At 60.7% G+C, this 57671-nt stretch carries 48 protein-coding genes and 1 pseudogene (2 of these 49 cut by a window edge); 20 read left to right on the forward strand and 29 right to left on the reverse strand.

What is annotated here, in order from left to right:
• Positions 1–363: the 3' portion of a TcdA/TcdB catalytic glycosyltransferase domain-containing protein gene (locus tag AB4O01_RS23495; RefSeq protein WP_460089720.1), read on the forward strand. The gene continues 6699 nt to the left of window position 1, outside the view; only the last 363 of its 7062 coding nucleotides appear in the window; its start codon lies off the left edge, out of view; it ends in the stop codon at positions 361–363.
• 90 nt (positions 364–453) lie between these two features.
• Here the strand turns inward: AB4O01_RS23495 and AB4O01_RS23500 are convergent, their stop codons facing one another.
• The 8 genes from AB4O01_RS23500 to prmA all read right to left on the reverse strand — a co-directional run bounded on the left by AB4O01_RS23500 (position 454) and on the right by prmA (position 10845).
• Positions 454–1050: a MarC family protein gene (locus tag AB4O01_RS23500; RefSeq protein ID WP_194935523.1), complete on the reverse strand. Its 597-nt coding sequence runs from the start codon at positions 1048–1050 to the stop codon at positions 454–456.
• A gap of 64 nt (positions 1051–1114) precedes the next feature.
• Entirely contained in the window at positions 1115–3892 is a 2778-nt protein-coding gene (locus AB4O01_RS23505) for a hybrid sensor histidine kinase/response regulator (RefSeq protein WP_460089722.1), read from the reverse strand.
• A 99-nt stretch (positions 3893–3991) separates the two neighbouring features.
• A complete protein-coding gene (gene purD / locus AB4O01_RS23510; protein ID WP_116255825.1) occupies positions 3992–5287 on the reverse strand; it encodes a phosphoribosylamine--glycine ligase in 1296 nt (431 codons plus the stop codon).
• Positions 5288–5436: 149 nt separating this feature from the next.
• A complete protein-coding gene (gene purH, locus AB4O01_RS23515; RefSeq protein ID WP_186620948.1) occupies positions 5437–7044 on the reverse strand; it encodes a bifunctional phosphoribosylaminoimidazolecarboxamide formyltransferase/IMP cyclohydrolase in 1608 nt (535 codons plus the stop codon).
• Between the two features lie 83 nt (positions 7045–7127).
• Positions 7128–7448, reverse strand: coding sequence for a DNA-binding transcriptional regulator Fis (gene fis / locus AB4O01_RS23520; RefSeq protein ID WP_003221275.1), 321 nt, complete (start codon positions 7446–7448; stop codon positions 7128–7130).
• Positions 7445–8455 carry a tRNA dihydrouridine synthase DusB gene (dusB, locus tag AB4O01_RS23525; protein ID WP_186620946.1) on the reverse strand — a complete coding sequence of 337 codons (1011 nt, stop codon included), beginning with the start codon at positions 8453–8455 and terminating at the stop codon, positions 7445–7447. Before dusB ends, fis begins: the two co-directional genes overlap by 4 nt.
• A 185-nt stretch (positions 8456–8640) precedes the next feature.
• Positions 8641–9936, reverse strand: a complete 1296-nt coding sequence (locus AB4O01_RS23530) for a DUF3426 domain-containing protein (protein WP_186620944.1) — start codon at positions 9934–9936, stop codon at positions 8641–8643.
• A gap of 30 nt (positions 9937–9966) precedes the next feature.
• The gene (prmA, locus tag AB4O01_RS23535; protein WP_093430245.1) at positions 9967–10845 is read right to left on the reverse strand and encodes a 50S ribosomal protein L11 methyltransferase; all 879 of its coding nucleotides are present in this window, start codon (positions 10843–10845) and stop codon (positions 9967–9969) included.
• Between the two features lie 192 nt (positions 10846–11037).
• Here prmA and AB4O01_RS23540 point away from each other — a divergent pair, with 192 nt between their 5' ends.
• Complete coding sequence (locus AB4O01_RS23540; protein ID WP_460089725.1) at positions 11038–14997, forward strand: type III effector 1; 3960 nt, start codon at positions 11038–11040, stop codon at positions 14995–14997.
• Between the two features lie 66 nt (positions 14998–15063).
• Here the strand turns inward: AB4O01_RS23540 and accC are convergent, their stop codons facing one another.
• The 5 genes from accC to gcbA form a co-directional block, all read right to left on the reverse strand.
• Entirely contained in the window at positions 15064–16419 is a 1356-nt protein-coding gene (gene accC, locus AB4O01_RS23545; protein WP_093430247.1) for an acetyl-CoA carboxylase biotin carboxylase subunit, read from the reverse strand.
• 17 nt (positions 16420–16436) lie between these two features.
• A complete protein-coding gene (gene accB, locus AB4O01_RS23550; RefSeq protein ID WP_093430248.1) occupies positions 16437–16901 on the reverse strand; it encodes an acetyl-CoA carboxylase biotin carboxyl carrier protein in 465 nt (154 codons plus the stop codon).
• A 48-nt stretch (positions 16902–16949) separates the two neighbouring features.
• Positions 16950–17402 (reverse strand): type II 3-dehydroquinate dehydratase, encoded by a 453-nt coding sequence (aroQ, locus tag AB4O01_RS23555; RefSeq protein WP_093430249.1) that lies wholly within the window; start codon positions 17400–17402, stop codon positions 16950–16952.
• A 240-nt stretch (positions 17403–17642) separates the two neighbouring features.
• The gene (locus AB4O01_RS23560; protein ID WP_460089727.1) at positions 17643–19589 is read right to left on the reverse strand and encodes a methyl-accepting chemotaxis protein; all 1947 of its coding nucleotides are present in this window, start codon (positions 19587–19589) and stop codon (positions 17643–17645) included.
• A gap of 51 nt (positions 19590–19640) precedes the next feature.
• Positions 19641–21311: a diguanylate cyclase GcbA gene (gene gcbA, locus AB4O01_RS23565; protein ID WP_093430251.1), complete on the reverse strand. Its 1671-nt coding sequence runs from the start codon at positions 21309–21311 to the stop codon at positions 19641–19643.
• A gap of 425 nt (positions 21312–21736) precedes the next feature.
• On the opposite strand from gcbA, the gene AB4O01_RS23570 reads away from it, so the two are divergent.
• The 7 genes from AB4O01_RS23570 to AB4O01_RS23600 all read left to right on the forward strand — a co-directional run bounded on the left by AB4O01_RS23570 (position 21737) and on the right by AB4O01_RS23600 (position 29403).
• Complete coding sequence (locus tag AB4O01_RS23570) at positions 21737–22804, forward strand: DUF2333 family protein (protein WP_016984927.1); 1068 nt, start codon at positions 21737–21739, stop codon at positions 22802–22804.
• 3 nt (positions 22805–22807) lie between these two features.
• Positions 22808–23365 (forward strand): NUDIX hydrolase, encoded by a 558-nt coding sequence (locus tag AB4O01_RS23575; RefSeq protein WP_093430252.1) that lies wholly within the window; start codon positions 22808–22810, stop codon positions 23363–23365.
• Positions 23366–23649: 284 nt separating this feature from the next.
• The gene (locus AB4O01_RS23580; RefSeq protein ID WP_007914613.1) at positions 23650–24021 is read left to right on the forward strand and encodes a translation initiation factor Sui1; all 372 of its coding nucleotides are present in this window, start codon (positions 23650–23652) and stop codon (positions 24019–24021) included.
• A gap of 219 nt (positions 24022–24240) precedes the next feature.
• A complete protein-coding gene (gene speA, locus AB4O01_RS23585) occupies positions 24241–26154 on the forward strand; it encodes an arginine decarboxylase (protein WP_093430253.1) in 1914 nt (637 codons plus the stop codon).
• Positions 26155–26387: 233 nt separating this feature from the next.
• Positions 26388–27731, forward strand: coding sequence for a type VI secretion system Vgr family protein (locus tag AB4O01_RS23590; RefSeq protein ID WP_460089729.1), 1344 nt, complete (start codon positions 26388–26390; stop codon positions 27729–27731).
• On the forward strand, positions 27728–28522 hold the full coding sequence (locus tag AB4O01_RS23595; RefSeq protein ID WP_460089731.1) for a DUF4123 domain-containing protein: 795 nt from the start codon (positions 27728–27730) through the stop codon (positions 28520–28522). Before AB4O01_RS23590 ends, AB4O01_RS23595 begins: the two co-directional genes overlap by 4 nt.
• A 17-nt stretch (positions 28523–28539) precedes the next feature.
• The gene (locus AB4O01_RS23600) at positions 28540–29403 is read left to right on the forward strand and encodes an alpha/beta hydrolase (RefSeq protein WP_460089734.1); all 864 of its coding nucleotides are present in this window, start codon (positions 28540–28542) and stop codon (positions 29401–29403) included.
• On the opposite strand, the gene AB4O01_RS23605 is transcribed toward AB4O01_RS23600, so the two are convergent.
• Both AB4O01_RS23605 and AB4O01_RS23610 read right to left on the reverse strand, forming a co-directional pair.
• Positions 29397–30746, reverse strand: a complete 1350-nt coding sequence (locus tag AB4O01_RS23605) for an MATE family efflux transporter (RefSeq protein WP_460089737.1) — start codon at positions 30744–30746, stop codon at positions 29397–29399. The genes AB4O01_RS23600 and AB4O01_RS23605 overlap by 7 nt on opposite strands.
• Positions 30747–31018: 272 nt before the next feature.
• On the reverse strand, positions 31019–31312 hold the full coding sequence (locus AB4O01_RS23610; RefSeq protein WP_007914623.1) for a hypothetical protein: 294 nt from the start codon (positions 31310–31312) through the stop codon (positions 31019–31021).
• Between the two features lie 244 nt (positions 31313–31556).
• On the opposite strand from AB4O01_RS23610, the gene AB4O01_RS23615 reads away from it, so the two are divergent.
• From AB4O01_RS23615 to AB4O01_RS23635, 5 genes are all read left to right on the forward strand, one after another.
• Entirely contained in the window at positions 31557–31859 is a 303-nt protein-coding gene (locus tag AB4O01_RS23615) for a nucleotide pyrophosphohydrolase (RefSeq protein ID WP_460089740.1), read from the forward strand.
• Positions 31859–32608 carry a methyltransferase gene (locus tag AB4O01_RS23620; protein ID WP_099757894.1) on the forward strand — a complete coding sequence of 250 codons (750 nt, stop codon included), beginning with the start codon at positions 31859–31861 and terminating at the stop codon, positions 32606–32608. Before AB4O01_RS23615 ends, AB4O01_RS23620 begins: the two co-directional genes overlap by 1 nt.
• Before the next feature lie 12 nt (positions 32609–32620).
• On the forward strand, positions 32621–33235 hold the full coding sequence (locus AB4O01_RS23625; RefSeq protein ID WP_095047366.1) for a DUF4136 domain-containing protein: 615 nt from the start codon (positions 32621–32623) through the stop codon (positions 33233–33235).
• Positions 33236–33289: 54 nt separating this feature from the next.
• Positions 33290–33847 (forward strand): DUF4136 domain-containing protein, encoded by a 558-nt coding sequence (locus AB4O01_RS23630; RefSeq protein WP_460089742.1) that lies wholly within the window; start codon positions 33290–33292, stop codon positions 33845–33847.
• A gap of 222 nt (positions 33848–34069) precedes the next feature.
• Positions 34070–36058: a pilus assembly protein TadG-related protein gene (locus AB4O01_RS23635; protein ID WP_116255835.1), complete on the forward strand. Its 1989-nt coding sequence runs from the start codon at positions 34070–34072 to the stop codon at positions 36056–36058.
• On the opposite strand, the gene AB4O01_RS23640 is transcribed toward AB4O01_RS23635, so the two are convergent.
• A complete protein-coding gene (locus tag AB4O01_RS23640) occupies positions 36055–38808 on the reverse strand; it encodes a PAS domain-containing sensor histidine kinase (RefSeq protein ID WP_460089744.1) in 2754 nt (917 codons plus the stop codon). The two genes, AB4O01_RS23635 and AB4O01_RS23640, sit on opposite strands and share 4 nt — an antisense overlap.
• Complete coding sequence (locus AB4O01_RS23645; RefSeq protein WP_093430263.1) at positions 38805–39248, reverse strand: TadE/TadG family type IV pilus assembly protein; 444 nt, start codon at positions 39246–39248, stop codon at positions 38805–38807. The genes AB4O01_RS23640 and AB4O01_RS23645 overlap by 4 nt, the downstream gene beginning before the upstream one ends.
• A 75-nt stretch (positions 39249–39323) precedes the next feature.
• Here AB4O01_RS23645 and AB4O01_RS23650 point away from each other — a divergent pair, with 75 nt between their 5' ends.
• The 4 genes and pseudogenes from AB4O01_RS23650 to AB4O01_RS23665 all read left to right on the forward strand — a co-directional run bounded on the left by AB4O01_RS23650 (position 39324) and on the right by AB4O01_RS23665 (position 42889).
• Positions 39324–39794, forward strand: a complete 471-nt coding sequence (locus AB4O01_RS23650; protein ID WP_460089747.1) for a prepilin peptidase — start codon at positions 39324–39326, stop codon at positions 39792–39794.
• A gap of 126 nt (positions 39795–39920) precedes the next feature.
• The gene (locus AB4O01_RS23655) at positions 39921–40709 is read left to right on the forward strand and encodes a response regulator transcription factor (RefSeq protein ID WP_460089750.1); all 789 of its coding nucleotides are present in this window, start codon (positions 39921–39923) and stop codon (positions 40707–40709) included.
• A gap of 928 nt (positions 40710–41637) precedes the next feature.
• A pseudogene (locus tag AB4O01_RS23660) lies at positions 41638–41997 on the forward strand (DUF6124 family protein); the annotation flags it as partial.
• A gap of 529 nt (positions 41998–42526) precedes the next feature.
• On the forward strand, positions 42527–42889 hold the full coding sequence (locus AB4O01_RS23665) for a DUF6124 family protein (protein ID WP_427120587.1): 363 nt from the start codon (positions 42527–42529) through the stop codon (positions 42887–42889).
• 118 nt (positions 42890–43007) lie between these two features.
• On the opposite strand, the gene AB4O01_RS23670 is transcribed toward AB4O01_RS23665, so the two are convergent.
• Genes AB4O01_RS23670 through cpaB form a run of 8 tightly spaced genes read right to left on the reverse strand, consistent with a single transcriptional unit; the run spans position 43008 to position 50456 of the window.
• The gene (locus tag AB4O01_RS23670; protein ID WP_093430268.1) at positions 43008–43280 is read right to left on the reverse strand and encodes a DUF3613 domain-containing protein; all 273 of its coding nucleotides are present in this window, start codon (positions 43278–43280) and stop codon (positions 43008–43010) included.
• A gap of 10 nt (positions 43281–43290) precedes the next feature.
• On the reverse strand, positions 43291–44013 hold the full coding sequence (locus AB4O01_RS23675; protein WP_460089752.1) for a hypothetical protein: 723 nt from the start codon (positions 44011–44013) through the stop codon (positions 43291–43293).
• Positions 44014–44035: 22 nt separating this feature from the next.
• Positions 44036–44920, reverse strand: a complete 885-nt coding sequence (locus AB4O01_RS23680; protein WP_460089754.1) for a type II secretion system F family protein — start codon at positions 44918–44920, stop codon at positions 44036–44038.
• 1 nt (position 44921) lies between these two features.
• Positions 44922–45806, reverse strand: coding sequence for a type II secretion system F family protein (locus tag AB4O01_RS23685; protein WP_460089756.1), 885 nt, complete (start codon positions 45804–45806; stop codon positions 44922–44924).
• 18 nt (positions 45807–45824) lie between these two features.
• Positions 45825–47093, reverse strand: a complete 1269-nt coding sequence (locus AB4O01_RS23690) for a CpaF family protein (protein ID WP_460089757.1) — start codon at positions 47091–47093, stop codon at positions 45825–45827.
• Complete coding sequence (locus AB4O01_RS23695; RefSeq protein WP_460089759.1) at positions 47090–48280, reverse strand: AAA family ATPase; 1191 nt, start codon at positions 48278–48280, stop codon at positions 47090–47092. Before AB4O01_RS23695 ends, AB4O01_RS23690 begins: the two co-directional genes overlap by 4 nt.
• Entirely contained in the window at positions 48277–49494 is a 1218-nt protein-coding gene (locus tag AB4O01_RS23700; protein ID WP_093430274.1) for a type II and III secretion system protein family protein, read from the reverse strand. The genes AB4O01_RS23695 and AB4O01_RS23700 overlap by 4 nt, the downstream gene beginning before the upstream one ends.
• Positions 49495–49514: 20 nt before the next feature.
• A complete protein-coding gene (cpaB, locus tag AB4O01_RS23705) occupies positions 49515–50456 on the reverse strand; it encodes a Flp pilus assembly protein CpaB (protein ID WP_099757905.1) in 942 nt (313 codons plus the stop codon).
• 338 nt (positions 50457–50794) lie between these two features.
• On the opposite strand from cpaB, the gene AB4O01_RS23710 reads away from it, so the two are divergent.
• Both AB4O01_RS23710 and AB4O01_RS23715 read left to right on the forward strand, forming a co-directional pair.
• Positions 50795–51001, forward strand: a complete 207-nt coding sequence (locus AB4O01_RS23710; protein WP_095047415.1) for a Flp family type IVb pilin — start codon at positions 50795–50797, stop codon at positions 50999–51001.
• A 71-nt stretch (positions 51002–51072) separates the two neighbouring features.
• A complete protein-coding gene (locus AB4O01_RS23715; protein ID WP_460089761.1) occupies positions 51073–51480 on the forward strand; it encodes a response regulator in 408 nt (135 codons plus the stop codon).
• A gap of 693 nt (positions 51481–52173) precedes the next feature.
• Here the strand turns inward: AB4O01_RS23715 and AB4O01_RS23720 are convergent.
• The 4 genes from AB4O01_RS23720 to AB4O01_RS23735 form a co-directional block, all read right to left on the reverse strand.
• Positions 52174–53844 carry a ShlB/FhaC/HecB family hemolysin secretion/activation protein gene (locus AB4O01_RS23720; protein ID WP_460089762.1) on the reverse strand — a complete coding sequence of 557 codons (1671 nt, stop codon included), beginning with the start codon at positions 53842–53844 and terminating at the stop codon, positions 52174–52176.
• Between the two features lie 133 nt (positions 53845–53977).
• Entirely contained in the window at positions 53978–55516 is a 1539-nt protein-coding gene (locus AB4O01_RS23725; RefSeq protein WP_460089764.1) for a collagen-like triple helix repeat-containing protein, read from the reverse strand.
• A 300-nt stretch (positions 55517–55816) separates the two neighbouring features.
• A complete protein-coding gene (locus tag AB4O01_RS23730; protein WP_093430280.1) occupies positions 55817–56671 on the reverse strand; it encodes a MaoC family dehydratase in 855 nt (284 codons plus the stop codon).
• A gap of 2 nt (positions 56672–56673) precedes the next feature.
• Positions 56674–57671 carry the 3' portion of a 3-oxoacyl-ACP reductase gene (locus AB4O01_RS23735; RefSeq protein WP_460089766.1) on the reverse strand. The gene runs 355 nt beyond the window's last position, so 998 of the gene's 1353 nt are visible here — the last part of the coding sequence; the start codon falls outside the window, past its right edge; the stop codon is at positions 56674–56676.

Here is a 57671-nt window from a genome sequence, read left to right on the forward strand (position 1 = left end):
CGCATCACCGACGAAACCTGGCAGCGTCTGGACTGCATCGTGGTCGATACGCGGCTGGCAGCGGACGACGATGGTCCGGGCACGAACCTGCTGTTCCTCGACATGGCTGACTGCGCGCGCCTTTTGATGTCGCGGGTTGAAGGGCATCTGGTGATTGCCGACCCGGACAGTGCAAGCACGCTGATTGTGCGCAATGTCGAGCCGCAGGGCGGCGAGGAAAACACGCCAATGGAAATAACAGTCCGGCTCGATGAGCGGGTCCACTGCACGTTTACTCTCGCTGATTGGTTGCAGCGTTTTGCGCAGGTACAGGGCGCTAATGCCGTGGTCAGTCTGAACGAGCTGATCGAGGCAGCGCTTTGAGTCAACGACCGATGTAGAAAGTAAAAGGGCCGTGAAGAGTAAATTCACGGCCCTTTGCAAGAAGTGTACGGACGTATTCGATGCGCTTGTTCAGGGCACCAAATAGCCTTTGACCCCTGTAAAAATGATCTGCGCCGCCAAGGCGCAAACAAACAATCCCATCAAACGACTGACGATCTGCAAGCCCTGATCGCCCAGAATCCGCTCGATACGATTCGACAGATACAGCACCACGCCGACGGTGAAACTGGCCAGGGCAATACTCATGATCGCGGTGAGTTTGTCGTCCCAGTGCGGCTGGCTGACGCCCATTACCAGCAAGGCACCGATGGTGCCCGGGCCGACCGTCAGCGGGATGGTCAGCGGCACGATGGTGACGTCCTGCTGCACATTGTCGGCCTGTACCGCCGGTTTGCCCTGCGCCATCCCCAGTGCCGAAATGAACAGCACACTGCCGGCGCCGATGCGAAAGGCATCCACGGTGATGCCGAACACATCGAAAATCACCCGCCCGAACAGATACAGCAAGATGCTGGAGACCAGCGTGGCCACGGCGACTTTCCAGGCCAGCCGCCGTTGTTCCTTGCGCGAATAACCGCGGGTCAGGCTGATAAAACACGACAGCACGAAGAACGGGCTGTAGAGCACCAGCATCTTCAGGTAAACGCTGAACAACACATGGAGCATGGTGCAAGCTCACTGGCGAGGGAATTCGTGGGGGAGTCTATCAGGCGCTACGGGGTCTGTCGGCTCAGGAGGTGGGCGTCGTGGCACGGTTCTGCTGATCACGCTCGGCTACCCAGTGCTCGATCAGCTCGCGCAATTGTGACAACTCGACCGGCTTGGACATGTGCCCATCCATCCCGGCCTGACGCGCGCGCTCCTTGTGTTCGGCGAGAATATGCGCCGTCAACGCCACGATCGGCGTGCGAATGCGTTGATTGCTGACTTCCCAGGCGCGCAATTGCTGGGTCGCCGAGAAGCCATCGAGGATCGGCATTTCGCAGTCCATCAGCACCAGATCGTAACGCTGGGCTTTCATCGCTTGCAGGGCTTCTTCGCCGTTGGCGGCGGTGTCCGGTTGCAGGTTGAGCTTGCCGAGCATGCCGCGAATCACTTTGGTCGAAATCGTGTTGTCTTCGGCGACGAGGATGCGGAAATCGCTCGGCACTTTCGCCGCCGTGGCCGGGGTGACCACTTGCGGCTGGAACACCACCTGACCTTTGTTGCGCTGGTTGAGCTCGTCGGCCAGGGTGGTCTTGAGGGTGTAGCCGGCCACCGGTTTGGCGAGGATGCGTTTGATCCCCGAGTTGCGCGCGATGATCTTGCTCGGTGCATTGCTGATGCCGGTGAGCATGATCAGCAGGATGTCGTGGTTCAGACTCGGGTCTTCCTTGATCTTGGCCGCGAGCTGCATGCCGGTCATGCCGGGCATGTTCTGATCGAGCAACACCACATCAAAGTAATCACGCAGGTGCGCCTTGGTCCGCAGGAGAGCCAACGCTTCCTTGCCTGAAGGTACGGCGCTGACATTCAGCCCCCACGCACTGCATTGCTGGACCAGCACTTTGCGGCAGGTGTCGTTGTCGTCGACCACCAGGACCCGCGCGCCCTGCAGCGGACTGTCGAGATCGGAGGTCGGGTGTTCGAGGCGGTCGGGGTCCAGCGGCAAAGTCAGCCATAACGTGCTGCCCTGATTGGCGCCGCTCTTGATGCCGAACTCGCCATGCATCAAGCGGATCAGTTGTCGCGCGATCACCAGCCCCAGGTTGCCACCCAGACGATTGGCCGAAAGGAAGTGCTTGCTGTGCAGTTCGGCGTGCATCAGTGCGTCGCGTTCTTCCTGCTCCATCGGTTCACCGCTGTCCTGCACGGCGATGCGCAGACGCGGTTTTTTGCTGCGCTCGTCGAGGGCGACGACGATCAGCACTTCACCTTCATCGGTTTTCTTCAGGGCGTTTTCCAGCAGGCTCAGCAGAGTCTGGCGCAGGCGGGTCGGGTCGCCGCTGATCACCCGCGGTACTTGCGGCTGGATAAAGCTGATCAGTTCGACGTTCTGCTGTTCGGCCTTGGCCCGGTAGATGCTCAGGCAGTCGTCGATCAAGGCATTGAGGTCGAACTGCACATCGTCCAGTTCGATCTGCCCGGACTCGAGCTTGGAGATGTCGAGAATCTCGTTGATCAACGTCAGCAATTCGTTGCCGGCGCTGTGAATGGTCTGCACGTAGTCGCGTTGCTTGACCGACAGAGGCGTGCCCAGCAGCAGTTCGGTCATGCCCAGCACGCCGTTCATCGGCGTGCGGATTTCGTGGCTGATCTTGGCGAGGAACTCGGCTTTGGCGTTGATCTCGGCATTGCTCGCGGCGAGGTCGCGGCTGACGCTGAAACGACTTTCGGTGATGCTGCGCTGACGCTCGCCGAGGGCGATGCTCATCAGCAGCCCGCTGATACAGATGAATGCCATCAGGGTCATGATCAGACCCTGCGGCGAGACCAGTGTCAGCCCCAGCAACGCGGGAAGAATGATCAAGGTGCCGATGTTGAACACCACCATTGCGGCGACGAACAGGCGCGCCGGGCGGTAACCCTTCTGCCAGTGATAGAAGGCGACAAACAACATGCTCAGGCCGGCCAGGGCCACCAGGGCATAGGTGATGATGTTCAGCGGCAGGGTGTTGACGAACAGCAGCAACAGGCTGCAGGTGACGATAAACAGGATGTCGCCAATCAACAGTTTGTTCAGCGGGTGCGGGCCGAGCGGCGCGAAGAAGCGATAGGCGAACATCAGCCCTGCGGGAGCGGTCAGCAGCAATGCCAGATAGGCGCCCGGGGTCTGCACCGCGTGCCAGTTCGGCAGCCAGGGACCGGCGAGGTTGAGCAGCAGCAACAGACTGAGGCCCAGCAGGCCCTCGCAGACCGCCAGCCACAGGCTGCTGCGCGAGCGGGAGTAGGCGTAGCGCACAAGGTTGTGCAACAGCAGCATGGCGAGACAGCCGAACAGCAAGCCGAAGATCAGCGTCTGATTGTGGTTGGCCGCGCTCATCACCGCCGATTGCAGGGTGACGTGCGGGCGCAACTGGTGATCGGAGACCAGGCGCAGATAAACATCGAGCGGTTTGTCGGTCTGGGGCAACGGCAGCATGAAGTCGCTGCTCGGCAACGGCCTTTCGGCCTGTGGCTGGTCGGTGCCGGTGTTGCGTTGCTCGATCAGCTTGTCACCGTCGAGTACGTAGAGATTGAGCTGTGACAGGTCGGGGGCAAAGATGCGCAGCACTTGTTCGTGCTTGCCCGGCGCCAGTTTGAAGCGCAACCACAGGGCGCCATCGGGCTCGGCCGCAGTGAGGCGGTCGAGGTCGATGGGGCTGAATTGATTGGTGTAGCGAGCGGAGCGGATATCGCTCAGTTGCAGATTGCCCTGATCGTCAAGCAATACCGACCAGCCACTGCCTTGCGCGGCCTGGGCCGGGAGCATGCAGAGCAAGGTCAGCAACGTGACGGTGAAGCTTATGGCAATCCTGAGCCAGCGCACGGCGAAATCCCTTCGTAGGTTGATGCCAGAATATAACGATGCGCCGCGGCGGAACAGTCCGGCGAGGAACGGTATCCCCCGCCGGACTTGATGAACAGCTTATTCCTGGGTTTCGCCACGTTCACGGGCAATGGCGCGGTAGCCAATGTCCTTGCGGTAGAAGCAGCCTTCCCAGTCGATGGCCTCGGCCAGCTTGTAGGCTTGCTGCTGGGCTTCACCGACGCTAGCGCCCATTGCGGTGGCGCAGAGTACGCGACCACCGGCAGTGACGACCTGACCATCCTTCAGCGCGGTACCGGCGTGGAAGACTTTGCCTTCCAGGCTGGCCGCTGCGTCCAGACCGTTGATCGCCGCGCCCTTGGCGTAGTCGCCCGGGTAGCCGCCAGCGGCCAGCACGATGCCGACGCTCGGGCGTGGATCCCACTGTGCTTCAACCTTGTCCAGTGCTTGCGCCAGAGCGGCTTCAACCAACAGCACCAGGCTCGATTGCAGACGCAGCATCACCGGTTGGGTTTCCGGGTCGCCGAAGCGGCAGTTGAACTCGATAACCTTTGGATTACCAGCCTTGTCGATCATCAGACCGGCGTAGAGGAAACCGGTGTAGACATTGCCTTCTTCAGCCATGCCACGCACGGTCGGCCAGATCACCAGATCCATCACGCGCTGGTGCACGTCGGCAGTGACCACCGGGGCAGGGGAGTAGGCACCCATGCCGCCAGTGTTCGGGCCGCTGTCGCCGTCGCCAACACGTTTGTGGTCTTGGCTGGTGGCCATCGGCAGGACGTTTTTGCCATCGACCATGACGATGAACGAGGCTTCTTCGCCGTCGAGGAATTCTTCGATCACCACGCGCGAACCGGCGTCACCGAAGGCATTGCCAGCGAGCATGTCGCGCACGGCGTCTTCGGCTTCGGCCAGGGTCATGGCGACGATCACGCCTTTACCGGCCGCCAGGCCATCGGCCTTGATCACGATCGGTGCGCCTTTTTCACGCAGATACGCCAGGGCCGGCTCGATTTCGGTGAAGTTCTGGTAGTCGGCGGTCGGGATCTTGTGGCGAGCCAGGAAGTCCTTGGTGAAGGCCTTCGAACCTTCCAGCTGCGCAGCGCCGGCGGTCGGACCGAAGCAGTCCAGGCCACGGGAGCGGAACAGATCAACAACGCCAGCGACCAGCGGCACTTCCGGGCCGACGATGGTCAGGGAAACGTTTTTCTCGGCAAAGTCGGCCAGTTGCTCAAGGGCCAGCACGTCGATGGCGACGTTCTCGCACTTGGCTTCAATGGCGGTGCCAGCGTTGCCCGGTGCGACGAAAACTTTCTGCACGCGCGGATCCTGAGCCACTTTCCAGGCCAGGGCGTGTTCACGGCCACCGCTGCCAATGATCAAAACATTCATTTCAAAAACCTCGGATGACGCTAATTCTGTGGGGGCTGATCGTTCCCACGCTCTGCGTGGGAATGCCTCTACGGACGCTCTGCGTCCAAGGGACGCGGAGCGTCCCGGGCTACGTGCCCACGCAGAGCGTGGGTACGATCAAGCAATAATCAGTGACGGAAGTGACGCATGCCGGTGAATACCATCGCGATGCCAGCTTCGTCGGCAGCAGCAATCACTTCAGCATCACGCATCGAGCCGCCCGGCTGGATCACCGCAGTGATGCCGACCTTGGCCGCGTTGTCGAGGCCATCGCGGAACGGGAAGAACGCGTCCGATGCCATCACCGAACCGGCAACTTGCAGGCCAGCGTGCTCAGCCTTGATCGCGGCGATACGCGCCGAGTTTACGCGGCTCATCTGGCCCGCGCCGACACCGATGGTCTGACGGTTCTTGGCGTAGACGATGGCGTTGGACTTGACGTACTTGGCCACTTTCCAAGCGAAGATCAGGTCATGGACTTCCTGTTCGGTCGGCGCGCGTTTGGTCACGACTTTGAGGTCATCGGCACTGATCATGCCGATGTCGCGGCTCTGTACCAGCAGACCGCCATTGACGCGTTTGTAGTCCCACGCGGCTGCGCGGTCTGCCGACCACTCGCCGCAGGCCAGCAGGCGCACGTTGGCTTTGGCTGCAACGATGGCGCGAGCCTCTTCGCTGACGCTCGGGGCGATGATCACTTCAACGAACTGACGCTCGACGATCGCTTTGGCGGTCTCGGCATCCAGTTCACGGTTGAAGGCGATGATGCCGCCGAATGCCGATTCGGTGTCAGTCGCGTAAGCCAGTTCGTAAGCCTGACGGATGCCGCCTTCAGCGTCCGGGCTGACGGCCACGCCGCACGGGTTGGCGTGCTTGACGATCACGCAGGCTGGCTTGACGAAGCTCTTCACACACTCCAGCGCGGCGTCGGTGTCGGCCACGTTGTTGTACGACAGTTCTTTGCCTTGCAGTTGGGTCGCGGTAGCGATGCCGACTTCGGCAGGCTTGGCTTCCACGTAGAACGCCGCGCTCTGGTGCGGGTTCTCGCCGTAGCGCATTTCCTGGGCCTTGATGAACTGGCTGTTGAAGGTGCGCGGGAATTCGCTGCGGCCTTCAGTGCTCAGGGTTTCAGCCGCTTGATTCACGGTGCCCATGTAGTTGGCGATCATGCCGTCGTAGGCGGCCGTGTGTTCGAAGGCCTTGAGCATCAGGTCGAAACGCTGCGCGTAGGTCAGGCCACCGGCTTTCAGGCCTTCCAGGACGCTGGCGTAATCGCTGGCATTCACCACGATCGCTACGTCTTTATGGTTTTTCGCTGCCGAACGGACCATGGTCGGGCCGCCAATGTCGATGTTCTCGATGGCGGTCGGCAGGTCGCAGCCTGGCTTGTTGATGGTGGCTTCGAACGGATACAGGTTGACCGCCACCAGATCGATCGGCTTGATGCCGTGCTCGCTCATGATTGCGTCGTCGATACCGCGACGACCGAGGATGCCGCCGTGGATTTTCGGGTGCAGGGTTTTCACCCGACCGTCCATCATTTCGGCGAAACCGGTGTAATCCGCGACTTCCACTGCGGCAACACCGTTGTCGCGCAGCAGCTTGAACGTTCCGCCGGTGGAGAGGATCTCGACGCCCAGAGCTTCAAGCTCCTTGGCGAATTCGAGGATCCCGGTCTTGTCGGAAACGCTGATCAAGGCGCGGCGGATCGGCAGGCGGGTAGTCTGGTCGGTCATCTCAATTTCCATCAAAAGCAAAGGAAGTCAGCAAAAAAGGCGACCGTTTTTTACGCGGGCGCCTTTCTGGTTTGATTGAATGCTTACAGCAGATCGTACTGCTTGAGTTTCTTGCGCAGCGTGCCGCGGTTAAGTCCGAGCAGCTCACTGGCCTTGGTCTGGTTGCCCTTGACGTAGTTCATCACGCTTTCGAGCAGGGGAGCCTCGACTTCGGAGAGCACCAGGTTGTACACATCCGTGACGGACGCGCCCTCAAGGTGGGCGAAATAATTGTGCAGCGCCTTCTCGACACTCCCGCGAAGGGTCTGGCCTTCTTCGCTCGGGGTATTGAGGTGCTGTTTCAAATTCACGTTGTCGCTCACGGGTGCTGTTCCACTCACTAAAGTCTCGGTCATCATCGTCATGCGGCCACCCCTTCTTCGTCCCCTGTCAGGCTCTTGTAACGCTCGGCGAAAAACTCCCGAACGTTGGCGCATTGTGTTTCCGTACCATCCAAACGATTGAAGTGGGCGCGAAACTCCCTGGCGCCCGGCAAGGTTGCGAGATACCAGCCCACATGCTTGCGCGCAATGCGCACGCCCATCACATCCCCATAGAAAGTGTGAAGGGCGGCCAGATGCTCCAGCAGAATGTGTTCCACTTCGATCAGTTCCGGTGCCGGCAATTTCTCGCCGGTACGCAGGAAGTGTTCGATCTCGCGAAAAATCCATGGCCGCCCTTGGGCGGCGCGGCCTACCAACAGGCCATCGGCACCGGTCGCGTCGAGCACGTAACGGGCCTTTTCCGGCGAATCGATATCGCCATTGGCAAACACCGGCATCGACACCGCCTGCTTGATCGCGGCAATCGTGTCGTACTCGGCTTCACCGGTGTACAGATCGGCGCGAGTGCGGCCATGCACTGCCAGCGCGGTGATCCCGGCCTGCTCGGCGATCTTCGCCACGGTCAGGCCGTTCTTGTTGTCGCGATCCCATCCGGTGCGGATCTTCAAGGTGACCGGCACATCAACCGCAGCCACAACGGCCTGCAGGATCTCGGTCACCAGTGCTTCGTCCTTCAACAACGCGGAACCGGCGGCCTTGTTGCAGACCTTCTTTGCCGGGCAACCCATGTTGATATCAATAATCTGCGCGCCCAATTCGACGTTGGCCCGGGCCGCATCCGCCAGCATCTGCGCGTCGCCACCGGCAATCTGCACCGAGCGGGGCTCGGGATCGCCTTCGTGGATCATGCGCATGCGCGACTTGCGGGTGTTCCACAGGCTCATGTCACTGGTGACCATTTCCGAGACTACAAGCCCTGCGCCCAAACGCTTGCACAGCTGACGAAAGGGCTGGTCGGTGACGCCCGCCATCGGGGCGAGAATCAAGCCGTTCTGCAATGTGTATGGGCCGATGCGTACCGCCGACATAGGACTTCCCTGAGGTGGGGCCGGATCATGAGAGTTCGAAAAAGGGTTGGCATGATACCCGCTCTCGATGACTGGATAAAGGCTGAATTGAACAAAATCTGAACAGTTATTCCGTTATCGCCACAGGTTTGGTTGTGGGTGGCAAAGTCAGAAAACCGCCGTCAATTGCAAACCGCCGCAGGGATTCACTCGGGCGAGTGGAAACTCAGGCTGTAATTCACTGCTTTCGGGCCTGGGTCGAGGATATCCAGCGCAATGTGGATCGGCGTTTGCGGCGGCATTTCCGCCAGACCTTCGAGGTCCCCTCTGAGGTACTCGCCGGGTTTGAAGCGACGACTGGCGATCAAGTGGCCATTGAGGTCGGCGAAACGCAGTTCCAGTAATGGAAAGGGCTGAGAAAATGTCGCGCGGTTATAAATGATCGCGTCGACCACCAATGCGCCGTTGAACTCTGGATGACTGCGCACCACCAGGTTGCTGCTCTTGATCCGGGCGATGTCGACCTTGGACGGCACCGTGCAGCCGATCTGCGGGCAGATTTGCTGGAACCACGGACGGTATTGATCCTGGCGGGCCAGTTCGTCGAAATGATAGGCGATGTATTGGGCAGCCAGTCCGCCCGCCGCCAGTAGCACCAACAGCAACCAGAGCAAACGGCGTCCCCACGGCGAGCGGCGTTTCTGCCAGTCCAGTTGCAGCGGGTCGTCAGTCAGGTCTTGCAGGACTTCAGCACGTACACCGGGTTCTGCGCGCTCGCGCTTTTTGCGCAGCGGCTCGATCGATGGCAACTCGTCGCCGTCATCGATATCGTCGCTGGCAGAAAATCGTTCACGACGGGCATTCGGATCGATCGGGTCGTGAAGGCGCAGTTGCGGGATCGCCGGCTCGTCGTCGAGATCTACCGGTTCCAAAGTCAGCGAAGGCTCGGTGCGTGCGGCTTTGGCCGGTTCGATCTCCGAGACTTCCGCCTCGTCGTCGGGCTCGATCGTGTGCTCATCGGCATGTTCGCTGAACAGGCTGTCGCGCCAGACGGTTTCGTCCGGCTCAGGCATGTCGCGCCGGGCGCTCAGGGAATCTTCGCGGGGACGACCGAATTCGGTGGTCGGCTGGATTTCCCGTTGCTCGAGGCGGGCAAGTTCCTGGTCCAGATCGAGGCTGTCGAGATCCAGCTCCGAGGCGCTCCACTGCTTTTGGCTGATGGCGCGCGGTGCCGGCGGCTCGACGATGGCTACGGGTTCGACGGCTGGCGTCGACTCGACAATCGGCGGTGGCTCCGCAATCGGCAGTGGCTCGGCAAGCGACGGCGCGAGCGGCGTCACCGCGTCCTTGCCAGCGTGTTGTTCCAGCAGCTGTTTGGCGGCATTGAACACTTGCAGGCAGGAGCCGCAGCGAACCACCCCGCGGGCCACGCTCAATTGAGCATGGCTGACACGGAAACTGGTTTGGCAATGCGGGCACTGGGTGACGAAACTGTCAGTCATGCGGCGATCCGGATTATGCAGGCGGACATATTAGCGCCGACGGCCGGTGATGCGCACCCAGCCATCGCGATTGGCGATCGGGTCGAGATCGAAGTCCTGTGCATAAGCGGCAGCGACTTCATCACCTTGTTCCGCGAGGATGCCCGACAGGGCCAGACGACCGCCGGATTTGACCAGGCCAGACAGTTGCGGCGCCAGCGAAACCAGCGGACCGGCAAGAATGTTGGCGACCAGCACGTCAGCTTGAACCTGCGGCAAGTCTTGCGGCAGGTACAGCGGGAACAGTTCGTCGGCAATATTGTTGCGACCGGCGTTGTCGCGCGAGGCTTCCAGCGCCTGCACGTCGATGTCGGTACCAACGGCTTCTTTCGCACCGAGCAACAGGGCGGCGATCGCCAGAATTCCCGAACCGCAACCGAAGTCGAGCACGTCGCAGTCTTTCAGGTCCTGGCCGTCGAGCCATTCCAGGCACAAAGCGGTGGTCGGGTGAGTGCCGGTGCCGAACGCCAGGCCCGGATCCAGCAGCAGGTTGACCGCATCAGGTTCCGGCGCGGCGTGCCAGCTCGGCACGATCCACAGGCGCTGGCCGAAACGCATCGGCTGGAAACCGTCCATCCAGCTGCGTTCCCAGTCCTGATCTTCGATGACTTCGCTGTGGTGTTCGGGCAGCGGGCTGCCGGTCAGCAGTTCCAGATGGGCCAGTACCGGGGCTGGTTCGGTGCCGCCTTCGAACAGCGCCAGCAAGTGGGTGTGCGACCACAATGGGGTGGTGTTGAGTTCCGGTTCGAAGATCGGCTGGTCTTCGGCGTCCATGAAGGTCACCGACACGGCGCCGACTTCGAGGAATGCGTCCTCGTAGGTTTCGGCTTGTTCGGGGGTGATGGCGAGACGGACTTGCAGCCAAGGCATGGCGGGCACCTTTGAAAATCTGTGGGGCAGCCCGAAGCTGCAAAAGCGCGCAGTTTACGCCAGGTCGCCGGCAAAGTGGACACGCCTCTTGGCTGTTACACATTCGCCGGCGCGATATACATATGTATCCCCGGAGCGCGGTTGCCGGCAAATAGAGTGAAAGCTCATTTCTACGCAAGCGGGCTGGACGATATGGCGAGTGAACAAGGGATTGTAGAAGAAAAACCACCGGAAGCCGCTGCGCCCACAGGGACGGCCCAGGAGATTCTGCTGCGGATCACGCGTTGGCAGGTACTCATCGACAAGCGCCTGAGCAGTCAGCTGACCTTATTGGAGGCCATGGAAGCTTTCGCGTTGACCGAGCTGCGCAATCATTACCCGCACGGCAATATCGATCCGGGTTTTGTGCTGGCTTTGCTCGATTCGATTCTGCAGAAAATCATCGACGGCAAGCCGATGATGTACCTGGCGATTCAGGACGCTCCGTACCGCTGGCCGGGTGCTGCTGACCGGGGATTTCCGCTCGGCCATCGTCAAGCGGTCATCCAGACTGTGGAGAGCGTTTCTGAGCATTTCCTTGATCAATACAAAAACTACCTGCGAACACATTGGGAAACCAAAGGGCAGGAGGCTGCGTTCGATCAGTTGGTTTTGCGCAAATTGCAGCGTTATATCGATGACATCGACGCGCTGTTCCAGACTGACCGGCTCGTGCGACTGACGCCGGATCGATTGCGCAGGCAAATCGAAAAGGTTCAGGAACGAGGCGCTCGCCGCTATCGGTTGACCGCACTGGCAACGGGTGCGGAAAAGAAGAGGCTCGAAGCGCAGTCATACGCGCAATTGCCGCATTGGCTGCGGGTGCTGAACGAACCGGAGCGTGCCAGGCTGCGCCGTTATCAAGAACAGACGTCGCAGGCCCAGGCAGCGCTCGATGATCTGCTGGAAGGCTACGGCTCGTTGCGCGCCTATGCCCGGCAACAGGCGATTGACTATATCCAGCTCAAACTCGACATGGAGGTGGAACCGGACCGGATCGATGTCCGCCTGAGGTGGCTTTCAGCGGTCGGCGAGCCGACGCAGAACCGCAGTTTGAGCCAGTTGCTCGCGGCGGGGCCGATCGGTACGGATTTCGCTGCCGTTCTGGAAGTCACCAGTGGTCCTTCGCGACGCAATCAGCCGCTGGAGCCGGCATTCATCGCCGACATGCTGGCCGACCAGGATTATCCGGTCGGGTACCTGCGAGCCCTCGCCGGGCAGTATGAGCGCGAGGACGTACAAAAGGCCTTGATCGACTGGTTTGTCGCGCGACTCAAGCAAAGCGCGTTCGTTGCGCGTTGTGCGGGGCATCTGGCGGTGGACGATCATGATCGTCTCGAATCGATGTGGGCAGGGGAAGCCATGGGCGAATCTTTGCGCGTCGCCGCACTGGCTTTACCCAACGGCATGCAGTGTGCCGACTTTCTGGTGTTTTACCGGCAAGAGCCTGCACCAGCGGTGAGCGATCTGCTGCTGTACGCGCCAAACAAGCCAGACGGCCAGGAGTGGGTGCGCCTGCCTTCGCTGGCGGCATTGACCGGAGAGGTCTGGGGCTGGACGCAGAGCGAGTCCGGTCGCGAATATCTTTTGCAGCAGCTTTCTCCCACTGCCCATCGGCGAGCGCGGGAGTATCTTGTCGCCGTGGCTGCCGACCCTGGCCGTTGGGGTATGAGCAGTGATATTCGGCGTGCGCCCCTGCCGTTCGCTCAGTGCGTCGAAGCGGCTGTAAAAATGGGCCTGGCCAAAAACCTGCAGCAGGTCGAAGAGGACAATTTACTGCGCTGGAACTCAACGCTGACCCTGGATGCGCGTCGACGCCTCAGCAGCCTGAATCAGGAGCTTGTTGTTCATCAGCAGGTCTTCAATGAGTTGCTGGGCGGTTTCGAAGTCTTTGTCGATTTTGCCAGACGCACGGTGGCCGCAGAGATCGCACCTTATATGCGCAGCAAACAGGTGCTGGAACCGGTTGATCCGGCCACCGTGTTGATCGATTACAACGCCGGCATCGCCGATCGCAGGAAACAGTCGGTAGCCAGCCTGCTCGATCTGGCGATCTACGGCTATGACGACAACGCTGGTATCGACAATCCGAAAAAGGGCGTGCGCTCATCCGTTGGCCAGGATCTGAGCGAGGTGCGCAGCGCCGATCTGGCGTTGTATCTGCGCGGGGCCTGGCTGGGTGAGAAGTACGCCAGCGAAATCCGAGGCAAATATCTCGACGCTCGCCATGCGGACTACGAGCCGCGCCGGTTTGCCTGGCGCAATGTGCTGCTGTCGACAATGGATCGTGACTTGCGGGTTGCGCGAAGTCAGGCACGGCTAAGCGACACGGTGTATACAGCGCTCGTCCGCCAGGTCTCGCTGTTGAGTCAATTGCCAACGTCAGGGGGCCATTTGCCGGGCGCCAACAGGGTCACGACTGACGGCGTATTCAGATTTACTGTGCGTGGTCATGTCGTACTCGGGGTTTATGTTTTTACTGCTTTCGATCCCGAGCCGTCTTGGTGGTTGTATACCCCGGATGCTCCTGACGGCCTTGCGGTGCGCCCGTACCATTCACTGTTTGGCGACATCGCCGGCGAGCTGCATGACTACTTGATGGCGCGCACGGCGGTTGCTGCACGCAAAACCGTTTCGCTCTCCTTGCATGCGATAGCGGTAAAAAATCAGCGCGTCGATACGCTGTACGAAGCGCAGCGAGTGAGCGACGCGCGGGTTGAGTTTAACGCTTACATCGAGCGCACGGTTACGGATGTGCACGACATCACGACCAGCCGCGCGGAAATGATCGAAAGACAGGTGGTCAAGGGACTGATGTTCGCCGCCGCGCCGTTCTGCATGGTGTTTCCGCCCTTCGCCTTGCTGCTGGACGTGGTGTTCATTGCCGTCAGTGCCGGTGATGCCGTCGCGGCGCATCTGGAGGGCGATGTCGATGGCGCGCTCGGCCATTGGCTTGAGGCGTCGTGGGGCGCGCTGTTTGCCATGGTTGGCGCCGGCAGTACGGTCAAGTTACTCGGGCGCACGGTCAGAAATCTGAAGCACACGACGCGGCCGGTCTCATTGCTCACCGAACGCTTGAGCACGGTGGCTCCGATTCGCAAGGAAGCGCTGCCGGCGGTTCGCAAGGTGCGTTTTCACGCCAGACAGGCCGTCAGCAACAAGCCGGATAATTTGCAGCAGGTCACTGAAGAAGGTGTCTTTTTTGGCACATGGCGCAGTCCGCCCAGTGCTGCGCAGCCCCAACCGACCTATTACATCCGCAACAGAGGCAAGTACTTCCAGGTCAGGGAAAACCCGCATTTCGGCGGGCTCAGCCTGATCGATGCCCGGCGCCCCGAAGCCATTTATCAGCGCCCCGTACGTCTGACCGCGAGTGGCAAATGGACGCATGACCGGGTCGGGCTGCGCGGCGGCAATGATCAGGTACGTAATCTTGGTCGAGTGAACAATCTGCGCAATGCGTTTCCCGGCCGGGTCGAGCCAGTGCTGAACCGTGGTGCGTTGCAGGGCGAGGCTGTGGTGGCGAAGTTTGTCGCCGGGTCTATGGACAATTATCTGTTTTCGCTGAATGCGCAGACCTGCGTGATTGCCTCGATGTACAACCCGGCGACAAAGGTCGGCGCAGTCATTCATTTCGATCACAACATTCGCTCGCTGATCAACCACACCGTCAAGGATGCGATGACGCGTCTGGGAGGCTCGCCCAAAGATGTTCGGGTCACGCTGGTGGGCGGTGACTGGCTGACCGGCACCGACATCGGTGGACCGGTCAGGAGTGTATTGCGTCAACAGGGGCTGAGGCCGACATGGGATTACTGGTCGTATTCTTCCTGTCTGGGTAATACCTATGCTGTTTCGTTGAATCTGAACAACGGTGTTTCGACGGTGTTCAAGACTTCCGCCAGCCAGTTTGAACGCTTGTATTCACCGGTTTTGCAGCGGGCCAGATATGCCAGCGATCCGGTGTCGAAACGCGCACAGGTATTCATGGAGCGGTTTCGTCGAAAGCCATTGCACCAAGATGCCTCTGGCGCTGTAGTCGACCAGAACGGGCGCCGGGCAACCCCTGAAATGATTCAGGGGCAAGCTTTTACCTTGGTGTCGATGAACTGATGCGCTGGTTGCAGGCATAAAAAAACCCGATCCACAGGGATCGGGTTTTTCCACGCCAGGTCAGTCTTACGACTGCTTGGCCAGCTTGTGCTCGAGGTAGTGAATGTTCACGCCACCTTTGCAGAAGCCTTCGTCACGAACCAGGTCACGGTGCAGCGGGATGTTGGTCTTGATCCCGTCAACCACGATTTCGTCCAGGGCATTGCGCATGCGGGCCATGGCTTCGTCGCGGGTCGCGCCGTAAGTGATCAGCTTGCCGATCAGCGAGTCGTAGTTCGGTGGAACCGCATAACCGCTGTACAGGTGCGAATCGACGCGAACGCCGTTGCCGCCTGGTGCGTGGAAATGCTTGACCGTGCCCGGGCTCGGCATGAAGGTTTTCGGGTCTTCAGCGTTGATCCGGCATTCCAGCGAGTGGCCACGAATAACCACGTCATCCTGAGTGAACGACAGCTTGTTGCCAGCGGCGATGCTGAGCATCTCCTTGACGATGTCGATACCGGTGACCATTTCCGAAACCGGGTGCTCCACCTGAACACGGGTGTTCATTTCGATGAAGTAGAAACGACCGTTTTCGTAGAGGAACTCGAAGGTGCCGGCGCCACGGTAACCGATGTCGATGCACGCCTTGACGCAACGAGCCAACACTTCTTCGCGAGCCTTCTCGTCGATGCCCGGTGCCGGCGCTTCTTCGAGAACCTTCTGGTGGCGGCGTTGCAGCGAGCAATCGCGGTCGCCCAGATGGATGGCGTGGCCCTGGCCGTCGGACAGAACCTGCACTTCGACGTGACGCGGATTGGTCAGGAATTTTTCCAGATAGACCATCGGGTTGCCGAACGCCGCGCCTGCTTCGGAGCGGGTCAGTTTCGCCGAGGCGATCAGGTCTTCTTCCTTGTGCACCACGCGCATGCCGCGACCACCACCGCCACCAGCGGCTTTGATGATCACCGGGTAGCCGACTTCACGACCGATGCGCAATGCCGTTTCTTCGTCTTCCGGCAGCGGGCCATCGGAACCTGGAACGGTTGGCACGCCTGCTTCGATCATCGCGTGCTTGGCCGAGACCTTGTCACCCATCAGGCGAATGGTGTCGGCTTTCGGGCCGATGAACGCGAAGCCGGAGTTCTCGACCTGCTCGGCAAAATCGGCGTTTTCCGCGAGGAAACCGTAGCCTGGGTGAATGGCGGTAGCGCCAGTCACTTCAGCGGCAGCGATGATGGCCGGGATGTGCAGGTAGGACTGAGCGGCAGAAGCCGGGCCGATGCAGACGGATTCGTCTGCCAGACCCAAGTGCATCAGCTCTTTGTCGGCCTTGGAGTAAACGGCGACGGTCTTGATGCCCATCTCTTTGCAGGCACGCAGAATCCGCAGGGCGATCTCACCGCGGTTAGCGATCAGAACTTTTTCCAACTTCGCAGTCATCAAAGGCTCTCCGCAGTTCAAACGATGGTGAACAGCGGTTGGTCGTACTCAACCGGCTGGCCGTCTTCGACGAGGATGGACTCGATCACACCGCTGGTTTCAGCTTCGATGTGGTTCATCATCTTCATGGCTTCGACGATGCACAGAGTGTCGCCTTTCTTCACGGTCTGGCCGACTTCAACGAAGGACGGCGAGGTTGGCGAAGATTTGCGATAGAAGGTGCCGACCATCGGCGAACGGGCAACAGTGCCGTTCAGCGCTGGTGCAGCAGCGGCAGCCGGGGCTGCGGCAGCAACCGGAGCAGCGGCGGCGGCAGGTGCGGCAGCCGGAGCGTGCATCGGAGCCGGCGCGTAGTACTGCTGAGCCGGGGTCTTGCTGTGACGGCTGATGCGTACGGACTCTTCGCCTTCCTTGATCTCGAGCTCGTCGATGCCGGACTCTTCCAGCAATTCGATCAGTTTCTTAACTTTACGGATATCCATGAATCATCAACTCCCAAGGGTCGGTCAGGGGCGTTTAACGCTTGTAGTTCAAGCCGTTGCCTGTGTTTCAAGCTGTTCTAGCGCAGCCTCCAGGGCCAGTCGGTAACCGCTGGCGCCAAGGCCGCAGATCACTCCCACCGCTACGTCGGAGAAGTAAGAGTGATGGCGGAAAGGTTCGCGTTTGTGCACGTTGGACAAATGCACTTCGATGAATGGGATGCTCACTCCCAGCAACGCGTCACGTAATGCGACACTTGTGTGCGTAAAAGCTGCTGGATTGATCAGAATGAAATCGACCCCTTCGCCACGCGCGGCGTGGATGCGGTCGATCAATTCGTACTCGGCATTGCTTTGCAGATACAGCAGATGATGACCGGCTTCACGGGCGCGGCGCTCCAGATCCTGATTGATCTGCGCCAGGGTCGTTGAACCGTAAGTGCCGGGTTCGCGGGTGCCGAGCAGGTTCAGGTTGGGGCCGTGCAGCACCAGGAGGGTCGCCATCTGCGTAGTCCTTGTTATGAATGAGCAATCGTCAGAACCCGGCGACTATGCCGCAAAGACTTTGTGACTGTCCAGTTCTATGCAATAGCCAGCACGATGGCCGATGTTTGCGCGAAATATGTGACCAAGTGGTTTGATCCGGTCATTTGTGGTGTCTGGACTGACGCCTTCGCGAGCAAGCTCGCTCCCACAGGGTATGCATTCCAATGTGGGAGTGAGCTTGCTCGCGAAGGCAATTTGTCAGACGCGAAATGCCTGAACGGCTGTGTGCAATTGGCCGCCCAATATCAGCAGATTCTCACCCTGCTCACGCCCGCGGCCGATACGCACCAGATTATCCCCACCCAACTGATGAATCCGCTCACTGTGATCGCGAATCTCGCTGACCGCGCCGCTCTGCTGCGCCGTGACGTCGGCAATGCGGATCGCCGTGTCGGAAATGGTTTGGATCGCGCCGACGATTTTATCCAGCGCGCCATCTGCCGCTTGCGCCTGATTGGCCGTGGCTTCGGCGTGCTCGACCTGCGTGCGCATGCCTTCGACCGATTGACGAGCAGCGGTTTGCAGGCCGGCGATCAGGGTTTGAATCTCGGCAGTTGCGCCGGCTGTACGTTGTGCCAGCGAGCGCACTTCTTCAGCCACCACGGCAAATCCTCGACCCATTTCCCCGGCACGCGCCGCTTCGATCGCCGCGTTAAGCGCCAGCAGGTTGGTTTGATCGGCAATCGAGCGAATCACCGTCAATACGCCACCAATGGTCGCTGACTCCTCGGCCAGATGCTCGATCATTTGCGCGTTGCCCTGAACCTCACCGACCAGCGCGTGCAGGCCGGTCAGGCTTTGGCCAATCACGGTCTGGCCATGCTCGACCGCCAATCCGGCATGACGGCTGGCATCCGCCGCCTGCTGCGCATCGCCAGCGACCTGCTGAATCGTCGCCTCCAACTCGCCGAGTGAATCGCGGATCAGCGCGGTGTCACCGGCCTGATGTTCGGCGCCGTTGTGCAAGTCGTTGCTTAGTTCGGCGAGTGTGCGACTGCTGCCTGCGACTTGTTCGGCATTGCCGCGAATTGTCCCGACCAAATCCACCAGGTAGGCACGCAATCGATTGAGCGAGGCCTCGATGTCGTGCAGTTCACGGTTGGTTTTGCCCAAATGAATGCCGCGGCTGAAATCGCCTTCGGCCCAGTTCGACAGCGCCGGAGCGAGATTGGTCAGCGTGCGGGCCAGCCGCCGCTGCAAGGTGTCGATGAGCAACGCAATCAGCAGAATCAAGCCGATCATCACGCCTTGCATCAGCCGCACTTCGCCTTGAATTTGCCCGTGCTGCGCGCGCACGACCGGCTCAAGTCCGGCGATGGCCTGCTGCACGGCGGCGATTTTCTGGTGGGTGGCGGTGCTGAGGTCGGTGCGTTTCTGAATCTGATTCCGTGTGCGTGCCAGCTCCGCCGGATAGCGTCCGAGCAAGCTGTTGAGCTCACGTTTGAGCCCGACACCGGCGTCTTCGGCAACGGCTTTTTCGCTGCTCTCGATGCCCATCAGCGCGGCGAAATCGTCGCTGCCCGATTCATTGTTGGCGACGACGCCGAGCAAGGGCAGGGCATCAATCACTTGAGCTTGCGAGCGGATATTGGTGACTTCGCGCTCAACATCGGCGGCCAGTTCACTGCGCCCGCTGCTGACCAGTTTGTCCCGCGCCAGTGACAGCTTGCCCAAGTGCTGCGAAGCGACGAGCAACGGCGTCAGATAAGCCGCATTGCCGTTGGCGTAAGTGCTGAGCTGATCGAGGCTGGCGCTCAGTTCGCGCTCTGCCTGCAACAGCAAGGCCTGCGGGTCGCCCGCCAGTTTGCCGGCAGCGAGCAGGTCGGTCTTGCTGAATTCATCAAGGCCCGACAGGCTCGGGCGCAGGGTGTCGGCCAGCGCTGGCGGCAATTCGCCGAGTTCTTTCTGCAAATTGTCGATGGCCTGACTGGCACTGCTCAGGCGCAAGGCGTCGCCGCTGGCGAGGTAATCCTCGACGTTGCGTGCCACCTCGTTCTGAAATTGCTGCGACAGCCCCAGATAACGCTCCATCAACAGATACGGGCGCTCAAGGGCTTTTTGCGACCACCACAGCGTCGCGCCGAGTGCGAGACACACGGCGACCAACAGCAGGGTATTGAGATTGGTGAGCAACTTCAGGCGCATGACGGCTACCAACGGCAGAAATGGTAAGCGCCTGAATTTATTGCGGTTCTGTTACAGGGTTATGACCGAATCAGTGGAATCCGATGAAAAAGTGGCACTTTGCTTTGAGTCGCGCGCGGTCTGCACGCGATTGCGTCCGGCGCCCTTGGCGCGGTACAGCGCCTCATCGGCCTGACTGGCCATCATCAGGCTGTCGCAGTCATCGTGCATTTCCACCACGCCGGCGCTGAAGGTGCACCACAAATCCTGCGGCTGCGCCGGGTAGTGGATTTCAGCGAAGCGCTGGCGGATCTCGTCGAGCACTTTGTGCGCGGCCTCTATATCGGTGTCGGGCATGACGATGGCGAATTCTTCGCCGCCGTATCGGCCAATGAAATCGGTTTTGCGCAAACGCTGCTTGAGAAACAGCGCGAGGCTCTTGATCACCCGGTCGCCCATCGGGTGGCCGTGGCTGTCGTTGACCCGTTTGAAATGGTCGATGTCGAGCATGGCAAAGCTCAATGGCTTGTTCTCGCGGCGCGCGCGGAACGAGCAGTCTTCGAGCAATTGCAGAATGTGCGTGTGGTTATACAGACCGGTGAGGCTGTCGCGGACCATCCGTGCTTTGAGATTGCGCGCGCGGGCGGCGCGGTTGCGCACGGTGGTGATCAGGTGGCGCGGCTTGATCGGTTTGGTCAGGAAGTCATCGCCGCCCTCGCTCATGGCGTCGAGCTGCTTGTCCAGATCGTCCTCGGCCGACAGGTAAATGATCGGCACGCTGACATAGCGATCGTTGTGGCGAATCACTTTGGCCAGTTCGGTGCCAGTGCAGGCTGGCATGTACATGTCGAGGATGATCAGGTCGGGCTGGAAATCGGCCAGTTCCGCCATCGCCTGAATCGGTTCGATCAAGGTCCGCGTGACGATGCCGGCGCTGTTGAGCAGGCGCTCGGTGTGCAAGGCCTGTGCACGCGAGTCGTCGATGATCAGCACTTTATAAGGTTCGTACTGGGCGACGCAGGTGAGGACTTCTATCTTTTCCAGCAGGCTCGACGCTTCGAGGGTGCCGGTGAGGAACTCCTGGCCGCCGGCGCGCACGGCGGCGAGACGGGTTGGCGTGTCGGTTTCGTGCAGGCTGAAGAACAGCAGCGGCAGCGGTTCTTCCAAACCGACCTGGGCCTCCGCGGCGAGTTTCAGGCCGATGCCGGCGCCGCTGAAATCGACGTCCATGACGATCGCCGCGGGCAGGCGCTCGACCATCGAGGAGCGAAACGCCGACACACTGTCCAGCGCCTGCGCGCTCAGACCGAAGAATTCCAGTTGTTTGGCCAGGCGTTCGGCGCGGTCGTGATCTTGCAGCATCACATAGATCGGTTTGCGCAGCGGTGGCAGGAAAGTCTGGTCGAGTTGATCGCCATGGCGCAGGCCGGTGCGTGACAAGCGCTGCATCAAGCGATTGAGGTCGGTGATCAAGCCACTGCTCAGGCGACCGCGATTGGCGTCCACCGCTTCCAGCGATTGGCTGATATGGCGCGCAAGCTGCGTGTGTTCGGGCTGTTCGAAGCGCTCGGCAAAACGCAGCAGGCGCAGGTTGGCCTCGCTCAGTTCGGCGAGATCGACATTGGACCACTCAGTGCGTTGCAGGCGCTGCCATATCTCAAGAATCTGACGTGCCTGATGAATTACCCGCTGGGCAAAGTGGTGCTTGAGACGCTCACGGCTGGGGTCTTCTGGCTCGGTCATATCCTGACTACTAGTTAGGCTGCATGCTGAGATCGACTGGTGGCTCTATGCTAGCACCTCTTTTCCCTTACACGAGTGTCGTACGTCAATAATCTGCAGTGCGTCACCATTCAGTTTCTGACCGGGCGGTTTTGTTTTTGACCTGAGTGTCTGACAAGTCCCCGTAGGCCGGGCACTCCCTGACTAAGCTGGGTGATCAGGATGACGGCGCAGTCGTGCTTTTATCCGTGCAGTGAATGACCTTTGCGATGGTTTTCAATCCGATGGGCTGAAGCATGGGCATCGGGGATTCCCTTAGTCATCGTCGAAGCGTCATTCGCCCATACGAATTGCGGCTTATCTTTACGCGCGGGTGCCCGGCCCCGGCACGTTGTTGTATGGTTGTGGTCGAACCGTTGAACCCAAGTGATTGAAAGGATATCGCCATGCTGGACTGGAAAAACCGCGCGGGCAGCGCGCCTGAACGTGCCGCCGAACCCAAGTCGGCCACCCGCAGCTATGTTGGCGGATTACTGTTCAGCCGTGCATTGGCCACGCTGATCGGCATCTACCTGCTGGTGACCATTGGCCTTGGCTGGTACTGGAGCCAGGAGCCGGCGCTGTTTCCGGTCGCACAAAACGCGCAAGTGGCGGCCGAGAAAGAAGGCAAGCAGATGGTGATCGGCTACACCACCGTCGAAACCCTGAAGACCGTTGCCGGCACCTTGCTCAACAAGCCGGGCGGCTACATTTCCAACGACCGCTTCCCGCCGGGCCTGTGGATGGACAACACACCAAGCTGGGAATACGGCGTGCTGGTGCAGGTGCGTGACCTGACCCGTGCCCTGCGTAAAGACTTTGCCCGTTCGCAGTCGCAGTCGGCGGAGGATGCCGATCTGGCCAAGGCCGAGCCGCGTTTCAACTTCGACAACAAAAGCTGGATCCTGCCGTCGAGTGAGTCGGAATATCAGGAGGGCATCAACTCGCTGAGTCGTTATCAGGCGCGCCTGTCCGATCCAACCCAGAAAAACGCGCTGTTCTATGCTCGCGCCGACAACCTGAACAACTGGCTGGGCGATGTCGGCACCCGTCTCGGTTCGCTGTCGCAACGCCTGTCGGCCAGCGTTGGCCGGGTCAAACTCAATACTGCGCTGAAAACCGAAGTGCCGGCGATCGGCGAAGTGCCGCAGGTTGACGAAGAAGTCGTCGAGACCCCGTGGATGCAGATCGACAACGTGTTCTACGAAGCGCGCGGTCAGGCCTGGGCGCTGTCGCACCTGCTGCGCGCCATTGAAGTCGATTTCGCCGATGTGCTGGCGAAGAAGAACGCCACGGTCAGCGTGCGTCAGATCATCCGTGAACTGGAAGCCTCGCAGGAGCCGGTCTGGAGTCCTATGATTCTTAACGGCAGCGGCTTCGGCGTGCTGGCCAACCACTCGCTGGTCATGGCCAACTATATTTCCCGGGCCAACGCGGCGGTGATCGATTTGCGTCAACTGCTCAATCAGGGCTGATTCATGAGCCAGAACGCCAAAGAGGCGGCCCATCGCGCCGCCTCGGATGCCGAACAGATCGCCTGGGTCGACGAGCAGGACAACCTGCTCGGCGCGCTCGTGCGCGCCGATTTGCGCGAGCGCGGGTTGATTGGCCGTGGCACCTACATCATGTTGTTCAATTCTGCCGGTGAGCTGTGCGTGCACCGGCGCACCTTGAGCAAGGCGATTTATCCCGGCTACTGGGACGTCGCGGCGGGCGGCATGGTCCAGGCAGACGAGACCTACGCCGAGTCGGCGGCCCGTGAACTGGAAGAAGAATTGGGCGTCAGCGGCGTCGAGCTGACGGCTCATGACCATTTCTATTTTGAGGACACCGGCAATCGCCTGTGGTGTTCGGCGTTTTCTGCCGTGTGGGACGGCCCATTGAAACTGCAACCGGAAGAGGTGCTGGAAGCGCGCTTTATTCCGGTCGAACAGGTGCTGCAGGAAATCCAGCAGAAGCCTTATTGCCCGGACTCTCTGGCCGCATTGAAGCGCTATCTGAAGGCGCAGCAAAGCGACGTCGCAAAGAACACATAAATTGGCGCCGATTGGCACTTAGCAATCGGGATTTTTGCCGTTACACTGCGCGACCTTTTCAAGCTGCACCGCGAGTGCTTTTTGTAGAAGCTGCCGCAGGCTGCGATCTTTTGATTTTTTGTTTTGGCGTCGAAATCAAAAGATCGCAGCCTCGTTTCACTCGACAGCTCCTGCATTTGGCGCTTTATCGGTGCAGTAGCGCTGCCCCTGCCTGAGTGGGGCTTCGCGGTCGATGACCTTGCCCAAGGTCGCGATCAGTCTTTGTCCTCCCGAGAGGATTGCCGGTGGCCAAAAAAGCCGCATCCTTCGCCGCCCTGGGCGGCCTGGTATTTTCCACCGACGCAGGTCGTCATTGCCCGGAATGCAGTAAGCCGGTGGACGCCTGTATCTGCAAACAAACCGTGATCCCGGCTGGCGACGGCATTGCCCGCGTGCGACGCGAGAGCAAGGGCCGTGGCGGCAAAACGGTGACTACCATCACCGGCGTGCCACTGGCCGAAGACGCGCTCAAGGAGCTGGCGACAACGTTGAAGAAACGTTGCGGCACCGGCGGCGCGTTGAAAGACGGAATCATCGAAATCCAGGGCGATCATGTCGAGCTACTCTTGGCTGAGCTGATCAAGCACGGTTTCAAAGCGAAGAAGTCCGGCGGCTAGCAGCCTCTGTGAAAACCACCTGCGGCTTGATCCGGCGCTGAAACACTTCAGATCCGGCGTCGTCTCCATGGTTTTCACAGAGCCTGTTCATGACCGGTTTCTAAACTCCACGCAGTCAGTGCGGTCTACCGCCGCGCTGACAAACCGTCATTTTCATTCTTTAGAATGCGCCGGCCTGAGATCAGGCGACGCACTATGACTTCTTTATAGGGGACTTCGATGTCCGTACGACGCACACGCAAAGACGATGGCAGCCAATGGACAGTTGCGGACAGCCGCAGTGTTTACGGGATTCGCCATTGGGGGGCCGGGTATTTCGCGATCAATGACGCCGGTCGCGTCGAAGTTCGTCCGAACGGTCCGAGCAGCTCGCCTATCGACCTGTTCGAACAAGTCGACCAACTGCGCAAAAGCGGTTTGTCCTTGCCGTTGCTGGTTCGCTTCCCCGACATTCTGCAAGACCGTGTTCGCCAACTGACCGGTGCCTTCGATTCGAACATCGAGCGCCTGGAGTACCAGAGCAAATACACCGCGCTGTACCCGATCAAGGTCAACCAGCAAGAAGCGGTGATCGAGAACATCATCGCCACCCAGGACGTCTCCATCGGTCTGGAAGCCGGCTCCAAGCCTGAGCTGCTGGCCGTGCTGGCGCTGGCGCCGAAGGGCGGCACCATCGTCTGCAACGGTTACAAGGACCGCGAGTTCATCCGTCTGGCGCTGATGGGCCAGAAGCTTGGCCACAACGTCTTCATCGTCATCGAGAAAGAATCCGAAGTCGGTCTGGTGATCGAAGAAGCCGCCTCGCTCAAGGTCAAGCCACAGGTCGGCCTGCGCGTGCGTCTGTCGTCGCTGGCGTCGTCGAAGTGGGCGGACACCGGTGGCGAGAAATCCAAATTCGGTCTGTCGGCAGCACAACTGCTGTCGGTGGTCGAGCGTTTCCGCGCGGCAGGCCTGGATCAGGGCATTCGCCTGCTGCACTTCCACATGGGCTCGCAGATCGCCAACCTCGCTGATTACCAGCACGGCTTCAAGGAAGCGATCCGTTACTACGGCGAGCTGCGCAATCTCGGTCTGCCGGTCGATCACATCGACGTCGGCGGCGGTCTGGGCGTCGACTACGACGGCACGCACTCGCGCAACGCCAGCTCGATCAACTACGACATGGACGATTACGCCGGTGTCGTGGTTGGCATGCTCAAGGAATTCTGCGACGCGCAGAGCCTGCCGCATCCGCACATTTTCTCCGAAAGCGGCCGCTCGCTGACCGCGCACCACGCCATGCTGGTGGTGCAGGTAACCGACGTCGAGAAGCATAACGACGAAATCCCGCTGATCGAAAACAAGGAAAACCTGCCGGAAACCGTGCAGTGGCTGGTTGACCTGCTCGGCCCGACCGACATCGAAATGGTCACAGAAACCTACTGGCGCGCCACCCACTACATGAGCGATGTAGCCGCGCAGTACGCCGACGGCAAACTGACCCTGGCGGAAAAAGCCCTGGCCGAGCAGTGCTACTTCGCCGTGTGCCGTCGCCTGCACAACTCGCTGAAAGCACGTCAGCGTTCGCACCGCCAAGTGCTCGACGAACTCAACGACAAGCTGGCCGACAAGTACATCTGCAACTTCTCGGTATTCCAGAGCCTGCCGGACACCTGGGCAATCGATCAGGTCCTGCCGATCATTCCGCTGCACCGTCTCGATGAAGAGCCGCTGCGTCGCGCGGTGCTGCAAGACCTGACCTGCGACTCCGACGGCAAGATCAACCAGTACGTCGACGAGCAGAGCATCGAGACCAGCCTGCCGGTACACGGTTTGAATGAAGGCGAAGACTACCTGCTGGGCGTGTTCCTGGTTGGCGCCTATCAGGAAATCCTCGGCGACATGCACAACCTGTTCGGTGACACCGACTCGGTGAACATCTACCAGAACGCCGATGGCAGCGTGTACCACGCCGGTATCGAGACCCACGACACCATCGAAGACATGCTGCGTTACGTGCACTTGTCGCCGGAAGAACTGATGACTCACTACCGCGACAAGTGCGCCAGTGCCCGCATCAGTGCCAGCGAGCGCACGCAATTTCTCGATGCCTTGCGTCTGGGCCTGACCCGCTCCTCCTACCTGTCTTCCTGAGGCCAGGTGGCGATCTTGCCGGGTTGTCTGAATTTTTCCTGAGCGTGGCGGAAAATTCGGATGATCCGGTGGGATATCTCCCAAAATCTTCGCGAAATCCATGGCATTCCCGGCCAGCAAAGTCATCCGGTCTGCTTTTCGCGTAGGTCATTTCCTAAGTTGTACTTCAGCTCTCTACTCGGCCATGGCTCTCGGCGAGAATCCCCGACCGCCCCTCCTGTAGAGATCCGCCCATGTTCGAACCAGTCAACGAGTCGTCCTTTCGTCTCGATGTAGCGGGCCTGTCCGACCCTTTCGAAGTCCTGGCCTTTACCGGTAGCGAAGCCCTCAGCGAATCCTTTGCGTTCGAGATCGATGTGTTGATCGACGATCCGCACCTGGATCTCGCCGGCCTGCTATACCGTTCGGCGTTCCTCTGTTTCGGGCCGTCGGGGGAGGGCGTGCACGGGCAATTGCAGAGCCTTGTCCAGCATGAACACGCAGAGGGTTCGAGATTGAGCCGGATCCGTCTGGGGCCGAAACTCGGTTGCCTCGCGCTGCGCTTCAGCCAGCGCATCTTCAGTGGCCGTTCGGTGCCGCAGATCATCGAACAAGTGCTCAGGGAGCACGGGATTGTTGGTGCCCAGCGCCGCTTCGATCTGTCCGGCGGCTACCCGGCCCGGACGTTCTGCACGCAGTACCGCGAGTCCGATTTGCAACTGCTCCAGCGCTTGTGTGCGCAGGCGCGGATTCACTACTACTTTGAACACGATCGCGACCGGCATTGCCTGGTGTTCGCCGATGATCCGGCGCAGTTACCCGTGGCCGGTACCGCGCAGTATCCGCGCGGGGACGACGGGCAAGATAGGTCACCCGCGTTGCGGCAATGGCAATTGCAAAGTGCAATTGGGAGCAGTTTATCGGGTGTGCAACGGGCTGAAGGCCAGAGTGAACTGCCAGCGTTGCGCAGCGGTCACTGGCTGCGGTTGGCCGGTCATCCCTTCGCTGAATGCAATCGGCCGTGGTTGCTCACACGCATTGAACATCGCGCCGATCCATCCCGTGAACCTCCCTACGTCAACCGCCTGTTCGGCACGGTGCAAGTACCGTACACATCGGCTACAGCGTCATCGCGCCTGCGCATGCACAGCCTGCAACGGGCCTGGGTGGTGGCGGTCGATGAGCCGCAGCCTGACCGGATGCGTCCGGTGGCGGTGCAATTCGACTGGCTCTACCAGGGCGAAGGGGCCGCTCCGAGTCATTGTTGGCTACCGCTTGCGCCGTCCCTGACGCAGGTGTCCATGGCGGCGCTGAGCGAGGGTGTCGAGGTGGTGGTGAGTTTCTTTGAGGGGGATCCGGATCAGCCGATGATCAGCGGCGTGCTGCAGCCGCCATCCGCCGTTGCCGACACCGATGATGACCTGCCGTTGCCTCTGCCCAACAGCCTGGTGAGTGACGGCTTGCAGCAACTGCTGACTTGCGGTGAACCGTTGCTGCTGTTGTGCCTGATCCCCGGCGGCGGCAGTTTCAACCATTGCGCTCAATCGGTGTGCAGTTGCCGACTGGTCACCGCGCTTGAACAGAGCGGCGCAACATGAATGGCGCGGCGCTTGAGCCCATGGCGCAGTGGCTGTTGCTCGATGGCCCGGATGCACCGCAGGCCTTGCTGACCCTGCACCGGGCTTTTTCCGGTGTGCAGTGTTTCAGCCTGTTCGAAGGCACTGAGTTCGAACCGGTCAGCGAGCACGGCCCGGTGTTGATCGAGCTGCGTGACTGCCCGGCATTGGCCGCGTTGTGTCACAGCGACCCGAACACCTGGCGCGGGCTGTTGCTGAGCAGTGAGGTTGCGGCGCAACAACTGCTGAGTCACTTGCAGCGCATGCTCACGGTGTCGTTTGGATTGAACCACCGGGCTTTGCTCAGCTATTACAACCGGCAGACCGCGAGCTATTTTTTCGATGCCTGCGATGCCGCTGAGCTGAGCCGCTGGCTCGGGCCGATTCGTCAGCTGCGCTGGTTCGGTGGCACTTGGGCCGACCGGGCCATTGGCAGTCTGGGCTGGCAGCAGTTGCGCAACCCGGGGCTAGCCGTCGAGCCGCTGAGCATCGAAGAAAGCCTGACCCGGCGCCAGCGCGAACGCCTGCAAACCTGCTTGCTGGAGCAGCATATCTGGCGCTGGTGCCAATCGCTGGGAACCGATTACGCGACGATGGCCTCCCATGTGCATCAAGGCCTGACGCTGGGATTCAGCGACCGCACCGTGCTCGATGGCTGGTTATGGCTACGCTTGCTGCATCCGCGAGCCGTGCTGGTGCCACCGCCGGTGGGGCTGACCCAACAGCAGCGGCTTGACCATGTGCGGCGCCAGTGGCGCAGCGATCAGTCCTGAGGCGAGGTTCGGCGCGTATGGCAGGTTTATTCCGGCAAGGGTTGGGGATCGTTTTGCTGCTGGTGCTGGGCGGTTGTTCGCCGGTGCAGGTGCTCAATGCGTTGACTCCGGACAGCACGTACGCCAAAACTGTGGGCATCGCCTATGGCGACGATCCGCGGCAGAAGCTCGACGTGTATGTGCCGCATCAGCCGATGCCCGGCGCGCCGGTGGTGGTGTTTTTCTATGGCGGCAGCTGGAACAGCGGTTCGCGCGTCGACTACCGCTTTGTCGGCGAAGCGCTGGCGTCCCGAGGGATTGTTGCCGTGGTGGCGGATTACCGTTTGTATCCACAGGTGCGCTATCCGCTGTTCCTGCAAGACGGGGCGCGTGCGGTGGCATGGACCAAAGCGCATATCCACGAGTTTTCCGGCAACCCGCAGCGCTTGTATCTGATGGGCCACAGCTCGGGCGGGTACAACGCGGCGATGCTCGCGCTGGACAGCGAATGGCTCGCGGCGGTGGGCATGTCGCCCAGGGATGTACGAGGCTGGATCGGTCTGGCCGGGCCGTATGATTTTCTGCCGATCAAGAATCCCGAGGTGCGCCCGGTGTTCTTCTGGCCGGATTCACCGCCGCAGTCGCAGCCGATCAACCATGTCAGTCGCGGCGCACCGCCTGCGCTGTTGATTGCGGCAAGCCGGGATGATCTGGTCAACCCGACGCGCAACACCGGTGGCCTTGCGAGCAAGCTGCGCGAGGCCGGTGTGCCGGCGCAGGATTTGTATTACTCGCGGCCCAGCCACATAACCTTGGTGGCGACCCTGTCGCGGCCGTTGCGGCGTCTGGCGCCGGTGCTCGATCAGGTGGTCGGGTTTATCGCCCACACGCCGAGTCAGTGAACGCCGCCACTGAACCAGCCATCGTTGCGCTTGAGCCACCAGGCTTGCGCACCGAGGGTCAGGCTGCGCAACACCATGAACAGCAGAAAAGATATCCACAGCCCGTGATTGCCCAGACCTTGCAGCGCCCAAGCGAACGGCAATAACAGCACCACGGTGATCAGCATGCCGTTGCGCATTTCCCGCGCGCGGGTGGCGCCGATGAACAAACCGTCGAGCAGGTAGCTCCAGACTGCAATCAGCGGCAGCACGGCGAGGTAGGGCAGGTAGACGAACGCGGTGTCGCGCACGCTCTGGATGTCAGTCTGCATCTCGATGAACAAGTGCCCGGCCAGCAGGAACAGCATGGCGAAGCCGAGGCTGGCGATCAGTGACCAGCCGCCGGCCACCACCAGCGAGCGACGCAGGGCCAGACGGTCACGGGCGCCGATGGCGTGTCCGCACAAGGCTTCGACGGCATGGGCCAGACCGTCCAGCGCATGCGCCGTCAGCAGCAAGCCATTGAGTAGCAGCGCGTTGGCGGCCACCGTCGAATCACCCAGTCGCGCGCCTTGTACGGTGATCAGGAAAAACACCGATTGCAGCGCCAGGCTGCGGATAAAGATATCGCGGTTGACCGCCAGCAACGGGAGCCAGCTCTGCCAGATTTTCAGCGCCGCCCAGGCGATGTGCCCCGGGTACGCGCGCAGCGCCTTGCGGGTCAGCAGCAGGCCGAGCAGGGCGCCGCTCCATTCGGCGATCACCGAGGCCCGCGCCGAACCGACCACGCCCCAGTCCAGGCCGATGACGAACCACAGATTGAGGACGATGTTGATCAGGTTGGTGGTCAGCAGAATCGCCAGCGGTGCCCGGGCGTTCTGTGTGCCGAGGAACCAGCCGACCAGCGCATAACTGGCCAGCGCCGCTGGCAGGCCGAATAGCCGCGTGTGGAAGAAGTCCCGAGTGAGCTGATCCAGCTCCGCCGACGGTTGCATGAAGTGCAACGCAACACCACTCAGTGGCACACCCAAAGTGCCAAGCACTAGCGCCAGTCCCATCGCCAGCAGCAAGCCCTGCAACAGAATCTGCCGCAACGCCGCACCGTCGCTGCGCCCGGCGGCTTGCGCGGCAAACCCGGTGGTGCCCATGCGCAGAAAGCCCATGGCCCAGGCGAGAAAGGTGTACAGGCTGGCACCGACCGCCACCGCGCCTAATTGATGGGCGTGGGGCAAGTGGCCGATAACGGTGCTGTCGACCAGCGCCACCAACGGTACGGAAATATTGGACAGAATCATGGGCGCGGCGAGTGCCCAGACCTTGCGGTGCGTCGGGCGGTCGCGCCAGTCGGCGATCAGAGTAGACATGCGGGCTCCTTGGGGGAGCGGGGATTGTAACGATTCATGGAGGATTTGCTGTGTCTGACAGAAACAACCCCCTCACCCCAGCCCTCTCCCAGAGGGAGAGGGGGCCGACCGAGGTGTCTGGCGTCATCCATCGACCTGAGAGAATGTGCCGATTATGGATTCGCTGAAGCTCGCTCAAGTCGGTGTAGCTCTTGAATATCCCCCATTCAGTCCCCTCTCCCTCCGGGAGAGGGTTAGGCGGACGGCGTTCCGATGAGGGGCTCTTCAAGCGGTTAATGAATAATCCAGCTAAGCAGCCACAACCCCAGCAACAACCAGATGATCCCGGCAATGATCGACGCATTCATGAACGCCCGAATCGCCGACCACAACAGCATCAACCCGACAATCAGGGCGATGATGCTGATGATCGAGGTGTCCATGCCCAGGGTTTTGGCCAGGCCGTCGACAAAGTTGCCACCGGCATTGCTCAGAATGTTGAACAAACCACTGAGGCCATCGACGATAAAGCGGATGACTGAACCGAGCGCCTGCCCGAGCCATTCGAAAAAGCTTTCTACCTGCATGTGTGCATCCTGATGAAAGAGCTGAGCCTTGGGCCACAACGCGGGTGGCCGAGTTCCCTGCATGATAGAAGGTTTGCACCCATTCTGTGTGGGAGCGAGCCTGCTCGCGAATACGGTGGATCAGTTAACTGATGGGTTGAATGACACAGCGCTTTCGCGAGCAGGCTCGCTCCCACATAGATCACCTGCGCCGCTTGCCTTTGGTGGGTATCCCCCCGAAGCTATACGCCTTCAGGAGAACCCGATGAACCTTGTTGAACTGACCGAACGCCTGCACGCCATTCGCGACCGTAATGACTGGCGGCAATTTCACAGCCCGAAAAACCTCGCCATGGCGGCCAGTGTCGAAATGTCCGAACTGGTGGAAATCTTCCAGTGGCTGACTGAAGACCAGTCGCGCCAGTTACCCGCCGACAAACTCGCCCACGCCGGGCAGGAAGTCGGCGATATCGTGTCGTACCTGTTGCTGCTGTGCAGCGAGTTGGGCCTGGACATGAATGAAGTGGTGCGCGCCAAGCTTGCCGACAGCGAACGGCGGTTCAGCTGATGAGCGACCGGCATTTCGATCAGTTGGCGACGCGGTTCGCCGAAAAAATCTATGGCGGCGCGAAAGGCGCGATTCGCCTCGCGGTGTTGCAGGCCGACCTAATCGAGGCACTGCCGGATCGTCCGTTGCGCGTTCTCGACATCGGTGGTGGTCTTGGCCACATGTCGCTGTGGCTGGCCGAGCGCGGCCATGACGTAACCTTCACCGAGCCCGCCGCACCGATGCTCGAAGGCGCGCGCCAGCGTTTTGCTGAAGCCGGGCAAACCGCAACATTCATTCAGGCGCCGTGGCAGGAACTGCTCGGCCAACTCACTGAACCGTACGATCTGGTGATCTGCCACGCCGTGCTCGAATGGCTCGCCGAACCCCACGCGATCCTGCCGGTGCTGCACCAACTCACCAAGCCCGGCGGCTGGTTGTCGCTGGCGTTCTACAACCGCGATGCGCTGATCTACCGCAACCTGCTCAAAGGCCATTTCAAGAAAATGCGCAAGAACAGCATGGCTGGGGAAAAGCAGAGCCTGACCCCGCAGCAGCCTCTCGACCCACGGGAATTGGCAACGCAACTCGAAGGCCTGTGGCAGGTCGAAACCCAGAGCGGGATCCGGGTTTTTCACGACTACATGCCGGTGGAATTCCAGGCCCGCGCCGAACTCGCGGATTTGCTCGAGATGGAGCTCGCTCACCGCCGTCACCCAAGCTTCGCCGGGCTTGGGCGCTACTTGCACTGGATCTGCCGGCCGATCTGATCGGAGCGCGACATGAAAGCTCAATCCGGGTTATTGCTGATCTGTCTGGGGTTGGCTGCCTGCCAGGGCAGCAACCCGTACGTGGCGCAGTCGCGGCCCCTGCCGCCGGCGCCGGCGCAAGCCGCCACCACCTTCGACCGTAGCGCTTACCCGGCGCCGCCGCGTGACTACGGACGCTATCGCAGTTGGGCCTGGCTCAACGGGCAGTTGCCGCCGGGTACGGCGTGGGCGGACTCGGCGCAAGTGGCCGAAGCGGTGAGCAATGCCCTCGATCAGCGCGGTTTGCGCCCGTTGCACGACAACCGCCCGGCCGACCTGTTGGTCAGCGCCGATCTGCGGCTGGAAACCCGTTTGCGGCAGGTCCAGGACGACTACGGCTACTACGGCGGCGGATACGGCGGCTACGATCGATATGGTCGCGGTTATGGCATGTACAACACGGTGCCGATCGTGCGCACGTATTCGGAGCAGGTCGTGGTGGTGCAGGTCAATCTGTTCGACGCCGGCAGCGGGCAACCGGTCTGGAGCGCCAGTGCCGAAACCGCGAACAAGGGCAGCGAAATCGATCGCACCGATTCGATCCGCGAAGCTGTGGAAAAGGCCATGTCGGCGTATCCTCCGAGTTAGCTTTCTGCCAACGGGAAGCTGCCGCAGGTTCATGTCTTCCACCGGAGAAAAACCATGTTCCGCCGTCTCGCTCTACTGGCCATGGCCGCGCTGCTCAGCGCCTGCGCCGCCAACCAGGTCAACCACGACTTCGATGCCAGCCGCGACTTTGCCGCCTATCGCAGCTGGAGCTGGAAAGACCCCGCCCTGCAATATCGCCCCGATGATCCACGAATCAAAAGCGACCTGACCGAACAGCGCATCCGCCAGGCCGTCGCCGATCAGCTCGACCAGCGCGGTTTGCGTCCTGCGGCGGCGGGGGCCAAGGGTGACTTGAATGTGCAGACTTATCTGATCGTCGAGGATCGTCAGCAGCAAGTGACGACCAACTATGGCGGCGGTTGGGGTGGCCCGTGGAACGGTTATTGGGGCGCGCCGATGTACAACGAAACGCGCAACATCACTTACAAGGTCGCGACCATCCAGATCGACCTGCTCGACGGCAAGGACGGCAAACTGGTGTGGCGCGGCAGCGATGAGCAGATGCTGTCCGGCAAGCCGAATCCCGAAGATCGCAGCAATGCCATTCGCGAGACTGTCGGGCGGATTCTGGCCAACTATCCACCGCGCTGAATCCGTTAAAAAGTGGGAGCTGTTGAGCTCCCATTTTTTGTTCCACCCTAAATTCTGATGTGGGAGCGAGCCTGCTCGCGAAAGCCGGGTGTCATTCAACTGTTATTTATCCGACACGACGCCTTCGCGAGCAGGGATGTTTGTCTGTTCGAAATGGTGCGTTGCCATTAGGCGCGTCTACACTCAGTTGCACCAATGGAGCTTGCGGCAAAGGAGTGCGCCATGTCGCCTCGTTCGCGATTCACCAGCCCGGCCCGGCAGCGCGGGGCGATTGGCTTGATGGCGGCGGCCACCCTCAGTCTGGCGGTGGTGATGCTGCTGTTGGTGGTCGACACCGGCCGCTTGTACATGGAACAACGCAAATTGCAGCGGGTGGTGGACAACGCCGCCCTCGAAGCCGTCAGTCGTGGCGGCAATTGCCTGCCGGGGCTGAGCGCTGCCAGTTACGCCGGGCAAAGCGCCGTGCGCAACGGCTACGTTGTCGACGCCAGCAACACCCTCGCCACCACGTGCGGCACCCTGGTGACTGCCGCCAGCGGTTTACGCACGTTCGCCGTGGATGCCACGCAAATGGCTGCGGTCAAAGTCGTCGCCAGTCGCACGGTGATCACCAGTTTTGCCGGCGGCGTACAAGCCTTGTTCAGCGGTACACCGGTCAGTCTCAATACCACGCTGAATGCCTCGGCGGTGGCCGCCAAACCGCAGCCAACGGTCGCCCAGCTGAATATTCGCAGCACGCTGGCGAGCATCGATACGGCCCAGTCGAACATCCTCAATCCGCTGTTTTCCGGGTTGCTCGGCGGTAACGTCAATCTCACCGCGCTAGGCTGGGACGGTTTGCTGAACACTGATATCAACTTGCTGAAATACCTTGATCAGCTGGCGATCAATCTCAATGTCGCGGCCGGCAATTACACGCAATTACTCAACACTCAGGCCACGGTGACGCAACTGATTCAGGCCGCCGCGACGGTGGTGCAACTCAATGGTGCGACCGCCCAAGTGATCACTGCGCTGGGCCAATTGCAGGTGGCGGCGGTCAACGCGGCGCCGGTCAAACTGGGTGACATTCTGCAATTGCAGACCGGGACCACGGCAGCAGGGCTGGACGCCAATCTGCAACTGCTGCAACTGATTCAAGGCGTGGTGCAACTGGCCAACAGCAAGAGTGCGGTGGCGGCGACGTTGCCGATCAGCGTGCTCGGGCTGGCGAATGTCACGGTGCGGGTGAAAGTGATCGAGCCGCCGCAGTTTTCCGCCATTGGCGATCCGGCGCGGGCCAAGGTCAATCCGACCGGGCCGGACCGGATTTATGTGCGTACGGCGCAGGTGCGCACGCTGGTCTCAGTGAATCTGCCGGTGCTGTCCGGGGTCACGGGACTGACCAACGCGGTGTTGGGATTGGTCGCGGGACTGACGCCGACGCTCAATGCAGTCCTGAGTCTGAATCTGGTAGCAGTCCTGAGTTCGGTCGCCTGCGCCGGTTGCCAGCAACTTGACCCACTCCTTTTGCCATCCCCCGAAATTGACATCAGCCTGGATGCTGGTGGCGCGAAAAGCTATGTCACCGATTACAGCTGCCCAACCGGGACAACAGGCACGAAAAGCCTGACTGCCCACACCATCACATCCATTGCCGACCTCAAACTCGGCAAGATCGACCCTGCCAACGCCTTTTCCTCGGCCGCCGAACCGACTGTCACGCCATTACCGTTGGTTGATCTGGGAATCGTCACCTGCCACAAGATTCTGGGCATCGGGACTTGCGACCCCTCCACCCATATTCAATACGGCGCTGGCGGCATTGCGATCATGCTCGACACCAGCGTTGCGCAAAACACTCAGGATCTGGTGTTCTCCAGCGCTACGCCATTCGCCACCCCGGCCAACCTCAAATTACCCCCAAGCATTCAGTCAGCCGCACCCACCAGTAACATCGTCGGCAGCCTGTCGAACACCCTCGCGGGGATCAACCTGATCGTCTACAAACCCCAGGGCAGCAATCCATTGGGTGCCGTTGTTACCGGCGTTGCCTCGTTGATCAGTGATGTCACCAGCAAACTGCTGCCGGTGGTGACCAACCTGGTCAGCCCGTTGCTCGACCCGCTGCTGAACAACCTGCTCAAAGGCCTGGGCATTAACCTGATGGATGTCGACGTCGGTGCCAACATGACCTGCGGCCAGACCGGCAAGGCCTATCTGGTGATCTAGGCGTCCACGGCAACTGGCAACTCAATGCAGAACCGCGCGCCCTCCACCGAGTTGCGCACGCTCAACTCGCCGCCCATGTTGTCGATGATGCCGTAGCTCACCGACAGCCCCAGCCCGGTGCCGACGCCGATGGGTTTGGTGGTGAAAAACGGCTCGAAAATCCGCTCCAGCAAACGCGGATCGATGCCGCCCCCGTTGTCCTCGACCCACAGTCGCACATGCTGCTCATCACGTTCAGCGTAGATTGAGATCCACGGTTTGAAGCTTGAGTCCTTCTCGCGTTTGCTCAGTAACGCATCCCGCGCGTTGACCATCAGATTGATCAACACCTGTTCAAGCTGATCGACGTAGCCGCGCACTCGCACCTCGAACCCGGTCTCGCTGATGCGCAAATCCACGCCTTTGCCGCGCATGCCCTCGGCCAGCAGCGACAGCGTGCCTTCAATGGCCGAGGCCGGGTTGAACAGTTGCTGCTCGATCTCCGAACGTCGACCGAATACGCGCATGTGATCGACGACTTTCGCTGCACGCTGCACCTGCGCATCGATGCGATTGAGCTTGTCGGTCAGGTAATCGACCTGCACATCGCCGTTGCCCAGGCGCTTGAGCACGTTGACGATGGCCATGCGCATCACGTTCAGCGGCTGATTGATTTCATGGGCGAGGCCGGTGGCCATTTCGCCAAGGGTGGCCATTTTCGCGCTTTGTGTGAGTTGCTGCTGCGAGCGGCGCACCTCGGTGTTGTCGCGGCCTACCGCTTGCACTTCGATCAACTGGCCGTGCTCATCGAACACGCCGCGATCGGACCACACCCACCAGGCATGTTCTCTGCCGGGCAGTTGCAGGCTGATTTCCGCGGTGCTCACCGGTTGCTCCACAGTCAGTGCAGCGAGACGCTGGACGAACGCAGTACGTTGTTCCTCGGACATCCAGCTGCCCAGATCGACCCCTGGCATTTCCTCCGGCGTGCATTCCAGATACTTCGCCAGCGGCCGGTTGCCAAAGGTCAGAATCAGATCCGGGCGATAGCGACAGATCATTGCCGGCGAGTCTTCCACCAGAATCCGATAGCGCTCTTCACTTTTTTTCACCTGTTCGGCTGCCAGGGTCGCCTCGGTGACGTCCAGCCACAAACCGACCGCTTCGACTGGCAGGCCGAGGTCATTGCGCAGCAGACGGGCTTCATCGAGCAACCAGTGATACTCGCCGCGACGGTCGCGCAGTCGATAACGGCTGCGCACCGAACCTTCGCGCAGCAACTGGCGGCTGCGGGCGAAATACACCTCGCGATCCTCGGGATGGATCATCTCGACCAGAGCACCGTCGCTGCAGTCCTCAAGGTTCCAGCCCAGCAAGGGTTGCAGGCTGGCACTGAAGAACGCCGGGATCAGCGCGCCTTCCTGGTAGTGCTGGACGTAAATCACCGCGGGCGAGCTGGCAATCAGGTTGTCCAGCCGCGCATGCGCAGCGGCGGCCCGTTGTTGCTGGTTCTGGATGTCGCTGATGTCGAGCATGAAACCGACCAGCCGGCGGTGCTCGCCGCTGCCAATCAGTTGGCCCTGTACGCGATACCACGTGGGCGCTTGCGCGGGATTGCCGTCGTGCAGACGCACCGACAGCGTCAGGGCTTCACCGTGTTGTTGCAAAGCGTGCAGACGGCTGCGCAACTCGTCGCGGTCGGCGGGATGGATTTGCGTCAGCCAGTCTTCCAGCGGTAATCCGCCAGGGTTCACGTTCAAGACCGCCGCCAGCGCGGGTGCCAGTTGAATGTGCTTGTCGCCTGCCAAAATCTCCCACCAGCCTGCACCCAATAGGGTTTGCAGCGCTTCGATGCGCTCCAGTTGCAAGTGATGCTGCTGTTCGCGCAGGCGCCCCAGCAACGGCCCGGCCAGCGCGCCGAGCAGTGCCATCCAGTCACGCTCGGTCAGGTATGGTGCGGCGCTGTCCACGGGATAAAACCCACAGAGCAGCCAGGCCACCACACCGTGTTCATCGCTATACGGCACCGCGAAACCTTCGGCACTGCCGAACAGAACCTGCACTCGCGAATGTTCATCCAGGCCCTGATGCGCGCCGACACGTTGCGGCGCGGCACCGTTCAGGCTGTCCAGCGGCGTGCCCAGACGTTGCTGGTCGTGCCACAGGTTCGGCGCATCGTGGGCGCGATGCTGACGATAGATCTGCCAGCCCTGCTGCTCATCATCGAGCAAGGCCAGCGCCAGACAAGGGATGTGCCAGCGCTGGGCGATCATTTGCAATTGTTCGCTGACGATCGTCGGCAACCGCGCCTGGCTGCATGCGCGCAACTGTTCGCTGATCTGCCCGGCGAGCAATTGGCAGGCATCACGCTGGCGCGATTGTTGGCGTTCGAGCAACAAGTCGGCGATATCGATCAACTGCATCAGCCAGCCCTCGCCCAGCGGTTGAACCCAGCCACGCACGTGCACGGTCTGCTCGCCCAGGCCGCAGAAGTCGAGATCCAGCAAGAGCCCCTGCCACTCCCTCGGCCGACCTTCGATGGTCAGCGTGCTGTGGGGCAGCAGATAAGTGCTGATTGGCAGGGGTTGATCTTGAGGTTTGAACTGCGCCAGCAGATGCCGCAGCGGCCCGGCCATTTGCAGCACGTCACCGTCGTCGTTCAGGTACAGGTGCAAGCCTGTTGCGGGTGAACCGAGTGGGTCGGGCAACTCATGGGCGGCGGGCGGTGTGCGTTTGAGCAAACGCCCGAAAAGTTTGTCTCCCGACGTCAAAATTGCAGACTCGACTTGGCGGTCAGGTAGGTGGGCAGGCTGGGTACCGTGCCGATGCCCGGCAGAACCAGAAACGGCATGACCTGATTGAGCTTGCTGACCGGGTAATTCACTTGCACTGTCAGCAGGCCCGTCGCGCTGTATTCGACACTGGTGTCAACGCCGACCACCAGGTTGAAGATCGGACGGATCCAGGACAATTGCTGGGTCAGCGTGGCATTCGCGGTGTTGATCACCACGGTTGAATAGTTGGGTGTGTTGGGATCGACCGCGACACTGCGGCGCACGGCTTCGGACGTGGCCTGATTGAACGATTGCATCATCACCAAGGGCAGGCTGTAACTGACCAGGCCGTAAAACACGGCGAAAAAGATGATGAACACCAAGGCGAACTCAATCGCCACCGCACCTTTTTGCGACTTGCGAAAGCCGGTTTTCATGAGTGCGTCTACCCTGACTGTCACTGCGTAGTCTCAGCATAGAATCATTCCGCAAAAATGGACGGTTTTTACCGGATGTACAGTTTTCTCCTTCTGATCTGGCTGGGCCTGTGCGCGGCGCAAGATGCCCGCCAGCGACGCATTGCCAATGGGCTGACGCTCGGTGCGGCGGCGCTGGCGCTGATCTGGCTGTTGTGGACCGGCAGCACTTGGCTGGGCGCTGAGGCGGGGCAGGGCGGTTGGGCCTGCCTGATCGCGCTGGCGCTGACCCTGCCGGGTTTTTTCATGGGGCGCATGGGCGCCGGCGATGTGAAATTAATGACAGCCCTCGGTCTTGCGACGGACGGTCTGTTTATTCTTGGCGTATTTATAGGGGCGGGCGTCGCCAGCCTGATCTGGATGCTGCTGGCGCCAAGAGTCTGGCTCCATATGAGTCAAGGGCTTAGAGAACGTCTGCGATATCTGGCCCCGAGCATGTCAAAAAAGCTGCCATTTGCACCGTTCGTGCTGGTCGGTGCAGTGCTCGTTATGCTTTGGATCCACTAGTCGCCAAGCGCCACTAGTTCTATGTACATAGTCGGAAAGTACGTCTACTTTCAAATGAACTGGTTATACAGCCAAAGGCTGGCAGTACAGGAATGGTCAGCTTTGGCCTGGGACATGGAGTAGCACGTGAACAAGCTTACGTCTGCGGTAAAAGTCCTCGTGGTCGACGATCAGCCGTTGATCGTGGAGGAGCTGTGCGAGTTTCTTGAAAGCAACGGTTATCGCTGTGTGCCATGCGAATCCAGTCTGCAGGCTATCGAGCGTTTCAGTGAGGACGCGGAAATCGGTCTGGTGCTGAGTGATCTGCACATGCCGGACATGGATGGCATTCAACTGATTCAGGCGTTGCAGCGTTTGGCGGGCAAGCGTCGGGTGTTTGAGGCGATCATGCTCACTGGGCGTGCCGACAAGCAGGATGTGATCAAGGCATTGCGTGCCGGGATTGCCGATTATTATCAGAAGCCGATTGATCTGGATGAGTTGCTCGACGGGGTGCGGCGTCAGGAGGCGGCGCTCCAGGAGCGGCAGAAGAATCTGCAATTGGGGCATTTGAATCAGAAGTTGCAGTATCTGTCTGAGTCGATTGATGACCTTTATCAGGATCTGGACAAGGTGCGGCGTAGTCCTTCGGCGGTGGTTCGTGATGGGTTGGGCGGTGAGCCTGCCGAGGCGGAGGCTCAGGAGATGCCGGAGATTTTCAATCAGTTGTCGCCGCGGCAATTGGATGTGGCGCGGTTGGTGGGCAAGGGGCAGACCAATTATCAGATTGCCTGTGAGTTGGGGATTACCGAGAACACGGTGAAGCTTTATGTTTCGCAGGTGTTGCGGTTGACGCATATGCATAATCGGACGCAGTTGGCTTTGGCTCTTTCGCCGAGTGCTTCTGCTGCGCGGCAGCGGGTTACGGCGCATTGACTTGGCGGCCTGTGGGCCGACCAGGTTCTTGGGGTTTTGGGTGAATATCCGTTGCTGCGGGTGTTGCTGCTGGCGGTTCCGCTCTTACAGCGGGTCACTTTTTCAGACGCCAAAAAGTAACCAAAAGGCTGGGCCCCGGCGTTCGGCCCCTCGCTAGGGCTCGGGGTTCCTTCGTTCCGGGATCTATCCGGGGGCATCGTCTACGGTTTGCTTCGCTGCACCTCCTCTCGATGTGTTTGGCTTCGCCAAACGGTCGCTGCGCTCCCACCCCCGGATAAATCCCTCCACTCAGCCTGCCGAAGGGGCCAGCAGATCAAAAGCTGCAGCCGAGCTAACGCTCATCCTGTTGAGTGGTTAGGAGCGGGTGAGGGGCTTTTGATCTGTTTCAGAGTCTGAATTCGACTCGGTCTTTCATGTCGGCGTAGCTCTACCAGACAACTCGGTCAGTCCCCTCTCCCTCTGGGAGAGGGCTAGGGTGAGGGGCTTTTGATCTGTTTCAGAGTCTGAATTCGACTCGGTCTTTCACGTCGGCGTAGCTCCCCCAGCCAACTCGGTCAGTCCCCTCTCCCTCCGGGAGAGGGCTAGGGTGAGGGTTGGCTTTTGGCTGTTTAAATTTGTTGGAGATAACCGGAACCTTCCCACACGGTTTTCAGGTTGTCCGTCAGACGTGCTCTCTCTAGTCTCTGACTGTCGCTGAACACTCAGCGATCGGGTGTGAGAACCCGGCAATTTATGGTCATCCAGTTTCTGTGCACGCATAATCGCCGCCAGCTTGTCTGCTGTCTGCAATGTGTCATGGCGGCTGTGTGCGGGCAGACTTCGGTCTGGCCGGGTGTCCATAACCGGTATTCTCACCCCGCATACAGCTGCCACCTTTTGCCCCGTGAGAATGGCAGTGGGTGGCGGCAAAGACTTTGGAATTGTTTCAATGGACAAACTGATCCCCGACCCACCCCACGAACCCATCACCCCGCTCGAAGAAGCCATCCGCGCCGACGACCTCGTCAAAAACCGCGAGGCCATCAAACGCGCCCTCGATTTCTACCTCTGCCCCGAACCCGCGAAACCCCACCAACCGAGCACGATGTTTCTCATCCATCCGAAAATCGATACCGAAAGCCTGCTCGCCCATGCCTGCGAATCCCTGGCTTCGGCCAATACGCTGGCGGGTAACTTTGCCGATCAGTTGGGTCGGCCGGAGCGCAATGCCGCGCTGGCGATTCAGCAGATCATCACGCTGGCCGAGCTGGCGGTAAACCGGGCACTGGATCGGGTGGACCCACAGACCTTACCCGCCAGGCACACCGCGTCATCGTTCTTCGCGAGCAGGCTCGCTCCTACATTTTGAAATGCATTTCAGCTGTGGGAGAGCACAGGGGGACGGCTTCTGATTTGCGTTGGATTCGCCCCTCATCGGAAACGCCGCCCGCCCAGCCCTCTCCCTATGGGCGGTCCGAAGTTTCGGGAGGGCTAGGGTGAGGGTTGGCTTTTGGCTGTTTAAATGTGTGGCAGATAACCGGAACCTTCCCACACGGTTTTCAGGTTGTCCGTCGGACGTGCGCTCTCTAGTCTCTGGCTGTCGCTGCCAATTCAGCGACCGGGTGTGGAAACCTGAATTTCAAGTAGATGCGTTGCATCGCTACCGCAATCATTGTCGGCGTCTTCTTTCGTCTGCAAACTGTGTCGCGGCGGCTGTGCGCGGGCAGGCTTCGGTCTGGCCGGTTGCCTACTTATCGGTTTTCCACCCTGCGTACAGCTGCCACCTTTTGTCGTGTGGAAACGACAAAGGTTGGCTCCTCAGCCAAGTAGGAGTTGTTATGGACAAACTGATCCCCGACCCACCCACCGAACCCACGACCCCGCTCGAAGAAGCTATCCGCGCCGACGACCTCGTCAAAAACCGCGAGGCCATCAAACGCGCCCTCGATTTCTACCTCTGCCCCGAACCCGCGAAACCCCACCAACCGAGCACGATGTTTCTCATCCATCCGAAAATCGATACCGAAAGCCTGCTCGCCCATGCCTGCGAATCCCTGGCTTCGGCCAATACGCTGGCGGGTAACTTTGCCGATCAGTTGGGTCGGCCGGAGCGCAATACCGCGCTGGCGATTCAGCAGATCATCATGCTGGCCGAGCTGGCGGTAAACCGGGCACTGGATCGGGTGGATCCGCAGGCCTGATCCGCCAGGCACACCGCGTCATCGTTATTCGCGAGCAGGCTCGCTCCCACAGGTGGAGTGCATTTCAAAAGGTGGGAGCGAGCCTGCTCGCGAAAGCGCTCGCAAGGTCACCCCATCACTAATTCTTGCTCTCGATCTTCCCACCCGCATCCGGATCATAAAAATCCGGAATCTCGTATTTGTACTTCTTCAGCCAGCGCTGCATTGCCAAATCCCGTTCGGTCGCAGTCGCCGTTTGGGGTTTGGGGGAGGCGGCTTTGTTGCGGCTTTGCAGGACCAGCCAGCCTTCGGTTTCCTGTTGTTGCGCCGAGGCGGGGCCGGCGTCGATGGCGGCGGCGCTGAGGGGCAGGCTGAGCAGGGTCAGGTAGCACAGGCCTTTGAAGGGGTTCATGGCTGTCTCCTTATTTGAGTGATGACGGCAACGGGTCAGCGACGGCGGCCACTTGATTGCTCGTGGCCGGTTTGGCCTTGACCGGGGCTTTGAGTTTTTCTGCGCGTTCCTGGGCTTCGGTGAATTGTTGCGGGGTCAGTTTGGCGCGGCTGACGATTTCGGCGGCTTGTGGCCAATCGTTCTGGTACAGCAGCAGGGTGACCATATTCAGGGTTGCCAGTTGGTTGTTCTGCTTGAGTTCGATGGCGGTGAGGAACTCGAAACGGGCGTCGTTGAGGCGCAGTTGGTTGAGGTAGACCACGCCCAGGTCGTTGCGGATTTTTTCGTCGGTGGGGGCCAGGCGCGCGGCGCGTTGCAGGTGGGCTTGGGCTTGGCCGTTATCGCCGCGAGCAGCGTAGAGCTGACCGAGGCCGTGTTCGGCTTCGGCGGTCAGGCAGCCGCCGAGCAGGCCGCGGTACAGCGGCTCGGCTTCGCTACGGCCGAGCAGACGATAGACCTTGGCTTTGCGCAGGCGCACTTCGCTGATGTTGTCCGGCAGGCTTTGCAGGTTAGCCAGGCTGGCGTGCAGTTTGCCGTCGTTGGCCAGATCGTCCGCGAGGTTCAGGGCCAGCTCTTGCTCCTGGGTCATCTTGCTGCAACTGCTCGGTGCCAGCAGCGCTGTCCAGGGTGCCTGGCCGTCGGTGGCGCAACCGCCGAGCAGCAACAGACTTGCCATGACTATCAGTACTTTCATCAAACGCTCTCCATGAGCAAGGTCAGTTTGCGAACGCCCGGGCTATCGCGGTGAAGCCGGGGCCAGCGAGGACGATCAGCAGTGCCGGAAACAGAAACAGCATCATCACTACAGACATCTTCGCCGACATTTTCGAGATGTATTCCTGCAAGCGCGTCAGGCGCCGGTCATCCAGCAGTTGCTTGAGCGCCAGCAGCGATTTCATCGCGCCGCCGCCCTGTTGAATCAGTTGCTGGAGGATCACGCAGGTGTCGCTGAATTCGTCCACGGCAAGCATCACCGCGGCTTTGTTCAACTCCTGGCCGAGTTCCAGGCCAGAGTCGACGCGGGTCAGGATCAGGCGTAGTTCGCTGGTCAGTTCCGGCAACAGTTTTTGCGCTTCGACGCTGAGTACACGCAGGGCTTGTTCCACTGCCATGCCGGATTCGAAGAGGATGCGCAGCAGCGGAATAAACGTCGAAACCTCCACTGAGATGGTTTTCTGCCGCCGTGCTGCGGCGTAGGCCAGCAAGCGTTTAGGCAGCAGATAACCGCCGCCGGTAGCGAGCATCGGCACGATCCAGCGGTTGTCAGCCTGGGGGAAAAACACCTCTTGCAGAAAAATTGCCAAACCCAACGTTAGCAGCGGCGTGCCGATCTGGCAGGCCGCAAAAAGCGCGCGTTCATTGGCCCGGCGCCAGCCGATGCGGTTGAGCAGGGTCTGGGTTTCGCTGTCGATGCTCACCGAACGCTGGCCGAACTTACTGCTGCCCAATGCGCGCAACCAGTTGCCGAAGCGATTCTCGCGCACCAGTTGTCCTTGCAGGCGCTGATTGATCTGACGCACCCGGCGCCGCTCCATCAGCAGGTGATTGATCACCAGCATCAAGGCGCCGAGCAGCAACATCAGTGCCGCGAGCCAGACCATGTCAGACGCTCCTCAACATGCGCCACAGCGCCAGGCTGCCGACCACTTGCAGCACGGCGGCGCTGATCAACATGTGCTGACCACTGGCGTCGTTCCACATCCCGAGCATGTAGCCGGGGTTGGTCAGCATGAAGTAACTCACCAGCAGCAGCGGCAATGAGCCGAGCACCCACGCGGTCATGCGCGTTTCGCCGGTGAGGGCGCGCAGTTGGCGGGCGCCCTGGTCGCGTTCGCGGATCAGTTTGATCAGGTTCTCCAGCAGCTCGCTGGCGTTGCCGCCGTAGCGATGATTGACCTTCAGGCCGAGGGCGAACATGCGCAGTTCATCCTGTTCATACAGCTCGGCAAAATCACTGACCGCATCGGGCAGGTTCACCCCCAGTTGTACGTTGCGCTGGACCCGGCCCATTGCTGTTTTTAACGGATCTTCGCTGGCTTCAATGCCGCCCATGACCGCGTCACTCAGGGTGCGCCCGGACTTCAGGCTACGCACGGTGTGATCAAGCAACTGCGGCAGTTGCTCGATCATGCGTTTGATCCGGCGCTGGTAAAGAATGGCGATGTATAGCCGCAACAGCAGTGGCGGTATGACGATCATCAGCAGCAGGCCGATCCAGTCGGCAAGAAAATACCCCAGCGCCATCGCCAGCGCCCACAGACTCAGCCACAGGCCGAAACGCTCGGTCGGACGGCCCAGCCCGGCGCGCAGAAACATCCGTTCCAGGCCAACCCACGCCGGTTTTTCGGCAGCCAGTTGCGGTTGTCCGGCGGCCAGTCGGTTGAGCACTTTTTCCGTGGCGGTCTTGCGCAGGCCTTGCAAAAACAGGCGAATCGACAGCCCCAGCAGCGTCAGGCAGATAACAATGAGAATGATCGCTCCCAGCATGCTCGATGCTCCTTGCCGTCAGCCCAGATGTGTCTCGTGGCGCAGCTTGTCGCCGGCCGGATTGACGGCTTCGCGCAGGAAACCGAAACCGCTGCGGCGGTCGAGGCGGAACAGCGTGTTGGTGACGTAGACGTCTTCGCGAATGCCGACCACTTCCACGACCTCGCTGACGCAACGGCGCCCGTCAGGCATGCGCGTCAGCTGGATGATCACGTCGAGGGCGGCGCAGATCATCTGGCGCAGGGTACGTTCGGCGATGGAACGGCCCGTTAGACCGACCAGCGTTTCCAGGCGCAGCAGGGCATCCTGGGCGTTGTTGGCGTGCACGGTGCTCATCGAACCGTCGTGGCCGGTGTTCATCGCCGTGAGTACATCGACCACTTCGACACCGCGGATCTCGCCGAGGATGATCCGGTCGGGGCGCATCCGCAGGGCATTGCGGATCAGGTCGCTGGCCTTCACTTCACCGTGGCCTTCGGCATTCGGCGGACGGGTTTCCAGGCGCACCACGTGGGGGTGGCCGAGCTGCAATTCGGCGACGTCTTCGATGGTCACCAGACGTTCGTGCGGGTTGATCAACTGGCTGAGAATATTCAGCAGCGTGGTTTTGCCGGTGCCGGTACCGCCGCTGATCAGGATGTTGCAGCGTTTGCCGACGGCATCCTGGAAAAACTCGAAGATCGACAGGTCGACGGTTTGCATGGCGATCAGGTCGCTGCTTTTAAGCATGTCCTTGCGGAATTTGCGGATCGACAGGCAGGGGCCGTCGAGGGCAATCGGCGGAATGATCGCATTGACCCGGCTGCCATCGGGCAGGCGTGCGTCGACCATCGGTGAGGACTCGTCGAGGCGCCGTCCGAGCGGTGCAAGGATGCGCTGCATCACGCGTTCGACGTGATGCGCATCGATAAACCGCAGGTCACTCTGGTGCAGCACACCGTCGCGTTCGATGAATACCCGATGCGGGCCGTTGACCAGAATCTCGGTCACCGAGTGATCGCGCAGCAACACTTCCAGCGGGCCGAAACCGGTGAGTTCGTCGACGATCTCCTCGGCCAGCCGCTCCATTTCGTAGCGCGATATCGCCAAGTGCAAACGGGCGATGTACTCGGCGACCTTGTCGGTGACGAACTGTGCGAGTTGCTGACGAGAACCTTCCAGCAGGTTTTTCCCCGACTCTTCGAGGGCGTCGATGATGTAGCGATGCAGTACCAGTTTCAGGCCTTCGTGATCGCTGTTGCCGCTGCTGCTGCGGGGCGCAGCGCCGAAGAGTTTTTCTGCGCTCATGAGGTGCCTCGCAAGCGGTCGAACCAGGTGACTTTGGGCTTGGCCAGACCCTCGGAACGTTTGGCCAGGCGCTCACCGAGGGCGCGCAGGCTCTGGGTGAGTTTTTCTCGCGGGGCCAGTTCGAACAGGCTGACGCCCTGGTTTTTGGCATTCAGGCGCACTTCGGGAGTGAGGGCCAGCGTGGCGATCACTTCCAGATTGAAGGTCTTGCCGAGGGTTTCCGAATTGGGCGCAACGTTGCTCAAGTAACGGTCGATCAGCAGCCGCCCGTGGTCGAGCTTCATGCCTTTTTCCCGCCACAGATTGAGCACGGCGAGGTTGCGCCGGCAGTTGAGCACGTTCTGGTCGGTGTACCAGAGCAACTTGTCGCAGTGGCTGACAAAGGTGCGCAAGGCTTCACTGTCGGTCTGCCCGGTGAGGTTCACGACGATGTGCTGGAAGTGCTGGCGCAAGGCGCTGAGCAACATGTACAGCTCGGCGGCGCTGGTGTTTTCCAGCGGCTCGTCGTTGCTGGCGTAGGCGAGAATGCGCAAGCCGGCTTCAGCGCTGGTGAAGGCGCTGTCGATCAGCGTGGCGTCGAGCCGGCGCAAGTGACGCAGGGCATCGCCAAAGTGAAACGAACTTTCCAGCCCGAGCAGGGCGAGGCTGTCACCGCGCGGCAGCCCGAGATCGAGCAGCAAGGTTTGCTGACCGCTCTTTTGCACCACCAGCGCCATGTGGTTGGCCAACAGTGCGCCATCGGAACTGCTCTGCACGCCATACATGACCGTAAGGCCGCCCAGTTGCGTATTCGGCGCCACGGGCGGCAGGCGCTTACTCAAGCGTCGCACCAGCCCGGAGACTTCACTGGAGCGCGAACCGTAGGCGACAAAATCCCGGGCCCCGGCACGCATGGCATTGAGCACCAGCTGATTGTCCATGCCGTCGCCGAGGGCCACGATCGCCAGCATCGGTTTGGCCTCCAGCGCGCCTTCGATCAACGCGCTCTGGGCGACCACATGTTCGCGATCCAGGCCGACGAACACCAGGCTGGCAAAGGTGACATCCACCAGCGCCAGCAGCTCGTCCAGGCTGCCGCCACCGGCGCTGACTACCTGACCGAGCGGCGCGAGTGCGCCCTGCAGCCACTCCAGATCGGTGCTGTTGCGGGTGATGGCGAGAAAGGTCTGGCTCAGGTTCTGGCTCATTGCGATAACCCGCTGCGCTTGTCGAAATTGCCGTTTTCCAAGAAGAACATGCGGTAGAAATTCGGGTCGTAATTGCGCAGTTTTTCCCCGGGCAACGACGGCAACTGGGCATCGGCGGCCAATGGCTGCACCAGATGCGGGGTGACGATCATCAGCAGTTCGCGCTCTTCGCGCTTGATCTGCGAGCCTTTGAAAAAAGCGCCGAGCACCGGGATGTCACCGAGGCCGGGAAACTTGTTCACCTGCGAGCTGTTGGTGGTGCTGATCAAGCCACTGATGACGAAACTCTCGCCATCGCCCAGCGACACGCTGGTGTCGGTGCGGCGGATAGTCAGCGCCGGCACAGTGGTGCCGGCGATCTGTACGGCGTTACTGAAGTCCAGTTCGCTGACTTCCGGGGCGACCTTCAACGCGATGCGGTCGCGACCGATGATGGTCGGCGTGAGGGTCAGGCGGATGCCGAATTCCTTGTATTCGATCGACACGCTGTCGCTGCCGGAGCTGGGCACCGGAATCGGAATTTCACCGCCGGCCAGAAAGCTTGCGCTTTGCCCGTTCAGCGCGACCAGGCTCGGCCGCGCGAGGGTGTAGGCGAAGCCGCTGGTTTCCAGCGCGTTGATGATTGCCATGGTCTTGCCGCCGATCCACGAGAAGTTGAACAGCGAGTTGTCCACCGGCAGGCGTGGCTGCGGCACCCCGTCAATCGGCGGAAGGGTGCCGGGCGAACCGAACAGGAAGTTGCCGCGCGTGCCGATTAGCGAGGCGGTGGCTTGCTTGAGTTTGGTGCGGCTGACTTCGACGAACCGAATATCGGTCTGCACTTGCGACGGCAGGTTCGGATCATCCGACGGCAGACTGCTGTTCAGCGCGGCAGTGGCGGCGCCCTGAACAAAGACCATGCTCTGGCGCGGCTCGCTCGAACACGACGTCCAGACCATCAGGCTGGTGGCGCCGGGTGCAACACCGGTGAGCAGAAAGGACGAGCTGCCGTTGGCGTGGACATCGGCGATTTTCGGGTCGCCAATCGCCAGACGCGTGATCGCCACGGGGGACTGCACGTCCTGCTGAAACCCTTCGCCGATTTCGATCACTGGCGGCATGCGCCCCAGTGCCGAACAATTGCCGACTGCCGCGAACGCAGCGTCCATCGACAGGCCCATCAGTAACAGGGCGCGCAGCATGGGTTTGAATGTCGGCCTGAAACGACTCTGCATGCCCTTGGATCCTTGCGCAGTCATGGGTTTTGTTGGGTGATCTGGTTGCCGCGAATGATTTCCACGGCAGGCCGTGCGGCGCCACCGGAACCACCACTGGACGGTGCTTTCGGTGCGGTGCCCATGGCCAGTTGGTTGAACTGGAAGAGTTGTCGGTTGGCGGTGTCGAGATGGGCCGTGGACTGGTTTTCGCCGGCCCAGTATTTGGCCAGGCGCTGCTCTTCACTGCTGCGTACGGCCAGGCGCAAGGTGCCGGCCTGGGTGGCGAGCATCAGGCGACTGAGCAGTTGCTCCGGCACCGCCAGCACCACGGTGCGCGCGGCGACGCGGCGTTGATCCTGTTTGAGTTTTTCGTCTGCACTCAGGGCCGGCGAGGCCGGTTGACCGTCGTTGGTCAGGCCGTACTGGTCACCCACCCCAAGCACGCGCATGGCCGGCAAAACGATCTGCGCCGACTGTTCGAGGTTGCTGGAATCCTGGCGCAGGTAGAGCAAGACATCGACGTAATCGCCGGGAATCAGTTGCCCGGCGGCACCGATCACTTCGTCAACAGCCACGGTGAGCGCGCGTTCGTCACTGTGAATCATGCGTGCCAGTGAACCGCCGGCGGTGAAGCTTTCATCGTTCAGCCAGGTGCCGGCGCTGAGGTGCCGCCAAGGTGTGCGGCCAATGGCCTGATCGACAGTGCTCAAGCTGCCCGCCGGTGCACTGCGCAGTTTTTCCACCGCTACATCGGCGGCGGTCAGCGCAGTGAAGGGTGGCACATCGTGCAGCAGCACCACCACGGGTTGGCGGGTCTGGTCTTCGGCGATCGCGACAGTTTTTTCAACAGTGACAGTTGGGGCGACGGGGGCGACGGCGACGGGCGCTGGTTGACGACTGAGTACCAGTCCCCAGTAACCGACAAAAATGGCTCCCAATAACAGGATGGCTGCAAGGCCCATGGTGACGCGACTGTTCATGACGGCTCTCCCTTTCCTGCTGCACTACCCACTGCTATTGCTAACGAGAGAAGTTCCCAATCCGGCAGCTATGAACATGCAACTATTTCGCTATTTCCACGCTAGCTGATCCAAGCCAAAACGCCATTACTGACAGGAAAATAACTCACGAAAGTATGAGTCTTGGCCAATTAACAGCAGCCGATGGCAAAAACACGATTGGATTAATACTTTCCGGTTAATTCGTTCTTACAGTTGTTGGGTGGGGGTTTGTTGACAATGCTCAAATGGCACGGTGGGTCTTTGCCGTTGTAGTGACATCAGCGCCAGAGGCGCAAAGGAGCAGTCCTATGTTTCGCATGACTTTCGACTATCTAATGTCCAGAGCCCGGGTGTTCATCAAGAATGAAGAAGGGGCTTCGGCGATCGAGTACGCCATTGTGGTGGCGATGGTCGCCGTCGTGGTTGTGGCATTCGTAACCCCTCTTGGCGATAGGGTGCTGGCGATCTTCAATAATATTTTGACGTCTCTTGATGGTACGGCTGTGACACGGCCGACGCCTTGAGTCATGGGAACGCTGCACCTGGCTGATATCGCACTACAATGGATTTTCCATTCAGCTTTCAGGTATTGCCTATGAACGCGTCTTCGCCGCACCGCCAACAGTTGCTTCTGGTTGACGATGAAGAGGACGCGTTGCTGGAGCTGGCGGAGTTGCTCGAGGGGGAGGGGTTTGTCTGTCATACGGCGACGTCGGTGAAGCTGGCGTTGCAGCATCTGACTCGCCATCCCGATATCGCGTTGGTGATCACTGATTTGCGCATGCCGGAGGAGTCTGGCATGTCGTTGATCAAGCGCTTGCGTGAGCATACTTCTCGGCAGCATTTGCCGGTGATTGTGATGTCGGGGCATGCGGATATGGAAGACGTCAGTGATTTGTTGCGGTTGCAGGTGGTGGATCTGTTTCGCAAGCCGATTTATTACGTCAGGTTGTTGGAGACTTTGGATAATTTGTTTCCCAAGCCTAAGGTTCAGGTTGGCTGAGGTTGAACTCGGCGGCCTCTGGGCCGACCGTGCTTTGGGTGTTTTGGGTGAATATCCGTTTTTTTGGGTGTTGCAGCTGGCGGTTTCGCCCTTACGGCGAGGCACTTTTTCCAGACGCCGAAAAAGTACCCAAAAAGGCTTGCCGCAACGTTCGGCCCACTCGCTGAGGCTCGGGGTTCCTTCGCTCCGGGATCGATCCGGGCGCAGCGCCTACGGTTTGCTTCGCTGCACCTCCTCTCGCTGTGTTTGGCTTCGCCAAACGGTCGCTGCGCTCCCACCCCCGGATCAATCCCTCCACTCAGCCTGCCGACGCGGCCGGTGAATCAAGATCAAGAGCTGCAGCCGAGCTAACGCTCATCCTGTTGAGTGGTGAGGAGCGGTAGCGGTGCGCGGTGTGCGGTGTGCGCGGTGTGCGCTGTTTTGCTTTGGCTTTTCTGTGGGGGCGAGTTTGCTGCGGACGGCGTTCCTGCGAAAGCGGCCTGACAGCCGGCCAGTTTCTAACTGAATGCACTCAATCCAACTGTAGGAATGAGCCTGCTCGCGATGGCGGCCTGACAGCCGGCCAATTTCTAACTGAATGCACTCAATCCAATTGTAGGAGTGAGCCTGCTCGCGAAGGCTGCCTGCAATCCGACCCAGTTCTGCCGTTTGTACACTCCACCCGCCGCTGCCGAAGCCTCTTGGTGTTTCAGCTTACAACTGGTAACTGAAACTGATGCTGTACCTGGGCTTGCGATTGAACGTGTCCAGCGCTTCATCCGACATTGCCTTCGCCGCTTCCAGCGCAATGTTGTAGTACTTGGCATCGCCAAACCGTAGCCCGATCGCCGCCGATGACAGATTGTTGGCCCGCACCGGCAATTCATTGAACCAACTGCGCGAGCGATCGAGCACGACATACGGTTGCAGGATGCGTACCCAGTTGCCGTCGCGGTTGAAGCTGTAGTTGACCTCGTACGCCACGCCCCAGCCCTTGTCGCCGGACGCTTGATCGTCGGGATAACCGCGACCGAAGTTCTGCCCGCCGAACACCGCGCGTTCGCTGTCGGGCAGGGTGTCGTCGCTCCAGTACAGCGCGGCCGACAGCACCCCTTGCCAATTGTCGAGGAACTTGTCGCTCTGTACGCCAGACAGGCGCAGGCGAAAGAAGTCGAGGTCGATGGCGTTGTTGTTGGTTTTCGCGCCCATGCTGTCGAGGCCCTGGTACACGCCGCCGCTGAGGATCCGCAACTGGCGGGCATCGGCCTTGCGCCAGTCGCTCTCGAAGGCGAGGGCGCGGATGTCGGTGCGTTCTTCGACACTCAGCGGGAAGCCGATCACCTTGTAGCGGGTCTTGTCGTTGACCGCGTAAAGCCTTGAACCGGCCGTCAGCAGTTCGTTGGAAGCGGCAATCAGCGGCAGGGTGAAACCGATCGAGTAGCGGTCGTTTTCGCGGTGCGGTTTGAGTTGCAGGCCATTGTCGAGCAGGACATTGGTGCTGGGGTCAGCACGGTAGCGTGAAGCCGACAGCGCCAGTTGTGCGCCCTCGTCATTGAGGAACTGGTTGTAGTCGAGCCGGTAGTAATGTTCGTGATCGTCACCCGGTGGAAACAGGCCGCTGAGGGTCAGTTGCTCGCCCATCGCGGTTTGCGAATTGCTGCTGACACCGAGCAGGGCCTGGGTGCCGTTGCGGTTGTCTTCGGTGGTGCTCAGCGTGCTGGTGAAGGGTTTTCGACTGGCCTGGGCCACCAGCGTTGTGGCGCCGTCGGTGGTGCCGGGCGGTGGCACCTGGGCCTGGATCGTCACCCCGGGAATGCGCGTCATCAGCGTGGTGTAGCGCTCGAACGTCTTGCGGGTCAGCGGCCGCTCGGTCTGAATCTTCGCCGCCAGTTTGTCGAGCAGCGCTTTGACCCGGCCGACATCGCCCTGGATCTGGATATCGCGGACGTAGCCTTCCACCAGCACCACGCGCGCTACGCCGTCATTGAAATTTTGCTGCGGCAAGAACGCGTAGGACAGCAGGTAACCGTCCTGCTGATAGCGTCGGGTGATGTTGCGCGTGGCCTCGATCAGCTCGGCGAGCGTGGCTTGCCGGCCGATCAGGGGCTTATAGATTTCGGCGAGTTCGTTGAGCGGATAGAGGGTGCCGCCTTCGATCTGCACTGTTTGCAGTTTGATCTTGGTGTCCATCAACAGCGGTTGCGCAGCGGCGGCACCAGCGTCCGGCACCTGCACCGGCGTGGCGCTTGGGCGATAGGCGTCGGCCGGCAGGTTCGGCACCGGCAGATTGCGGATGGTTTCGTTGCTGTTGAGAAAGCTGGGCAGGGTGTCGGCGAGGGCGGCGGAACTGAGACTGAGGAACAGCAGGGATGCCATTACGCGCATAGGACACTCCATGGTCAGATCACAGCACTGGGCTGAATTCTCCTAAGAAAAAAGCGGAAGACTCGTGGGAATCTTCCGCCCTCAACCAAGCGTAGGCGCTGTAGGTGAGGCCGTCGAATCGGCCAGGTGCAATTTAGCGTTTGTTGCCTCCCAGGGTGCCAGTCAGACCACCGAGTACACCGCCCAGACCGCCACTGGTGGTACCCCCGCTGGTACCGCCGTTGACCAGTCCACCGACGGCGGCGACGGTGCCGCCGACGTTGCTGACCAGACCACCGACTGCGGTGGTGACCGGGTTGTTGGTCGCAGCAATGCTGCCGCCGATACTGCTGACCGCGCCGCCCACCTGGCCGGTGAGACCTGCAACAGGTGAGCCGATACCGGTAGCGGCGCCGACTTGTTGGGTCACGTTGGTAACCGCACTGGTAACCGGGTTCAGGCCTGCCCCCAAGGTTCCGCCAACCGTGGCCAGAGGTGAGGTGGTTGCGGTGATCGGGGTGCCCGAACCGCCGAGTACGGTGTTGAGCGAAGCCACTGTGTTGCCGGCCGCTGCGAGGACGTTGCCAGGCGCTGCGAGAGTGCCGTTGCCTGCCGCCAGACCTGAGCCGACATTGACCACCGCGCCGCCAACGGTTTGCAGCAGGCCAGTACCACCGAGGCCACCGCCCACTCCACCAGTACCCGAACCAGTGCCGTTGGACACCAGACCACCGGCCTTGGCGACTGCGGTGCCGGTATCGCTCAACGCGCCGCCGAGTGTGTTGGTCAAGGCGTTGCCGTTACCCGCATCGGTAACATTGCCGCCCAGTGTGTTCACCGCACCACCGACTTGCGCAACCACGCCTTTGAGTGGATCGCCAAGACCTGTGGTCGCGCCGAGTTTGTCCGTGGTGCTTTCAACCATCGCAATCACTGGCACCAGACTACCGCCGAGTTTGTTCGTCAATTGGCTGGTCGGGCCGCTGGTCAGCGTGGTGTCGAGGGTATTGCCGAGCATGGTGACTTTCTCGCCGACACCATCAAGCAGCGGCGCGACTTTGGTCACCACACCGCCCACCACCGGTACGCTGCCCGTCGCAGTGGACAGCTTGGCGCTGAGGTCGGAGACGCCGTTGCCAACATCCGTCACTACACCGCCAACCGAAGCAACGGTGGTGGTCAGGCCATTAGGGTCGGTGGCCAGTTTGCCTACGCCATTGGCGACGCCATCACCCAAGGTGCTGACAACATTGCCTGCGGTGTTGGCCGCACTCTGCACCACACCACCGACCACCGGTACGGTACCCAGCGAGTCGCCGATCTGGCCAACGCCATCGCCGACGCCAGCGACGGTCTTACCGACATCCTGCACCAGGGTGGTGGTCACCAGCGGTGTGGTGGTCGGATTGGTCGGGTTGGTCGGATCCGTTGGGTCTGTCGGGTTGGTTGGATTGGTCGGATCGGTGCCACCGGTTCCGCCAGTACCACCTGTGTTCCCGGTCCCGCCAGTTCCGCCTGTGCCTGCAGTATCACCGCTGCCGCCCGTACCGCCAGTACCCGAGGTGCCGTCCGCCGCAGAACTGCCGGAGCTGCTGTGATGGCCGCCACCGCCGCTGCTGCAGCCGGCGAGGCCGAGGGAGAGAATCAATGCCAGAGCGATTGCCGATTTGCACCACACATCTTGAGTTTTCATGATTGAGATTCCTTGCACCTGTCACAACGTTCGTTGTCTTCGATGGCTCGCCGATCTGTTGTCGGTGATGCCTTCGCCCGTTGTGCTCAATCTCAGTCCAGAGGCAGGTTTCAGGCCATTCTCAAGTTGGTATTAACGCCTTTATATATAAGGTGAAGTTCAGCGCCTAAGGACTAATACCCAGGATATAGCCGGACAAAAAAAAGGCCTTGATAATCAAGGCCATGGTTTTTTCAGCGGAAGGCGGAAGGACGGCGAAAACTTAAGTTATATACACACAATTAACGGTATCCCGCGTGCTCAGGCAATCGGTTGCCACTGCCCGACCATATGCTCCAGGTCTTGCGCACCGATCAGCCGCAACTCACCACTGGACCCCGCCGCACTCGCCAGCAGGGTCACCTCACTGGGCAGGCGCACCGGTTTGCGAAAGTGCACGGCGATCTCAAGGTTGGCCTTGGGCAAATGATCGTTCAGCGCCGCGAGGGTCCGCGCCTTGTTCCACAAACCATGGGCGATCGCTGTTGGAAAGCCAAACAGCCTGGCACTGGCCGCACTCAGGTGAATCGGGTTGTAGTCGCCGGACACTTTGGCGTATTGCCGACCGATATCGACCGGGGCTTTCCAGCGCGCCACCTCCACCAGCGATTGCGACGGCTCCCAGGTCTGCTCGGCCGGCTCGCCCTCAAGTTTCACACCGCGACAGAGCATCTGGCTTTCCGCTTCCCACAGCGGCCCGAGCTGATCATCCAGGGTGGTCAGCAGATCGAACGTCGCACCTTTGGGATGCGCTTGCAGATTCGTCACGCGCACGCTGACCTGCGCCCGACCGATCCCGCCCATCGGGCGCAACACGCGAATGCGGTTGCTCAGATGAATCAGCCCCAGCAGCGGGAACGGAAAGGCTTTGGCGGTGAGCAATTGCATCTGCAATGCAAAGGCGAGGATGTGCGGATAGGTCGGCGGCAACAGACCGTCATCGACGAATCCGCAGACCTTGCGATAGCCCGCCAGGCGTTGGCCATCGACATCGACCCAACAGCGCAGGCCGCTGTCGGGTAATTGGGTGCCGGTGATTTTGCGTCGCGTCGCCGCCCGTGCGTAGAGCCCGGGCAGACTCGGTTCGCGATCCAGCGTATGCCATTCGATGCTCATGCCTAAGCCCCCAGAACGCTTTGTCCACAGACGCGCAGTGCCTGCCCGGTGAATGCGCCGGTGCCCGGTTGCGCCAGCCACGCGACGGCTTCGGCGACGTCTTGCGGTAAACCGCCCTGACCGAGCGAACTCATGCGTCGGCCCGCCTCACGCAGGCCAAACGGAATGTGTGCAGTCATTTGCGTCTCGATAAAACCGGGGGCGACGGCATTGATGCTGATCCCACGTTCCAGCAGCGTAGGCGCCCAGGCTTGCGCAAGACCAATCAGCCCGGCCTTGCTCGCGGCGTAGTTGGTTTGCCCGCGATTGCCGGCAATGCCGCTGATCGAGGCCAGCAGAATCACCCGCGCGTTGTCGCGCAGCGTGCCGCTGTCGAGCAGGGCCTGGGTCAGCACTTGCGGTGCGTTGAGGTTGACCGCCAGCACCGCGTCCCAGAATTCCGGGGTCATATTGGCCAGGGTTTTGTCGCGGGTGATGCCGGCGTTGTGCACCAGAATATCGAGGCCGTCAGGCAGTTGTCCGATCAATTGCGTGGCGGCGTCGGCGGCGCAGATATCCAGGGTAATCGCGCGGCCGCCGAGGCGGGCGGCAAGGGCTTCCAGATCGGTCTTCGCCGGCGGCACGTCGAGCAGGATCACCTCGGCGCCGTCGCGCGCCAGGGTTTCGGCAATCGATGCGCCGATACCGCGAGCTGCACCAGTGACCAGCGCCTTGCGTCCGGCCAGCGGCCGGGTCCAGTCAGTCACTGGCGTCGCACAAGCTGTCAGGCGAATCACCTGGCCGGACACGAACGCACTTTTCGGCGAGAGGAAAAACCGCAGCGGGCCTTCCAGTTGATCTTCGGCGCCCTCACCGACGTAGATCAATTGCAGCGTGCCGCCGCTGCGCAGTTCCTTGGCCAGCGAACGGGAAAACCCTTCCAGCGCTCGTTGCGCACTGGCAGCAAACGGATCTCTGAGGGTTTCCGGGGCACGGCCAAGGATCACCAGATGGGCGCTGT

Source organism: Pseudomonas sp. S2_E02, assembly GCF_054668355.1.

Bases quoted from the DNA above. Each gene is read 5' to 3' on its own strand.
- AB4O01_RS23625 (WP_095047366.1), top strand. From the start codon at position 32,621: ATGAAAGCTCAATCCGGGTTATTGCTGATCTGTCTGGGGTTGGCTGCC.
- AB4O01_RS23665 (WP_427120587.1), top strand. From the start codon at position 42,527: ATGGACAAACTGATCCCCGACCCACCCACCGAACCCACGACCCCGCTC.
- AB4O01_RS23685 (WP_460089756.1), bottom strand. From the start codon at position 45,806: ATGCTGGGAGCGATCATTCTCATTGTTATCTGCCTGACGCTGCTGGGG.
- AB4O01_RS23615 (WP_460089740.1), top strand. From the start codon at position 31,557: ATGAACCTTGTTGAACTGACCGAACGCCTGCACGCCATTCGCGACCGT.
- AB4O01_RS23725 (WP_460089764.1), bottom strand. From the start codon at position 55,516: ATGAAAACTCAAGATGTGTGGTGCAAATCGGCAATCGCTCTGGCATTG.
- AB4O01_RS23600 (WP_460089734.1), top strand. From the start codon at position 28,540: ATGGCAGGTTTATTCCGGCAAGGGTTGGGGATCGTTTTGCTGCTGGTG.
- AB4O01_RS23610 (WP_007914623.1), bottom strand. From the start codon at position 31,312: ATGCAGGTAGAAAGCTTTTTCGAATGGCTCGGGCAGGCGCTCGGTTCA.
- AB4O01_RS23570 (WP_016984927.1), top strand. From the start codon at position 21,737: ATGCTGGACTGGAAAAACCGCGCGGGCAGCGCGCCTGAACGTGCCGCC.
- AB4O01_RS23650 (WP_460089747.1), top strand. From the start codon at position 39,324: ATGTACAGTTTTCTCCTTCTGATCTGGCTGGGCCTGTGCGCGGCGCAA.
- cpaB (WP_099757905.1), bottom strand. From the start codon at position 50,456: ATGAACAGTCGCGTCACCATGGGCCTTGCAGCCATCCTGTTATTGGGA.
- AB4O01_RS23670 (WP_093430268.1), bottom strand. From the start codon at position 43,280: ATGAACCCCTTCAAAGGCCTGTGCTACCTGACCCTGCTCAGCCTGCCC.
- AB4O01_RS23715 (WP_460089761.1), top strand. From the start codon at position 51,073: ATGAACGCGTCTTCGCCGCACCGCCAACAGTTGCTTCTGGTTGACGAT.
- gcbA (WP_093430251.1), bottom strand. From the start codon at position 21,311: ATGACCGAGCCAGAAGACCCCAGCCGTGAGCGTCTCAAGCACCACTTT.
- AB4O01_RS23635 (WP_116255835.1), top strand. From the start codon at position 34,070: ATGTCGCCTCGTTCGCGATTCACCAGCCCGGCCCGGCAGCGCGGGGCG.
- AB4O01_RS23645 (WP_093430263.1), bottom strand. From the start codon at position 39,248: ATGAAAACCGGCTTTCGCAAGTCGCAAAAAGGTGCGGTGGCGATTGAG.
- AB4O01_RS23630 (WP_460089742.1), top strand. From the start codon at position 33,290: ATGTTCCGCCGTCTCGCTCTACTGGCCATGGCCGCGCTGCTCAGCGCC.
- AB4O01_RS23695 (WP_460089759.1), bottom strand. From the start codon at position 48,280: ATGAGCCAGAACCTGAGCCAGACCTTTCTCGCCATCACCCGCAACAGC.
- AB4O01_RS23690 (WP_460089757.1), bottom strand. From the start codon at position 47,093: ATGAGCGCAGAAAAACTCTTCGGCGCTGCGCCCCGCAGCAGCAGCGGC.
- AB4O01_RS23710 (WP_095047415.1), top strand. From the start codon at position 50,795: ATGACTTTCGACTATCTAATGTCCAGAGCCCGGGTGTTCATCAAGAAT.
- purH (WP_186620948.1), bottom strand. From the start codon at position 7,044: ATGACCGACCAGACTACCCGCCTGCCGATCCGCCGCGCCTTGATCAGC.
- AB4O01_RS23530 (WP_186620944.1), bottom strand. From the start codon at position 9,936: ATGACTGACAGTTTCGTCACCCAGTGCCCGCATTGCCAAACCAGTTTC.
- fis (WP_003221275.1), bottom strand. From the start codon at position 7,448: ATGACGATGATGACCGAGACTTTAGTGAGTGGAACAGCACCCGTGAGC.
- AB4O01_RS23500 (WP_194935523.1), bottom strand. From the start codon at position 1,050: ATGCTCCATGTGTTGTTCAGCGTTTACCTGAAGATGCTGGTGCTCTAC.
- aroQ (WP_093430249.1), bottom strand. From the start codon at position 17,402: ATGGCGACCCTCCTGGTGCTGCACGGCCCCAACCTGAACCTGCTCGGC.
- prmA (WP_093430245.1), bottom strand. From the start codon at position 10,845: ATGCCTTGGCTGCAAGTCCGTCTCGCCATCACCCCCGAACAAGCCGAA.
- AB4O01_RS23720 (WP_460089762.1), bottom strand. From the start codon at position 53,844: ATGCGCGTAATGGCATCCCTGCTGTTCCTCAGTCTCAGTTCCGCCGCC.
- AB4O01_RS23560 (WP_460089727.1), bottom strand. From the start codon at position 19,589: ATGCGCCTGAAGTTGCTCACCAATCTCAATACCCTGCTGTTGGTCGCC.
- accB (WP_093430248.1), bottom strand. From the start codon at position 16,901: ATGGATATCCGTAAAGTTAAGAAACTGATCGAATTGCTGGAAGAGTCC.
- accC (WP_093430247.1), bottom strand. From the start codon at position 16,419: ATGACTGCGAAGTTGGAAAAAGTTCTGATCGCTAACCGCGGTGAGATC.
- AB4O01_RS23605 (WP_460089737.1), bottom strand. From the start codon at position 30,746: ATGTCTACTCTGATCGCCGACTGGCGCGACCGCCCGACGCACCGCAAG.
- AB4O01_RS23675 (WP_460089752.1), bottom strand. From the start codon at position 44,013: ATGAAAGTACTGATAGTCATGGCAAGTCTGTTGCTGCTCGGCGGTTGC.
- dusB (WP_186620946.1), bottom strand. From the start codon at position 8,455: ATGTCGGCGGTACGCATCGGCCCATACACATTGCAGAACGGCTTGATT.
- AB4O01_RS23700 (WP_093430274.1), bottom strand. From the start codon at position 49,494: ATGCAGAGTCGTTTCAGGCCGACATTCAAACCCATGCTGCGCGCCCTG.
- AB4O01_RS23575 (WP_093430252.1), top strand. From the start codon at position 22,808: ATGAGCCAGAACGCCAAAGAGGCGGCCCATCGCGCCGCCTCGGATGCC.
- AB4O01_RS23730 (WP_093430280.1), bottom strand. From the start codon at position 56,671: ATGAGCATCGAATGGCATACGCTGGATCGCGAACCGAGTCTGCCCGGG.
- AB4O01_RS23680 (WP_460089754.1), bottom strand. From the start codon at position 44,920: ATGGTCTGGCTCGCGGCACTGATGTTGCTGCTCGGCGCCTTGATGCTG.
- purD (WP_116255825.1), bottom strand. From the start codon at position 5,287: ATGAATGTTTTGATCATTGGCAGCGGTGGCCGTGAACACGCCCTGGCC.
- AB4O01_RS23590 (WP_460089729.1), top strand. From the start codon at position 26,388: ATGTTCGAACCAGTCAACGAGTCGTCCTTTCGTCTCGATGTAGCGGGC.
- AB4O01_RS23595 (WP_460089731.1), top strand. From the start codon at position 27,728: ATGAATGGCGCGGCGCTTGAGCCCATGGCGCAGTGGCTGTTGCTCGAT.
- AB4O01_RS23620 (WP_099757894.1), top strand. From the start codon at position 31,859: ATGAGCGACCGGCATTTCGATCAGTTGGCGACGCGGTTCGCCGAAAAA.
- speA (WP_093430253.1), top strand. From the start codon at position 24,241: ATGTCCGTACGACGCACACGCAAAGACGATGGCAGCCAATGGACAGTT.
- AB4O01_RS23540 (WP_460089725.1), top strand. From the start codon at position 11,038: ATGGCGAGTGAACAAGGGATTGTAGAAGAAAAACCACCGGAAGCCGCT.